This is a genomic window from Streptomyces sp. NPDC094143, assembly GCF_040303825.1.
Taxonomy (GTDB): domain Bacteria; phylum Actinomycetota; class Actinomycetes; order Streptomycetales; family Streptomycetaceae; genus Streptomyces.
Genome location: NZ_JBEOTZ010000005.1, coordinates 1 through 56224, shown reverse-complemented (window position 1 = coordinate 56224; position 56224 = coordinate 1). Strand labels below are relative to the sequence as shown.

The window sequence follows — 56224 nt, the reverse complement described above, 5'->3', positions numbered from 1 at the left end:
TACAGGGTGAGGGAGGAGCCGAGCCAGAAGGTGGCCGTCTCGGTCTGGTGGGCGCTGCGTGCGGTGCTGTCCACGCCGCCGTACGCCCGTACCTCCGCGAGGTCGGCGGCGTAGCGCGCGGAGGCCAGCGCGGGGGGCGGGCCGAGCCGGAACTGGTCCTGGGAGGTGAGGACGAACGGGTCGGCGAGGCGGTTGCCGTACTGCGCCGCCGCAGCGTGGGCGGGTGGCGTCGGCTGCCACACGCCGGGCGCCGCCGGCCGTACGGGATAGGGAGCGTTGACCGAGCCGGGGTCGAGGCCGTCGCCCTGCCGCGACGCCAGGAGGAGGTCCGCCTGCCGCTCGCCCGCCGCGACGCCGCGCCGCTCCGCAGGACCGTCGGGCACGGCGTCGAGTGTCTTCTCGTACGTCGCGTCGAGCTGTTGGGTCCGACTCGGTACGAGGGTGACCAGCGCCCGGTGCACGGCCGCGGCCAGTGCCGCCTCCTGGTAGGGACCACGCTCCACGCCCGTGGGCACGCTTCGGGCCGCCCGGGCAGCGGCAAGCCAACCGATCGCCCAGGTACGGCTGTTGGTGACCTGGGTGGGCGCCCCGGCGGCCGCGATGGTCTCGGCTGCCGCGTCGTACCACGTGAGCACGGTGGTGTTGCGGTCGGCCGCGGCGGCCCTCGGCACGGCGACGGACGCGGCCAGCAGTACCGCCGCGCCCAGGGCGACGGCGGCGGGGCGGGTTCTGTACGGGCTCACGCGTTCTCCTTCGGTTCGGGTGATGCCGTGGGGGGTGAGGCGTTCACGGACGTCCCGCGCCGGTGAACGGCACCTGCGCGGCGGGGGCCGCCGGCCGGCCGGAGGGGTGCTGCCACAGCCCCCGGGCCTGCAGCCTGGGCAGGACGCCCTCGCCGAACCAGTACGCCTCCTCCAGATGCGGGTAGCCGGAGAGCACGAACTCCTCGATGCCCAGGGCGGCGTACTCCTGGATCCTTTCGGCGACCTCGTCGTGGCTGCCGACCAGGGCCGTGCCCGCGCCGCCGCGCACCAGGCCGATGCCGGCCCACAGGTTGGGGTGGATCTCCAGGCCCTCGCGGCTGCCGCAGCCGTGCAGGGCGAGCATGCGCCGCTGCCCCTCGGACTCGCTGCGGGCGAGGCCCGCCTGGACCGCCGCCACGGTCTCCGCGTCGAAGCCGGCCAGGAGCCGGTCCGCCTCCGCCCAGGCCTGCTTCGAGGTGTCCCGGGTGATGACGTGCAGCCGGATGCCGAAGCGGAGGGTGCGGCCCTCCCGGGCTGCCAGCGTCCGTATCCAGGCGATCTTCTCGGCGACCTGCGCGGGCGGCTCGCCCCAGGTGAGGTACACGTCGGCGTGGCGCGCGGCGACCTCTCCGGCGATCGGTGAGGAGCCGCCGAAGTACACCTGGGGCACGGGGTCGGGCACCCGCGCCAGGCGCGCGTCCTCGACCTGCAGGTGCTCGCCGTGCAGGTCCACGCTCTTGCCGGCCCACAACTCGCGGACGACCTGGAGGAACTCGCCGGTGCGGCGGTAGCGGGCGTCCTTGTCGAGGAAGTCGCCGTAGGCGCGCTGCTCTTGGCTCTCGCCGCCGGTGACGACGTTGAGCAGCAGGCGTCCGCCCGTCTGGCGCTGGAAGGTGGAGGCCATCTGCGCGGCGAGCGTCGGCGAGACGAAACCGGGCCGGAAGGCGACGAGGAACTTCAGCCGCTCGGTCCGCTGGCTGACCATGGCCGTGGTCAGCCACGCGTCCTCGCACCAGGCGCCGGTCGGGGTGAGGGCGCCGACGAAGCCGAGATCCTCGGCGGCGCGGGCGATCTGGCTCAAGTAGCCGACCGTCGGCGGCCGGTCGCGGCCGGTCTCAGTCGCCGGGGTGCCGTGGCCGCCGCCGACGACATGGCGGCTGTCGCCGTTGGTGGGCAGGAACCAGTGGAAGGTGAGGGACACGCGGGGCTCCGATCGGGTGCGCTGGGAGGGGTGTTCGTCACAGAAGTCCGTGCCGGGGCGGCCTGGTGCCGTTCAGCACGTAGCGGCCGATGTGCTGGACCTTCCAGCGGGCCGGGTCGTGCAGGGAGTGGGTGCGAGCGTCCCGCCAATGGCGGTGCAGGCGCAGGGAGTCGAGTGCCGAGCGGGTCCCGGCGACCTCGAAGAGCGCGCTGCCGAGCTCCACGGCCGCCTCCGCGCCGGCCACCTTGGCGGTGGCCACGGCGACGGAGGCCGCGGCGGCCGAGTCGTCGGTCAGGTCGGCGCGCGCGGCGTCGACCGCGCGGGCCGCCTCGCGGAGCAACGCCTCGGCTGCCCGGACCCGGATGGCCAGTTCACCGAACCGCTGGATCAGCAGGGGGTCCTCCGCCGCGGTGGCGTGCCCCTCGTCGACGCCCTCGAACCAGGGGCGGCTCTTGGCACGGACGAACTCCACCGCCTCGGCCAGCGCCCCGGCGGCGATCCCGGTGTCGATGGCCGCGTGCAGCAACTGGGCGACAGCGCCATGCAGTTGGGGCCCATGGAAGGTGAGGTGGTGCGGGACGACCCGGTCGGCGGGGACGGGCACCGACTCCAGGCGGACGGTGCCGCTGGCGGTGGTGCGCTGCCCCATGCCGTCCCAGTCGTCGATCACCGTGAGCCCCGGGGCGTCCCGCGGCACGTACGCCACGTGCAGGGTGTCGTCCCCGGCGCGGGCGAGGACGGGAATCCAGTCGGCGAACAGGGCACCGGTGGAGTAGTGCTTGACGCCGTCGAGGACGTACGAGCCGTCCGGCCGCGGCGCGAGCCGGGTGCGCAGGTCCTGCACGTGCCGGGTGCCCGCCTCGGACTGGGCGTTGCCGAACCGCTTGCCCGCCAGCACCTCGCCGAAGAAGAACCTCTGCTGCGCGGGCGTCCCCTGCCGGCGCAGCACGTTGACGTACACGAAGTGGCTCTGTGGGATCTGGGCGAGGCTGGCGTCGGCGGTGGCCAGCAGCCGGAAGATCTCGGCGAGTGTGCCCGCGCCGACGTCCGCGCCGCCGAACCCGGCCGGGACCGACACGGCGAGCAGCCCGGAGGCCGACAGGCGCGCCACCTCCGCGTGCGGCAGCCGGCGGTGGGCGTCCCGCTCGGCGGCGCCCTTGCGGAACTCGGCGGCGAGGGCGGCGGCGACCGCGAGGGCCTCCCCGTCGTCGGCGATCACGTGTGCGGTGCTCATCCGGTGGCCGCCAGGTGTGTCGTGCGTCCGCCCAGGGCGGCGGAGAACTGGTCCGTGACCTGGGCCAGGGCCTCCGCCGAGCCGGGCGCGACGGTCAGGGTGCCGTCGTCACCGGCCGTGATGTCCTTGTCGAGGGTGAACCAGCCCGGGACGATGTGCGTGGCGCCCATGGAGCTGAGCACGGGGCGCAGCGCGTAGTCGATGGCCAGGACGTGCGCGACGGAGCCGCCGGTGGCCAGCGGGAGGATCGTCTTGCCGGCCAGCGCGTACTGCGGGAGCAGGTCGAGCAGGGACTTCAGCAGCCCGGAGTAGGCGGCCTTGTAGACGGGGGTGCCGACCACGACCCCGTCCGCCCGCTCGACCAGCGCCGTGGCCTGGACGATGGCCGGGTGCCGGAAGTCCGCCCCGAGCAGGGCCTCGGCGGGCAGGTCGCGGACGTCGAAGGGGATCACCTCGTGTCCCTGCGCGGTGAGCCGCTGGTCCAGGTGGCGCAGGAGGCGTGCGGTGCGGGAGGTGGCGGAGGGGCTGCCGGAGACGGACAGGATCGTGGCCATGGGGGGGACCTTTCAGGAGTACCAGGTGGGCTGCGGCAGTTCGCCGGTCAGGACGTGGCGGCCGACCTCGCGGCGCTTGTACGCGACGGGGTCGTGCAGGGTGTGCGTGCGCACGTTCCGCCAGAAGCGGTCGAGGCCTTCCGCGGAGGCGGTGGCGCGGGCGCCGGTGACCTCGAAGATGCGGCTGGTGATCTCCAGGGCGACGTCGGTGGCGCGGGCCTTGACCGCGGCCACCCGCACCTCGAACTCGCCGCGGGCCTGCTCGGTGACCGCGTCGGGGTCGTCGTGCAGCTTCTGACCCTCGGCGGCCACGGCGTCGGCCAGTGCCTCGACGGCCCACAGCTTGGCGGTGAGGTCGCCGTAGGTGTCGATGACGTAGGGCTCGTCGACGGCGCGGTCGTGGCCGCCGTGCAGCCAGGGGCGGGACTTGGCGCGGGTGTAGGTGGCGGCGGTCTCCAGGGCGCCGGCCGCGATGCCGAGGTAGAAGCTGACGAAGACGAGCTGGATGGTCGGCACGTTGAGCGTGTTGTACACGCGGGGCCGGAACTGCTTGTCCACGTAGCCGGCGGCGGCCGACCAGGGAACGCGGACGGCGTCGAGGGTGACGCCGCCGCTCTCGGTGAGACGCTGACCGATGTTGTCCCAGTCGTCATGGAAGGTGAGGCCCTCGCTGTCGGAGGGGACGATGGCGAAGACGTGGTCGTCGGTGCCCTCCAGGACACCTTCGAGCACGGTGACGTCGGAGACCTTGCTGCCGGTGGAGAAGGTCTTGCGGCCGGTGAAGGTGAGGGTGTCGCCCTCGTCGCGGACGACCACGTCGGCGTCGCGCGGGTTGACGGCGCCGCCGAAGAACCAGCGGTTGCGGGCGGCTTCGGCCTCCACGTGCTCCCACTGCTCGCGGGTGCCGACCAGGCGGGCGGCCCAGTTCCACAGGTAGTGGTAGCCGAGCAGCTGGCCGATGGAGCCGTCCGCCCTGGCGACCTCGCGGACGACACGGTAGGCGGTGGGCCAGTCCTGGCCCCCTCCCCCGTGCTCGACGGGGCCGAGCAGGGTGACCAGGCCGGAGTCCTTCAGCAGGCGGACCTCCTCGTAGGGGGTGGCGGCGGCCTTGTCGCGGGCTGCCGCGTCGGTGGCCAGGACGGCGGCGACCTCCGCGGCGCGGGCGATCCAGCCCTCGGCGTCCTTGGGGAGGGGTGCGCTCTGCCAGTCGGTGCGGGCGACGGTGCTCATGGGGCGGTGTCCTCTCGTGGGGGGGCGGTCAGGCGTGTGCGGCGGCGGTCGGCTCGAACTCGGTTCGCTGCGCCTCCAGTTCGCGCACCAGGGGCAGCACCCGCTTGCCGAAGTACTCGACCTCCTCCAGGTAGTGCAGGAAGCCGAGGAGGAAGAGGTCGACGCCGAGCCGCTTGTAGGCGACGATCCGCTCGGCGATCTGCTCGGGCGTGCCGATCAGGCCGGTCCGGAAGCCGTCGTTGTACTGGACGAGGTCCTCGAAGGTGGAGTCCTGCCACATGCCCTTGCCGTCGGCGGTGGACTGCCCGGCCTGGCGGACGGCGTCGCGGAAGCCGTGGACGGCGGGGGTGTCGGCCTTGGCGACGATCTCGCGGAGCGTCTCGCGGGCCTCGGCCTCGGTGTCACGGGCGATGAGGAAGCCGTTGAGGCCGAACTTCGGTGCCGTGCGGCCCGCTTGTGCGGCGGAGGCACGGACGTCGGTGATCTGCTCGGTGACGCCGTCGAAGTCCTTGCCGTTGCTGAAGTACCAGTCGGAGACGCGGCCGGCCATGGCGCGGGCGGCGGTGGAGTTGCCGCCCTGGAAGATCTCCGGGTGCGGACGCTGGGGGGTGTTGAGCGGCTTGGGCTTGAGGGAGAAGTCACGCAACCGGTAGAAGTCGCCGGAGAGTTCGGCGTGGTCCTCGGTCCAGATGCGACGCAGGGCGGTGATGAACTCCTCGGCGCGGCGGTAGCGCTCGTCGTGCTCCAGCCAGGGCTCGCCGAGGGCCGTGAACTCGCCCTTGAACCAGCCGCTGACGACGTTGACGGCGAAGCGTCCGCCCGACAGGTGGTCGGCGGTGGCGCCGAGCTTGGCGAGGACGCCCGGGTGCCACAGCCCCGGGTGGACGGCGGCGATGACCTTGAGCCGCTGGGTGGCGAGCAGCAGGGCGAGGCTGAAGCTGGTCGACTCGTGCTGGTACTCGGCGCCGTAGCTGGCCATGTAGCGGACCTGGCTGAGGGCGTAGTCGAAGCCGTTGTTCTCGGCGAGCACGGCCAGTTCGCGGTTGTAGTCGTAGCCCCAGTCGGTGCGCTGCTCGACGGTGCTGGTGACCAGGCCACCGCTGACGTTCGGCACCCAGTAGGCGAAGCGGACGGGGTCGGTTGCGGGGAATTCGGGCATGGGAAAACTCCTGGCCGGCGAATGCTGCGCGAAAGCGTGATGAGGGACTTCCGGAATTCAGGCGCGGGGAGGCGGAGTCGGCGGGAAAGCCGCCGTCACAGGGGAATGCGGCCGGCACGGGAATTCACGGAAGGGAGGGACGGGAGGCGCGGATGCGAGGGTTTCCCTCGGTGCGCTCAGGCCCGACAGCGACAGCGGGAACTGCAGACACGCGCGAGGTCGACGTGGCGTCGCCGCGTGAGATCCTGTCGCTTCATGTCCTCGATCAAAGCAGCGCGACGGGCGGCCGGTCAAGAATGCCCGGCCTGATTTCACATGCTGGGCGCAGGTATTCACGAGGTTGTGACAGAGATTCCCTTGGAGCTCGAATACATCGCCGCCGTCACCCGGCTGGGATGAGGGGCGGGAGTTGCTGCCCCTGGTCATCCCGACCGTGCGGGAGTGCCGCTCCCCGCACCCGCTGGACGCAGGTGAGGTCGGTGGGCGCGCAGCAGGCCGGGATCCACCACGGGCTGCTGGAGGGCCCGTTCGGGCGGGTGCCACCGAGGTGCTGCCGGTACCGCAGCGCCGGCATGCCGGTGCCGTGCCGCGGGCCGGGGCCCGCGGCGGTCACCGCGCGTGCGCCTGCCTGGCGTCGGAGGTTGCGGGGTCGTTGCCGGACGCCCCGGAGAGGTGACCCCGGCGGCGCCACTCCTGGGCGAGCAGCTCGTAGGAGCGGACCCGGTCCGCGTGCCCGTGCGTGATCGTCGTGATCAGCAACTCGTCGGCTCCGGTGGCCTCCTGGAGTTGCTCCAACTGGTCCGCGACCCGGCTCGGTGAGCCCACGAACCGGGTGTCGACGCGGTCCTGTACGAGCGCGCGGTCCTCGTCGCTCCACGCGTGGGCGCGCGCCTCGGCGGGCGTCGGGTAGGGGATGGCGCCCTCGGCGGTGCGGATGCTGCGGACCCACAGGCCGTAACCGGTGGCCAGCTCCTGGGCGGTCGCGTCGTCCCCGGCGACGACCACGTCGGCGGAGACGCTGACGTACGGCCGGTCGAGGAACTCGGAGGGCTTGAAGAAGGAGCGGTAGCCGTCCACCGCTTCCAGGACCGTGGCGGGGCTGACGTGGTAGTTCGCGGTGAACCGCAGGCCGCGGGCGCCCGCGACCTCGGCGCTCGTGCCGCCGCTGCTGCCCAGGATCCACACGTCGACATCGGCTCCCTCCCCCGGCACGACGTGCGCCTCGACGCCCTCCGGGGAGCGGTAGGTGCCGGCCAGCAGGGCGAGGACGTCGTCGATCTGCTCGGCGTAGTCCTGCGGCTCGGCGTTCGGCAGCAGGAGCAGTTTGCGCTGCAGGGCGACGCGGGGCGAACCGAGCAGGTGCGTGAAGGAGAAGCGGGGCGGGATGAGCAGGCCGTTCGGGGCGCGGCCGGCGGCCGGCGGTTCCTCCGGGACGGTCGCGCTCTCCCCCGGCGGGCGGCCGCCGGAGCGGCCCAGGCCCAGGTCGAGGCGGCCGGGGTGGAGGGCGTCGATCAGGCCGAACTCCTCGACGGTGGACAGGGCGGTGCGGTGACCGAGCTGCACGGCGCCTGAGCCGAGCCGGATCGTGGAGGTGGCCGCGGCGGTCAGGGCCAGGACGACCGCCGGGGACGTGCCCGCGACACCCGGGTTGAGGTGGTGTTCGGCGAACCAGTAGCGGGCGTAGCCGAGCCGTTCGGCGTGCCGGGCGAGGTCGATGGAGTGGTGCAGGGCGTCCGCCGCCGTGGATCCGGAGGAGACGGGAACCAGGTCGAGGACGCCGAGGGGGATGTCAGGCATGGGCCAGCCCTTCTTCGGTACGAGCGGTCGGTGATGCCGGCAGGACCGGGGCCCACGCGAACGGCGGGTCCGGGATGTTCTCGCGCAGCACCGGCGCCACCGCCGACTGGAACAGCTCCAGCGAGTGGCGGTGCTGCGCGTCGGTGAGGCCGCCGGCGTCCGCGTGGACGTGGAGCACCGTGTGCCCGAACCGCTCGTGGTAGCGGTGCACCTTGTCGATGACCTGCTCGGGGCTGCCGATCAGCGCGGAGCTGCGCTCGGCGAAGTCCTCCAGGGTCTCGAACACCACGGGCAGTCCGGCCTGCCGGGCGAAGGCCAGGTTGGCCTCGAAGACCGGCCGGTAGGCGGCGAGGGCCTGCTGGGAGGTCGGGGCCACGTGGATGCCGGCGGTGCCGGCGCCGATGGCGATGCGGGCCGGGTCGTGGCCGTAGTGCGCCCAGCGTTCGCGGTAGTGGCGGATCAGCTCCGCGTACGGCTCGATGGGGTGGGTGACGTTCGCGGAGAACAGCGGGTCACCGTGGCGGGCGGCCAGGTCGACGGACTCCTTGCTGGTGGCGCTGCCGTGCCAGACGCGTACGGGCTGCTGGTAGGGGCGGGGCCGGACCTCGGCGTCCGTCAGCGGCGGGCGGAAACGGGTCGCCGCGGTCACCCTGTCCTCGCGCCACAGGCGCCGGAAGACCTCGTAGCTCTCGGCGTTGCGGTCCCACTGGTCCTCCGGTGTGACGTGGAACAGCTCGCGCTGGGCGGTGCCGTTGCCCTTGCCGATGATCAGGTCCAGCCGGCCCTCGGAGAGGTGGTCGAGGGTGGCGTAGTCCTCGTAGGCGCGCACCGGGTCGAGCAGGCTCAGGGTGGTCACGGCGGTGAAGAGGCGGATGCGCCGGGTGAGCGCCGCGACGTGGCTGAGGACGACGGTCGGGGAGGAGGACAGGAACGGCCGCTCGTGCCGCTCCCCCACACCGAAGCCGTCGAAGCCCAGCTCCTCGGCGAGCAGGGCGTTGCCGAGGACCTCCCGGAAGCGGTCGTGGGTGGGTTCGAGGACTTCGGTGACCGGGTCCGGGCGGTGCACGATCAGGGTGATGGCGATGAACTTCACGACGCCACCCGCTCGGCGCGGATGCCGTCCGGGTGGGCCAGGCCGAGGTGGTCGCGCAGGGTCGTGCCCTCGTACTCCGTGCGGAACACGCCCCTCTCCTGCAGCAGCGGGACGACCTTGTCGGCGAACTCGTCCAGGCCGGTCGGGGTGAGGTGCGGCACGAGGATGAAGCCGTCGCTCGCGTCGGTCTGGACGAAGTGGTCGATGGTCCGGGCGAGGGTGGCCGGGGAGCCGACGAAGTTCTGCCGGTTGCCGGTGTGGATGACCAGGTCGCGGATGGACCACTTGTTGGCCGCGGCCAGTTCGCGCCATTCGCGGGCGGTGGCCAGCGGGTCCCGGTACATCCGGACCTGGGCGCGGCCCTGGGAGATGTGCTCCTCGCCGACGTCCGGGTCGATGTCGGGGAGCGGGCCGTCGGGGTCGTACGCCGACAGGTCCCGGTTCCAGACGAACTCCAGGTGCCGGAGGGCGGTGGCTCCGCTGACCTGCTGCCGGCGCACCTCGCGGGCGAGCTCCTCGGCCTCGGCGTCGGTGTCGGCGAGGGCGAAGGTCGCGGCGGGCAGGATGAGCAGCTGGTCGCGGGTGCGGCCGTACTTGGCCAGGCGGTTCTTGACGTCGGTGTAGAAGGCGCGGCCCGCTTCGAGGGTGCCGTGCCGGCTGAAGATGGCGTCGGCCTCGGCGGCGGCGAACTCGCGGCCCTCCTCCGAGTCCCCGGCCTGGAAGATGACGGGGCGGCCCTGGGGTGAGCGGGGGACGTTGAACCGGCCGTGGATGCCGAAGTGCCGGCCGGTGTGCGCGAAGGCACCGGCTTTGGCGTCCGACAGGAACCGCCCGGCCTCCTGGTCGGCGAGGATCTCGTCACCGCGCCAGGAGTCGAAGAGCTCGTTGGCCGTCGCCAGGAACTCCTTGGCGCGGGAGTAGCGCTCCTGCTGCGGCAGGAATCCGCCGCGGCGGAAGTTCTCGCCGGTGAAGGCGTCCCAGGAGGTGACGACGTTCCAGGCCGCGCGGCCGCCGGAGAGGTGGTCGAGGCTGGCGAACTGGCGGGCGACCTCGTAGGGCTCGTTGAAGGTGGAGTTGATGGTGCCGGTCAGGCCGAGGTGCTCGGTGACGGCGGCGAGCGCGGCGAGGACGGTGAACGTGTCGGGGCGGCCGACGACGTCCAGGTCGTAGATCTTTCCGCCCTGTTCGCGCAGCCGGAGTCCCTCGGCGAGGAAGAGGAAGTCGAATCTGGCGCGTTCGGCGGTGCGCGCGAAGTGCGCGAAGGAGCCGAACTCGATGTGGCTTCCGGCCCGCGGGTCGCTCCAGACGGTGGTGTTGTTGACGCCGGGGAAGTGCGCGGCCAGGTGGATCTGCTTCAGGGGTTTGGTCATCGGTCCGGGTCCTTCCGGCTCAGACGGCGGCGTAGCGGTTGGCGGGGCGGGCCAGGCCCAGCAGGCCGCGCAGGGTGCCGGCCTCGTAGGCGCGGCGGAAGGCGCCGCGGCGCTGCAGCTCGGGGACGAGACCGCGGGTGATCGCCGGCAGGTCGTGTCCGGCCACGGCGGGCCACAGCCGGAACCCGGACAGCCCGCCGCCGCTCAACTCCTGCAGTAGGTCAGCCAGTTGGGAGGGGGTGCCGGTGAAGACGAGCGCGTCGCCGGTGAACAGCTCTCCCGCGAGCGCGTCCAGCCGTTCCCGGCGCGCCCGCGCGGTGGCCGGGTCGTCGTCGAGGAAGACGACGAGGTCGCCGAAGACGTGCAGGGGCTCGGACGTCCGCCCGGCGGCGTCCTGCTCGGCGCGGATCCGGTCGACGATGTCGCGGGCCTCGCCGGCGTCGCGCGGGGTGACGTAACCGACGTCGGCGGCACGGCCCACGAACCGGTACGGGACGGTGTCGTGGGCGAGGGCGCTGACGATCGGCTGGCCCTGCGGCGGCCGGGGCGTGATGGAAGGTCCCCGGACGCTGAAGTGCCGGCCCTCGAAGTCGATGTAGTGCAGCTTGTCGCGGTCGATGAAGCGGCCCGTGGTGACGTCCCGGATCTCGGCGTCGTCCTCCCAGCTGTCCCAGAGGCGGCGGACGACCTCGACGTAGTCGGCGGCCTCGTCGAACAGGTCGGTCACCGTGGCCCGGGCGTCCGGGCTGTCGTACGCCTCGATGCGAGGGACGGTGCGGCGGCCGAAGTGGGCGGCCTCGTTCGGGCGTGCGGTGATCTGCACCCTGAGGCCGGCCCGGCCGGTGCTGACGTAGTCGAGGGTGGCGATCGCCTTGGAGATGTGGAAGGGCTCGGTGTGCGTGGCGACGACGGTCGGCACGAGGCCGATGTGCCGGGTCAGCGGCGCGACGCGGGAGGCGATGAGGACGGCGTCGAGGCGGCCGCGCACCTGGTCGGTGCGCTCGTCCGGGTCGAAGGGGTGGGAGGACTGGGGGCCGAGTCCGTCCTCGATGGTGACGAAGTCGAGCAGTCCGTGTTCCGCCTCGGTCACGAGGTCGGCCCAGTAGGCGGCGGTGAACAGCTCCCCCGGCCGGGCGCCCGGCTCGCGCCAGGAGGCGGGGTGCCGGCCGGTGCCGTCCAGGGCGACGGCGAGGTGCAGCGGGGAGGGAGGGGTCGAGGACATGAGGAGCCTTCCTGCGGGGGTCGCCTACTGGTTGGTCCTGGGCAGGCCCGGCGGGTTGATCTCGGACTCGGTGACGGCCTCGTCGGACAGGCCCCAGCGCTGGAGCACCTTCGCGTACGTGCCGTTTTCGATGAGGTGGTTGAGGGCGTCCGCGAGCGGCTCGACCAGGCCGCTGTCCTTCCTCGTGGTGGCGGCGATGAGCCCCTGGAGGGTGGCGCCGGCGCCGGAGTAGGTGCCGACGACCTCGGTCCTGCCGGTGGTGGCCGCGTGATAGGCGGCGGTCGGGTTGGGGCCGAGGTAGAGGTCGATGCGGCCGGACTGGAGGGCGAGGTAGGTGTCGCTGTCGTTCTGGTAGTACTTGATGTCCACCGCTTCGCGGCCGGCCTTCTCGTTCTCCTTGCTCCACTCCACCAGGAGCTTCTCCTGGTTGGTGCCGCTGCCGACGGCGACCGTCCGGCCCGCCAGGTCCTCGGGGCCGGTGACCTTCAGGCCGCTGCCCTTCCTCGCCTCGAAGCCCAGGTTGTCCTCGCGGTAGGTGGCGAAGTCGTACTTCTCCTTGCGCTCCTCGGTGACGGTGATGTTGCTCAGGCCGGCGTCGTACTTGCCGCTGTCGAGGCCGACGAAGATGTTCTCCCAGGAGACGGTGGAGATGTGCGGCTTCAGGCCGAGGACGTCGGCGACGAGGTGGGCGAGGTCGGGTTCCACGCCGATGACGGTCTTGTTGTCGGTGGCGTGGAAGGTGAGCGGGGCGGCGGAGCCGGCGGAGGCGACGAGTTCCAGCGTGCCTCTGTCGCGGATCCGCTGCGGGACCTCGGCGGCGATGGAGTCGACCTTGCCGGTCCTGATGCGCTTCTGGTCCGGGCTGGTGTTGATCCTGACCGTGCTCTTGCCGCCGGGTGTGGCCGCGACCTCGGTCGTGCCGCCTTCCGAGGGGTTGGCGCAGCCGGCGAGGACGAGGGCGGTGGCGAGTCCGGCGGCTGCCGCGGTGGTGGTGCGGCGGACGGTGAGGGTGAGGGCCACGGTGGTGCTCCTTGCGTGCGGGACGGGAAGGGGGTCAGAGGACCTTGGAGAGGAAGGCGCGGGTGCGTTCGTGCCGCGGGGTGTCGAGGACGGCCGAGGGCGGGCCCTGTTCGACGACGACGCCGTCGTCCATGAAGACCACGGTGTCGGCGACCTCGCGGGCGAAGCCGATCTCGTGGGTGACGACGAGCATGGTGGTGCCGGTACGGGCCAGGTCCTTGATGACGTCGAGGACTTCGCCGACCAGCTCCGGGTCGAGCGCCGAGGTGGGCTCGTCGAAGAGCAGCACCTTCGGTTCGAGGGCGAGCGCGCGGGCGATCGCCACGCGCTGCTGCTGGCCGCCGGAGAGCTGCCGCGGGTAGGCACCTGCCTTGTCCGCGAGCCCGACCCGGTCCAGCAGCCGGCGGGCCGTCTCCTCGGCCTCCTTGCGGGGGCGGCGCAGGGCGGAGACCGGCGCCTCGACGAGATTGTCCAGCACGGTCAGATGAGGGAAGAGGTTGAAGTTCTGGAAGACGAACCCGATGTGGGTGCGCTGCCTGAGGACGTCCTTCTCCTTCAGCTCGTGCAGCTTGTTCCCCGAGCGGCGGTAGCCGATGAGTTCGCCGTCGATGCTGATCCAGCCGCGGTTGACCTTCTCCAGGTGGTTGATGGTGCGCAGCAGCGTGGACTTGCCGGAGCCCGACGGGCCGAGGATGACGGTGACCTCGCCGGCCCGGACCCGCAGGTCGACGCCGCGCAGCACCTCCAGCGGGCCGAAGCTCTTGTGGACGCCGTGGACGTCCACCATGACCTGGCTCATCGGCTCTCTCCCAGGGGTCCGAGGGCTTTCAGCGGGACGACGGGCCGGTCGCGCCGGGCGGCGGCCGCCCGCAGGGTGCGCACGAAGCGCCGGGCGCGCTGGAGCGGTGTCGGGGGCGGGGTGCGGTCGGCGCCCCTGGCGTAGCGGCGTTCCACGTAGTACTGGGCGACCGACAGCAGGGAGGTCAGCACCACGTACCAGGCGGTGGCGACCAGCAGCAGCGGGATCACCCGGCCGTTGCGGCCGTAGATGACCTGCACCTGATAGAACAGCTCGCCGATGGACATCACGTAGACCACCGAGGTGCCCTTGAGCAGGCCGATGATCTCGTTGCCGGCCGTGGGCAGGATGGCGCGCATGGCCTGGGGCAGCACGATGCGCCGGATCTGCCGCAGCCGGGGGATGCCCAGCGCGGCGGCGGCCTCCAGCTGGCCGTGGTCGACGGAGATGACCCCGCCGCGGACGATCTCGGCGGCGTACGCGGCCTGATGCAGCGTCAGCCCGATGACGGCGGCGCCGATGGTGCCGATGAGGCTGTTGCTGTCGACCGACCAGAACACCGGCCCGAAGGGGATCCCGACGCCCAACTCCTCGTACAGGGCGCTCAGGTTGAACCAGAAGACCAGCTGCACGATCATCGGGATCGAGCGGAAGATCCAGATGTACGTCCAGGCGACGGTCTGCAGCACCGGGCTGCGGGACAGCCGCATGAAGGCCAGCACGGTGCCCAGGAGGAAGCCGAGGACGGTGGCGTAGGCGGTGAGCTGGAGGGTGACCCAGACCGCCTGCACGATGGTCTCGGACAGGACGTAGTCGCGGAAGACGCTCCATTCCCATACGGGGTTGGTGGCCAGTCCGTGCACGAACTGGGCGACCAGCACCGCCACGGCGGCAGCCGCGGCCCAGCGGGCGTAGTGGCGGGCGGGGACGACGTGCAGGGAAGCCGGATCGTCAGGGGCGGGCGGGGCGTCGGGGCGGACGCCCGCGGTGGCCGCGCCGGGGGGTGCGGCGCCTGTGGTGGATGCCATCGTGGTGTTCCTGATCGACTCTTATGCGTGCTCGGGCGGGTTGATCCGCGACGTCTCGATCGCGGAGTCGGAGGTGCCCCACTTCTTCAGGATCCGGGCGTACGTGCCGTCCTTGATCAGCTCGTTGACGGCGGCCCGGAAGGCCTTGGTGAGCGGGGAGCCCTTCTTGAAGGCGAAACCGACGTCGAGGCGGTGGTACTCGCCGAGGAACGTGGTCCGCGCGGCGGGCTGCGAGGCCTGGTACCGCAGGCCGTTGATGGTCGACATGATCACGTCGATGCGGCCCTGCTGGAGTGCGGTGAGGGTCGCCGCGTTCTCCGAGTACACCTTCACGTCGTAGGGCTTCTTCCCGGCCTTGGCGCACACCCCCTTGTGTGCGGTGAGGGTCGTCTCGAAGGTGGTGCCGGCGCCGGTGCCGACGGTCAGTCCGCACAGCTGGGTGAGGTCGGTGACCTTCTTCAGCGCGGTGTCGCCCTTCCTCACGGCGAAGCCCTGGCCGTCGTTGACGTAGGTGACGAAGTCGATGGTTCTCAGCCGCTCGGTGGTGACACCGAAGTTGCCGGTGCCGACGTCGTACTTGCCACTGCCGAGGGCGGGCAGGATCGTCTCGAAGGAGGCGTCCTGGCGCTGCAGGCGCACGCCGAGGACCTTGGCGACGGCGTCGGTGAGGTCGATGTCCTGGCCCGCGGGCGCCTCGTCCGGCCCGTTCGGGTAGTACGCCCCGGGCGGGAAGCCGATGGAACTGCCCACCCGCAGCGTGCCCGACCGGCGGACGTCGGCGGGCAGCAGGGCGGCGACGGCGTCCACCTTGCGCACGGAGGCGACCGGGTCGCCGGTGGGTGCCGGAGAGACCTGGGCGCCGACGGCCGCGGTGCCGCCGTCACCGGAGCCGCACGCGGTGAGCGCGAGCAGCGGCAGCAGCGCGAGGGCGGCGATGCCGCGCAGCCGGCCGCTCAGAGCGGGGACGTTCACAGGTCGGTGGCCTTTCCGGTGGGTGCGGTGACGGGCAGGTGCTTCTCGAACGGCAGCGGGCCGATGGTCTCCGGGTCGGCGGCGGTGTCGAACAGCGGTGTGTAGCCGGTGGCGAGGTACAGACCTCGCGCCTCGGGCTGGCGGGGCCCGGTGGTCAGGTAGAGGCGCCGGTAGCCGCGGGCGGCGGCCTCGTGTTCCAGCTCGTCGAGCACGCGCCGGGCGAGCCCGCGCCGGCGGTGCGCGGAGTGGGTCCAGATCCGTTTCAGCTCGGCGGTGGTGGCGTCGTAGCGGCGGAAGGCACCGCCCGCGACGGGGTTGCCGTGTTCCAGCAGCAGCAGGAGGAGACCGCCGTGCGGCGGGGTGAACTCCTCGTCGGGGTATCGGGAGATCTCGGTGTGCGCGTCCCTGCCGTAGCGCGTCGCGTACTCGTGGCCGAGTTCGCGCAGCAGGGGTCTGACCCGGCGGTCGGAGACCGGGACGTGCACGACGGCCAGGTCCGCCGCACGGGACGGTGTGGGGGCCACGGAGGTCACGCGCCCACCACCCCCGCCCGGCTCCGCTCCGCGCCCGCGGCCCGCCCGGCGTCGCGCTTGGCGACCTCCTCGCGCACGATCGGGATCACGTACCGGCCGAAGTCGACGGCGTCGTCCAGCAGGTCGTAGCCGCGGGCGGAGAGGATGTCGACGCCGAGGTCGTAGTAGTCGAGGAGGGCCTGCGCGACCGTCTCCGGGGTGCCGACCAGGGCGTTGGAGTTGCCCGCGCCGCCGGTCGCGGCGGCCGTGGGGGTCCACAGGGCACGGTCGTAGCGCTCCCCCGCCTCGGCGATTGCGACCAGCCGTTGCGAGCCGGTGTTCTGCGGGGCGCCGGTGCGGTGGCGGCGCTTGAGCCCGGCCGCGCCCTGCTCCCGGATGGCGCCGAGGGTGCGGTGTGCCTTCTCCCAGGCCAGTTCCTCGGTGGGGGCGATGATTGGGCGGAACGCCACCTGGATGCGCGGCACGTCGGTGCGGCCGGCGGCCCGCGCCGCGGCCTTGACGGCCTCGATCTGCTCGGCGGTCCTCTCCAGCGGCTCGCCCCACAGGCAGTAGATGTCGGCCTCGGCACCGCCGGCGGCGTACGCGGCGGGCGACGAACCGCCGAACGAGACCTTCGGGCGCGGCTGTTGGACAGGGAGGACATCGCTGACGAAGTCGTGGAAGCGGTAGTGCTCGCCCTCGTGGTCGAAGGGTTCGCGCGTGGTCCAGATCTTCTTGACGATCCGGATGTACTCACGGGTGCGGGCGTAGCGCTCGTCCTTGGTGAGGGTGTCGCCCTCGCGGGCCTGTTCGTGGTCGTTGCCGCCGGTGATGAAGTGGACGGTCAGCCGGCCCTCGCTGATCTGGTCGAGGGTGGCGAAGGTCTTCGCGGCGAAGGTCGGGTACGAGACGTTGGGCCGGTGGGCGAGGAGGATCTGCAGCCGGTCCAGCCTGCTCGCGACGTACGCGGCGGCGGGTGCCGGGTCGGGCGAGCCGGAGCCGTAGGCGAACAGCACCCGGTCCCAGCCGTGGTCCTCATGGGCCCGGGCGAGCCGGAGCGTGTACTCCTTGTCGAAGGCGGCGCCGGAGCGCGGGGTGGTCTCGGAGCCGTCGTTGGTGGCGGCGATGCCGAGGAATTCCACGGGCATGACAGTGACCCTTTCGGGAGCGACCGCACGCGGGCATGGCGGAACCGCCCTGCGTGAGTGCAGAGATGACTGACCGTCAGAAAAGGGTGTGGGTGTGACGACGCCGTGCGTCGGGAGAAGCTGGGGTGCGGCAGCGCGCGCAAGGAGCGGAACTCGGCCCGCGACGGGGTCACCGAGGGAGGGAAGGGCCGGTCAGACGGCCCGCTGCCGAGTCAGGCGCAACACGCCGCGGACCACACCCGACCGAAGTCGATGTGGTCGCGCGAGACCAAGCGCTGCTGGGCATTCATGCGATTAATTGAGCAGTACAACGTGCTTCCCGTCAAGCAGCGCCCGGATGCCGGACCGCCTGATCCGGTCCGGCCACGCGCTGTTGACACATCCGTGCCGCGGAACCGTACGATCGTCGGCGGACGGCTCCGCCTCGCGCGGCGGTCGCTCCGGCCGCGTTGAGGGACGCGGCGCTCGTGACGACGCGGATTCCCGGCCGCGCGCCGTGCCCGCGCAGCGGTGGTGCCGCTGCGCCGCACCACGCGCCCACCGGGTGGTCACCCACGCCTGCGACTCCCTCCCCCGGAAGAGCCTCCTCATGGTCACACCGTCCGACGTCACGTCCGCCCCCGCCACGACACCGCCGCAGCGCACCGGCGTCTCCGCCTCCGGCCTTCCGCGGATCGTGCCGCGCCGGCACCCCGGCCGCTGGGTCACCGCTGCGGCCGCGCTGCTCGTGTCCGCCATGGTGCTCCACTCCGTCGTCCGCAACGAGGCGTTCCAATGGGCCGTGGTGGGGCGGTACTTCACGACCCCTGCGGTGCTCGACGGGCTGCTGCTGACTTTGTGGCTGACCGGCGCGGTCATGGTGCTGGGCTTCCTGCTGGGCACCCTGCTGGCGGTGCTGCGCCTGTCGGGCAACCCGGTGCTGCGCACGCTGAGCTGGGGTTACGTGTGGATCTTCCGTTCCACTCCCCTGCTGGTGCAGCTGCTGTTCTGGTTCAACATCGGCGCCCTCTACCCGACGCTGGGGCTCGGCATCCCGTTCGGCCCGGAGTTCGTCACCGTCAAGACGGTCGACCTGCTCGGTCCGACCCTGACCGCCGTCATCGGCCTGACCCTGCACGAGAGCGCCTACGCCGCCGAAGTGGTGCGGGGCGGCATCCTCTCCGTCGACTCCGGCCAGACCGAGGCCGCGCAGGCGCTGGGCCTGAGCAGGCGCCGCACGCTGCGCCGCGTCGTCATCCCCCAGGCGATGCGCTCCATCGTGCCCACCGCTGGGAACATGCTGATCGGCACCCTGAAGGGCACCAGCATCGTCAGCGTGCTGGCCGTGCACGACCTGCTGTACTCCACGCAGCTGATCTACAACCAGACGTACCAGGTCATCCCGTTGCTCATGGTCGCCACACTCTGGTACATCGCGGTCACCAGTGTGCTCAGCGTGGGTCAGTACCACGTCGAGCGGTACTACGCGCGGGGCGACTCCCACGCCCTGCCGCCCACTCCGCTGCAGCGGTCGCGGCGCCGGCTCTCCGCCGTGCGCACCCGCCTGAGCGCGGCGACGGCCGCCGACGCCCGCCCCGCGATCGGCGGTGACCGGTGAGCGGGTACCAGGGAGGCGGAGGGCCGGTTCACCCTTGAGGTCAAGCGCCTCTCCCGCAGGCCGGGCCGGGCCGCGACTCGTCGAATGCGCTCAGCGGGGCACCCGGGCCGTCAGAGGGAAGGAGCCGAGATGAGCAGCCCAGACCGTGATCTGTCCTCTCCGCTGGAACAAGTCACCGGAGAGAAGGACGTCCACCCCGAGGAAGAAGGGACACAGCCCGGCGACCGCGCCGCCGAGAGCGACGACGGCCGAACGGAAGACGCCCCGCCGGAGGCCGCCGGGGACGCGGAAGCTCCCTGAGACCGCCGGCGTCGGGGCGGGACGCCACACCGGGCGTCCCGCCCCGGCTCGTGAGCGATCAGACACCGGCTCGCGTGCGATCAGACACCGGCTCGCGCGCGTTCAGGCCCGGCTCGCGCGCGTTCGGAGACGGCGGGTGCCCGCGGGCACGGCCGGTCAGGTCGGCGGCGCCATCGGCCGCCCGGACTCGGCCGGGCGTGACGGAGACGTCCGAGGGACGCCGTGGACGGTACCGACCGGCATCTCGCCGTACCCGGTGCGCAAGGGGGCCTCGCCGCGCACGCCCCCCGGCGACGCGGCAGCCGTCCTCCCGGCTGCGGACCTCCGCCGCGGATGCGTCGCCGCACCGCACGACACGCCCCGCACCGGCCCGCCCTGATCGCCCGCGCCCGCGCCCGCCCGCGCCGTGACCCCATTCACGGCGACCGGCTCCCGTTCCGTGCCAGGATGGCCCGAGGCATGCGGCCCCCCTGCGGCGACGGGGCGTGACGACGATCGCCACTCAAGGGCGGCCACCATGGGTAAGCGAAAATTACGAGACAGAAACGATCAGTAGCCGGAAATTCCCTCACCTGTCCTAGGAACAACAATGATCATCCCGCTTAGGAATCAGGCGGCCGATGAACACCGTCCCCTTGCCGTCGGGTCCGTCGACCCCCGCCCCACGCGTTAGGAGACACACCGTGCTCCAGCTCATCGAACGCGACGGGGATCTGGCGGTGGCCGCTCTCGTGGACGACGTCGACTTCTTCACCAGCTCCGACCTGCGCACCGCCGGCCATCGACTGCTGGACGACGGCTGCCGCTACCTCGTCCTGGACACCTCACCGCTCAGCTTCATCGACTCCAGCGGCATCACCGTCCTGCTGGCCTTGTGGCAGCGGCTGCACACCGCGGACGGCGCTCTGGTCCTTGCCGTGCCCGACGAAGGCCTGCGCCGGCGGATGGACGTGCTCGGCCTGGACACCGTCCTGACCATCACGCCGGCACTCGGGGAAGCCGTCACCCGTGCCCGGCGGCTCAGGGCGGGGACCCACTCCCCCGGCCGGCGGCTCGCGGCCGAGTCGGAAAGCGCCTGACGCGTCCCGGCCATGCGCGAGGTGAGGGACGCCCTGCCCGAAAGTCATCGGGCCGTCGCGAGCGATGCCACCCGGCGCACGCTCATCGACCCGGAGACCGCCCTGCTCTCCCGCGCGATCGTCTCCCGCTACTCCCGCTACTCCCGGTCGCCCTGAGCCTCGCGCGACGGCGGGAGACCCCGCCCCGGAGCCGACGGCCCGCCTCGCGCGCCGGGGGCTTCGTCACGGCCACGGGAGCGGAACGTACGGCGGTAGGTGTCGGGTGGCACGCCGACCGTGCGGTTGAAGTGCCGGCGCAGGGTGGTGGCGGTGCCCATGCCGGTGGCCGTCGCGATGGTGTCGACGGTGTCGTCCGTCGTCTCCAGCAACACCTGCGCGTGCCGGATGCGCTGGGTCAGCAGCCACTTCAGCGGACTGGTGCCCGTCACCGCCTTGAAGTGGCGGCCCAGATGGCGCGAGCTCATCCCGGCCCGGCGCGCCAGGTCCTCCACGGTGAGCGGGCGGTCCAGCCGCTGGATCACCCAGGGGAGGAGTTCGGCGAGCGGGTGGTTGTCCGGGGCCGGGACGGGGGTGGTCACGAACTGGGCCTGGCCGCCGTCCCGGTGAGGCGGTACGACCAGACGCCGGGCCAGCGTGTTGGCGACCGACGAGCCGTGGTCGAGGCGGACCAGGTGCAGGCACAGGTCCATGGCAGCGGCCTTGCCGGCCGAGGTGAGCACGCTGCCCTCGTCCACGTACAGGACGTCCGGGTCCACCTTCACCCGGGGGTGGCGCCGGACCAGTTCCCCGGTGTGTGCCCAATGCGTGGTCGCGCGCCTGCCGTCCAGCAGTCCCGCGGCGGCCAGCACGAAGGCGCCCGTGCACAGGGAGGCCACGCGGGCGCCCGCCTCGTGGGCCGCCCGCACCGCCTCGACCAGTTCGGCGGGCGGGTCGTGGTCGATGTCGGCCCAGCCGGGGACGATGACAGTGTCGGCGTGGACGAGACGGTCCAGCCCGTGGTCGGGCTCCAGGCGGAAACGCCCGGCCCGCACGGCGCCCGGCCCGCAGATCGACAGGCGGTACCAGGAACCGTCCGCGCCGGTCACACCGGCTCCGAAGACCTCGCAGGCGAGGGCCAGTTCGAAGTGCAGCATGCCGTCGGTGACGGCCAGCGCGACAGTGGTCATGTCCGGAAGTGTATGGGGTGTGGCGTTCCGGACACTCCTGGTGGGCGACCGGGCTTGGCCAGGATGGGGGGTGCCGAAGACCGGCGGATCAGTCGAGTGCAGGGGGAAGTCATGGGATCGGGCCAGATGGTGGCGGTGTTCGGCGCGTACGGGCACACCGGGCGTTTCGTGGTCGCGGAGTTGCGCGAGCGGGGGTTCGTCCCGGTTCTCTCCGGCCGCGACGCCGGGCGGCTCGGGGCGCTGGCGCACGAGACCGGGCTGGAGGCCCGCGCTGCCTCCGCCGACGACGCGGCCTCGCTCGACCGGGCGCTGGCCGGCACCGCCGCCGTGATCAACTGCGCGGGGCCCTTCGCCGCGACGGCCGCCCCGGTGATCGAGGCGGCCCTGCGCGCCGGGATCCCCTACCTGGACGTGGCCGCCGAGATCGAGGCCAACCTCGACACGTTCGCGCACTTCGCGGAGCGGGCCCGGGACGCGAAGGCGGTCGTCGTCCCGGCGATGGCCTTCTTCGGCGGCCTCGGCGACCTGCTGGCCACCGCCGCGATGGGCGACTGGGCCTCGGCGGACGAGGCGCACATCGCCTACGGGCTGAACAGCTGGCACCCCACCGAGGGCACCCGCACGTCGGGGGCGGTCTCCCGACGGCGCCGCGACGGCCGGCGGATCCGCTACAGCGGCGGACGCCTGGAGTACCGCGAGGACGCCCCGCCGACCCTGGAGTGGGCCTTCCCGCGGCCGATGGGCCCGCGTGCCGTCATCGGGGAGTTCACGATGGCCGACGTCGTCACCATCCCCAGCCATCTGGCGATCCCCGCCGTGAGCACCTACATGACGGTCGAGGCGGCCCGCGACATCGCGGCCCCGGACACCCCGGCGCCGGCCCCGGCCGACGAGCACGGGCGGTCCGCTCAGACCTTCCTGGTCGACGTCGTCGTCCGCGCGGGCGGTGCCGAACGGCGTGCCGTGGCCCGTGGCCGGGACATCTACGCCGTCACCGCGCCCCTCGTCGTGGAGGCCCTCGACCGTGTGCTCACTGGACGGACCCGTGCGGTCGGTGTCGTCTGTGCCGGGGAGGTCTTCGACGCGCCCGACTTCCTGCGCGCGCTGTCCCGGCACATCGAGGTGGACCTGCCCCGGTAGGGCGTTCACACCGCATGGCGAGCGCCCGGCCGGTGCGTGCCGGCCGGGCGCCCATCGTGTGCCGTGCCGCTCCTCGCGCGGCGGCGGCTCAGTGGGTCAGCGGGTCAATTGGTCGGAGTAGCTGAAGTCACCCACCGTCCATGCGCTGACGTCGTCGATCGCGACGCGGTACATTCCGCCCGTTTCCGGGATGCCCACGGCGCCCTGAAGGATCCGGGCGACATGGAAGTGCAGATGTGTGGGCGGCCCGTCCTTCTTCTCGGAGACCTCGAAAGCAGCGGAGAACTCGCCCAGATGGGCGGAGTCCGTCAGCACCTCCGACACCCGCTGCCTCCACACGGCTTCGGGGGCCAGGCGACCGGTGATGACGGCACCGCCGGTGACCACCGTCAGGGACATCTGATTGCTCTGCCCGGACTCCACGAGGGAGGCGATGGCAACGATCAGCTCGTCAGGCTTCGACATGGGATCGAATCTTATGCACTCGCCGGCACGGGCGGCTCGGGCCCCCGCACTGCGGGGCCCATCGAGTCGCGCATGTGACCCGAGTCACCGCCGGCCGGGCAGCACACCGCCGCTCGTCCCCGGAGAGGGCGACTCCCCGGAACACGGTCACGGCAACGCATCCTCCGGTTCGGCTGAACCCGGATCCGCGGAACTCCGCAGGCCCTGGTCACCGGCCGATCGCACGGCACACCTCCGCCACCAGGACGTCGGCGTCGTCGAGCACGGCGACGAGTGTGTCCGGTGTGGTGCCGGGCGACGCGAACAGGGCATGCGCGCGCCCGGCGAAGTCGGCAGGGGCGGCGGCGAGTCCTCCCGCGGCGCCGACCGCCCCCTTCTCGTTGAGCACCCAGCGCCCGGCATGGGCGTGCAGGGCGTGGACGAGCAGTCCGACCGCCCGGAAGAGGCAGCCGGTCACGTAGAAGACGTCGCCGCGGGCCGCTCCCTTGCGGGCGGCGGCCAGGATGAACGGCGCCTCCCAGCGCGCGTTGCCGATGAGCGCGTCGCGCAGCGGCTCGGGGTAGAGCCGGGTCTGCTCCTGCAGGGCCCGCAGCTCGCCGCGGGGGTCGGCGAGGATCCGCCCGAGGGCCACCTCGCCGGCGTAGGCGTGGGAGTACACCCCCAGGGGGTGGCCGGGCTGGGCACCGATCTCGAAGTGCCCGGCGCGGCACTCACGCCAGACGCGGTGGACGCGGTCGAGGTCCCGGTAGATCCAGTCGACGCGACGGCCGTCGACGGTCAGCCAGCCGCCGCCGTCCACCCAGGGGCCCCAGCCGCCCGGTTCGGTCACCTCCGTCGGTTCGCCGGTCAGCTCGGCGGCGAGCGCGCGCAGGGCGGCCGTGTCCAGGGGTGGCCGGTAGTACAGGCCCAGGTCGAAGTCGGAATCGGGCCGGTGCGTTCCGCTCGCCCGACTGCCGCCCAGGCACACCGCGACGACACCGGCGACCCCGGTCAGCCGTCGCGCGATCTCCGTCAATCTCTCCACGTCCCACAGGTAGCAAAGGTGGAGCGGCGCCCGCGACCGGATTACCGCCCCGCGCGCGGCCGGCCCGCCCCGCGCGCGGCCGGCCCGGCCCGGCGACCGGCCGGAGAACGGCGAGCGCGACGCCGGCTCGGGGTGTGGGATCGAGGACGTGAGACCTGGCCGGGCGCGCCGGGATCCGACCGGCTGAGCGCGGTGGTGGGCGTGCCGGCGCCATGGAGGTCGTACGGACCGCCCACCGCCGTGACCGGGACGCGCTGGGCGGCGGCGGTGCACAGGGTGCGTTCCACCGGCTGTCTCGCGCACAGCGCGCGGGCGGCCGCCGCGCTCGCGGCGCGTCAGGGACGGTGGCGCAGGTCGGGGTTGCCCGGGGAGCGGCCGGTGAGGTTGGTGATCAACTCGGTGCACAGGTCACGGAGTTTGATGTTCCGGTGCTGCGAGGCGGAGCGCAGGATGGCGAAGGCCTCGTCCGCGGTGCAGCCGCGCTGACCCATGACCACTCCCATGGCCTGGTCGATGACGCCGCGGGACTGCATGGCCCGCTGCATCTGCTCGGCGAACGCCTCCGCGTCGGCGATGCGCTGCGCCAGGGCGATCGCCCCGGTGGCCTGCGCGGCCAGGGAACGCAGTGCGCCCAGATCCGCGTCGTCGAACGCGTGGGCCGGGCCGCCGTAGAGGTTCAGCGCCCCGACGGTATGCGTCCGGGCGGCGATCGGCAGGGAGACGGAGGAGCGGATCCCGCAGGCCGCCGCGTAGGCCGGGTAGTCGCCCCAGCGCTTCTCCGTGAGCATGTCCCGGACGAAGATTTCCTCGCCGGTACGGGCGGCCTGGAGACATGGGCCGTCGTCCTGGCCGTACTGCCTCTCGTCCAGTTTGGGGGCCGGCGGTCCCGCGCTGGCCACGGTGACGGGCCGGTGATCGCGCTCGACCGTCACGCCGGTTCCCTCGGCCGGGGAGAGCTTTAGCGCTGCCTCGGCCAGGGACTGCAGGAAGTCCTCCAGCGAATCCGTCTCCAGGAGCCACTCCATGACGGAAGCGCTCGCGGAGGCGTTGTCGTGTGCGTTGTCAGAGGTCACAGCGTGCTCCTCCAGGTGGCCGGCGGCCCCCTCGTAGGCGTCGTGCCGTGGGCCAGGCCTCTCCGACCACCCTACGCCCCGCTCGCGCAGCCGCCCGGATCGCGGCACCCGGCACACTGCCGCCTCGCGTGCCGCCCGGCGGTCACGTAGGTCGCCACGTCGCTACGGCGTTCGAGTACCTCGCCGACGGCCGCAACGCTCCGCAGTTCAGCCCGCGGGTGCAGCGGATCGAGCGGGTGCCCGGCACCCCGACCGACGTCGGAACGCTGTTCCGCAGCGCTCGGTGCCGTGCTCGGTGCCGTGCTCGGTGCCGTGCTCGGCGGGCTTGCCGGGTGCGGTGTGCGGCCGCGTACATGCGGTCCTCGATCTCTCGGCCACCGGGCGGCAGTAGACGTGGGCGAACGGCCGCTGTGCGTCGACACGGACGACGAGGCCGGGAAACGGTGGAACGCCATCGCGGGGCTGTGGGCCGCGGGCCGTGGCCACCGGGCCGTCCCGGTGCGGGCTTGGCTCCGGCGGCCGCGGGGGTCTTCCCGCGGCCGCCGTGCGGGGGGCCTTCCGGTCATGAGGTCCGGGAGGCGAGGTACTCCTTGACGCCCGGCGCGGTGTGCGCGTCCTCCACGTTCACCGCCGCGCCGACCGCCTTGGCGTCCGGCTTGTGCACGTACGTCGAGGTGCTCGCCGGCTGCGCCTTGTCGGAGAAGTTCTGCGCGGTGCCGAGGCCGACGTCGACCGCGGACTGGGAGCGGTGGGCCTTGACCACGTCCTCGCGGGCGAGGCTGCCGTTCTCGCAGGCCTTCTTCAGGTCGTTGCCGGTCAGCTGCGCCGCGTTGTAGCCGGACAGCACGCCGGAGTCGACGAGGGAGCCCGGGTACTTCTTCTGGTAGGAGGCGACCATCTTGCGCACCCCGGGCAGGTCGGAGCTGACCGCGGGCGCGGCACTGACCACGTTGAGCAGGGCGGTGAGGGCGGGGGCGGCCGGCGTCTTCATCAGCTGCGGGGCGTAGCCGGGGGCGCTGCTGACGACGGGCACCTTCAGGCCGCGTGAGGCCGCGACTCCGACCAGGGACGCGGTCTGGGCCGGTCCGGCGCTGATCAGGATCGCCTTCACGCCCTCCTTGCGCAGCGCGGAGACCTGCGCGGACAGATCGGTGTCCGTTGCCTTGATCTTCTGTCCCACGACCTTCAGGCCGGCCTTCTTCCCGGCCCACTGCGCGCCTTCGAGCGCGTTCGCGCCGTAGTCGCCCTCGAAGTAGACGTGACCGATCGTGTCGCCCTTCTTCAGACCCTTGGCGCGGGTGAGGAAGTCGACCGCGGCGATCATGTCGATGTCGTAGGTGGTGCCCAGGACCTGGACGGCGTCCCGGCCGAGCAGGGAGGCGGCCCAGGCCTGCGGGAAGGTGAGCACCTTGTCCCGCTCGATGTCGTCGAGCAGCGCGGCCATCACGGGCGAGCCGATGACCTGGGGCAGCGCCACGACATCCGTGGACAGGTCGGCGTAGGCGGTGACGGCCTTCTGGACGTCGTAGCCGTGGTCCTTGACGACGATCTCGACGCGCCGGTCGCAGATCCCGCCGCGGGCGTTGACCTCGTCCGCCCACATCTGCTGGGCCTGCACGATGCTCTTGCCGAGGGTGGCGTAGGGGCCGGTGAGGTCCGTGAGGGCGCCGAGCCTGATGACCTTGTCGGTCACGCCTGGCCCGGCCTTGACGCCGTCGGCGCCGTCGCCGGTGCTCTTGGCGGAGTCCGCCTTGGAGCTGCATCCGGTCGCGGCGAGCAGCAGGGCCGCGAGGGCCGCGGCCAGGAGCGTCCTGGGGCGTACGCGGGGCGTGTGGTGGTGCGTGGAGGTCACGGGGTGGGCTCCTTGGCTCGTGCGGACGGCGCGGGTGAAGGTGTCGGCGAGGTGCCGGCCGTGGGGGGTGGGGCGGGCCGGCGGCTCACGCGGGCGCGCAGACGGCGGACCAGGCCGTGCAGCCCGTCGGGGGCGAACAGCAGGATCAGGACGATGGCCGCTCCGTACAGGTAGCGGGCGGCCTCGGTGGGGCCGACCGTGCCGCCGGTGGTGCCGGGGGCGGTCACGAGGGGGAGCTGGTCGGCGTAGCGGGTCATCAGCAGGGGCAGCGCGGTGACGAAGACGGCGCCGGCGGTGGCTCCGGCGACCGAACCCAGGCCGCCGATGACAATCATGGCGAGATAGTCGACCGACAGCACGAGGCCGAAGTAGTCGGGCACCACGCGGCGGAACGAGAGGGCGATCATCACCCCGGCGAGGCCGGCGTACATCGACGAGACGACGAAGGCGGCCGAGCGGTAGCGGGAGACGTCCACGCCCATGACGGCGGCGGCGGTCTCGCTGTCGCGCAGGGCCACCAGCGCGCGTCCGGGACGGCCCCGGAGCAGCCCGCGGGCGGTGAACCAGGTGACCGCGAACAGGGCGAGCCCCAGGTACCACAGCCGCTCCTCGGCGCCGAACGGCACGCCCAGCAGGGTCAGTTCGGAGTCGGCGGAGAAGGAGAAGCCGCCCAGTTCCAGCGGCGGCACGGAGCGGCCGTTGAATCCGCCGGTGACGGAGTCCGCCGTGAGCAGCACGTGGTGGCCGATGAAGACCAGGGCCAGGGTGGCGACGCCGAGGTAGACACCGCGCACCCGGCCGGCGACGGGACTGAACAGTCCGCCGGCCGCTCCGGCGAGCAGGACGGCGAGCACGGCGGCCACGGCGGTCGGCAGCCCCGGCCCGGGCTCACCGGCCAGCCAGACGTAGCCGTAGGCGCCGACGGCGAGGAAGAAGGCGTGGCCGAGGGAGAGCTGGCCCGCCGTGCCGGACAGCAGGCCGAGGCCGACCGCGCCGACGGCGGCCGCCATCGAGAACAGGCCGATGCGCAGCCAGAACGCGTCCAGGTAGAAGGGCAGCGCACACAGGACGACGACGGCCGCGACGGTCCAGCCGAGGCGTGCGGCACCGGTACGGGTTCCGGGGAGCCGGTCAGACACGGACCGCCGCCTTCCCGCCGAACAGGCCCGTGGGCCGCACCAGCAGCACCAGCACCATCACCGCGTAGGGGGCGACGTCGCCGAAGCCCTCCCCGAGGACGTGCAGATCGGACTGGTAGCCGGCGACGAGCGCCTCCGTCATGCCGATCAGCAGGCTGCCCGCGAGGGCGCCGGGCGGCGAGGCCATGCCGCCGAGGATCGCCGCCGGGAACGCCTTGAGGGCGATCTGGCCGGTGGTGCGTTCCAGGCCGGGCGCGGGGAACGCGGCGAGGAAGACCGCCGCCAGGGCCGCGAGCGCTCCGGCCAGGCACCAGGCGAGCATGCGGATGCGCACCAGCCGTACGCCCATCAGGGCGGCCGCCTCGACGTCCTCGGCCGAGGCGCGCAGGGACAGGCCCCATGAGGTGTACCGGAAGAGGGCGAAGACACCGGCGATGACCAGGGCGGAGACGACGATCGCGGCGATGCGGCTGTCCGCGACGGTCACCGGCCCCAGCCCGCTGACCGAGTCGCCCCAGGGGTCGCCGAGGGAGAGCAGGTCGCCGCCGATGCGCCGTGACAGGTCGGTGAGGATGAGGATGTCGACGCCGATGGTGACGATGGTCTGCACGTGGGCGGTGTGCGGGTCCGCCCGGCCGCCGGCCTGGAGCAGGAAGCGGTCCATGGCGCCGGCCACGGCCGCGGTCACCAGGACGGACAGGGCCAGGGCGCCGGCGAAGCCGAGGTCGTCGTGGAGGACGGCGGTGAGGTAGCCGCCGAGCAGGAGCAGCGAACCGTGGGCGAAGTTCATCACGCCGGAGGCCTTGAAGATGATGACGAAGCCGAGGGCGACCAGGGCGTAGACCGCGCCGAGGGCGAGTCCGTTGAAGACGTTGTCCAGGAAGGTCGTCATGCCGCGTCCTCCGTTGCCGCGCCGGTGCCGAGGTAGGCGCGGAGCACCTCCGGGTCGCGGCGGACCTGGTCCGGCGTGCCGTGGGCGATGGCGCGGCCGAAGTCGAGGACGGTGACCTCGTCGGCGAGCCGCATCACCAGGCCCATGTCGTGCTCCACCAGCACGACGGACAGGCCGAGTTCGGCGCGTACGGCGTGCACGACCTCCACCGTGCGGGCGCGTTCGGCCGCGTTCATCCCGGCGACCGGCTCGTCGAGCAGCAGGACGCTGGGCTCCAGGCAGAGGGCGCGGGCGAACTCCACGCGCTTGCGGTCGCCGTAGGAGAGGAGGGCCACGGGGTGGTCGAAGTGCGCGCTTAGGCCGGTGAGTTCGGCGATCTCGCGGGCCCGGTCGAGGTGGGCGCGCTGTTCGCGCCGCGCGTGCGGCAGGCGCAGGGCGCTGGCGGTGAAGCCGGCCCGGGACAGGGCGTGGCGGCCGAGCATCAGGTTGTCGGCGACCGTGCCCTGCGTGGTGACGATGTTCTGGAAGGTGCGGGCGACGCCGAGGGCGGCGATGCGGTGCGGGGCGAGACGGGTGAGGTCGGCGTCGCCGAGGCGTACGGTGCCGGCGGCCGGGCGGCACAGCCCCGACAGGACGTTGAAGCAGGTGGACTTGCCCGCCCCGTTGGGCCCGATGAGCGCGTGGACGGAGCCCGGGGCGACGGTGAAGGACACCGTGTCCAGGGCGGTGAGCCCGGCGAACCGGACGGTCACGTCCGTCACGGTGAGTTCGGGTGGTGCGGTGGCGCGGACGGTCACGCGGCTCCCTGCCCCTCGGTTCTTCCGGCGGTCCGCGCGGTGTCGGTGCCTTCGGTGGTCACGGGTGTATCGGTGGTGGTGGTCGCGGTGCCTTCGGTGGTCTCGCCCAGGTACAGCCGCTTCACGGCGTCCGTGCGGGCGAGTTCGCCGGCCGGACCGGAGAGCCGGACCTCACCGACCTCCAGGACGTGGGCGGTGTCGGCGAGGGACAGCGCCATGCCGGCGTTCTGCTCGACGAGCAGGACCGCGGTGCCCTGGGCGTTGATCTCGCGGACGACCTCGGCGATCCGGTGGACCATCTGCGGGGCGAGGCCCAGGGAGGGTTCGTCGAGCAGCAGCAGGCGCGGCGCGGCCATCAGGGCCCGGCCGATGGCGAGCATCTGCTGCTCACCGCCGGAGAGCAGTCCGGCGGCCTGCCGGGTGCGTTCGCCGAGGCGCGGGAAGAGCGTGAAGACCCGGTCGCGGGCCTGCGCGACCTGGTCCGGGCGGCGCCGTCCGAGGCCGAGGCCGCCGGTGCGCAGGTTCTCGTCGACGGTGAGGCCGGCGAAGACCCGGCGCCCCTCGGGCACCTGGACGACTCCGGCGCGCACCGCGGCGACCGGGTCGCGTCCGTCGAGTTCCGTGCCGCCGTAGCGGATACGCCCGGCCGTGATCGCGCCGCGGTGCAGGCGCAGGGTGCCCGACACCGCCCGCAGCAGGGTCGTCTTGCCCGCGCCGTTGGCGCCGAGGAGGGCGACGACCGTTCCGTGCGGGACGGTCAGGGTCACGGAGCGAAGGGCGGACACGGCGCGGCCGTAGGTCACGTCGAGGCCCTCGACACACAGGGCGGGCTCTTCGTCCGGTGGTGCTTCGGGCATCACGGCTCCTCGGGTCCGTGCCGTCGGGCACGGCTGCTTCGGGGGAAGGGCAGCCCACGACAGCACGGGCGCGGACGCGCGGTACAGGTGTTCGGGCCGGGTGGCTGCGCGGTCCCAACGCGGGTCGGCGCGGACTGTGCGGCTGCCCAGGGCCGGACGCGGCCCCCGTCCGGCCTACGACCGCCCCCGTCCGGCCGGTGGCGGCGCCGGTCCGGGCGCGCCACTGCCGTGTCCGGCGCCGGGCACGGCTTCGCGGCACCCGCGCGGGAGTCGGCGGCGCGGGTGCGGTCGGGTGCCGTGCGGGTCGTCAGTCACGCAGGAGGCGGCGTGCCGTCAGCGCGAGGCTGATGTCGACCACGTCGAGCGGGCGGGCCAGGGAGCGGCCGATGAGCTGCTCGCAGCGGCGCAGCCGGTTCAGGACGGTGTTGCGGTGGCAGTACAGCCGTTCACCGGCGCGCTGGGCGGACCCCTCGGAGTCGAACCAGGCGACCAGGGTGTCCAGCAGGACGTCCCGGTCGGCGGGTTCCAGCCGCAGCAGCGGCCCGAGCACCCGCTCGGTGAGGGCCGCGCCGAGCTCCGGGCAGGAGATCACCAGGGCCTGGGGCAGGTGCTCGGCGAGCCTGACCGTGCCGCCCTCGGGCGGACAGAGGCCCAGCGCCAGGTCGGCCAGGCGCCGGGCCTCGCCGACCGAGGCCAGTCCCGTCACGGCGCCGCCGACGCCGATGCGGCATCCGGCGGTCGCGCCGTCGCCGGGCAGTTCGAGTACCGCCGCGGGGTCCCGGTCGTCCTGCCCGTCCACCGCCTCCCCGACCAGGACGATGCCGTAGTCCGCCTCCGCGCCCGGGTGCCAGTACGCGCTCGTGCCGGTGGCGCGGACGTGGGTCCGCAGTCCGGTGGGCCCCTGCGGCCGGACGCCGGCGACCGCGACGACGACGTACCGGCCGTGCTCCGGCAGGCCCAGTCCGTCGGCGGTCTCAGGCAGGTCGGCGATCCGGCTGGTGCCGTCCAGGAGGGCCGCCGCCAGCAGGCGCACCCGGTTCTCGCGCCGCCAGGCGAGCTGCCGTTCGGTCTGCCGGTAGGCGTCGGCCACCAGGGTGCAGTGCTCGTCGACGAAGTTCCAGACGTCGGTGGCCACGTGCACCAGCAGGCGGATGTCATCGGGTTCCGCGCGGGCGGTCTCCTCGACCAGCCGCTGCCACACCAGGGACCCGCCCAGCCGGAACGCGTGCAGCAGAGCGTCCAGCGGCAGCCCCTGCTCGGCCCGGGTGGCACCGATCCGCCAGGTGCAGCGGTGGGCGGCCTCGCGGGTGCCGCGCGGGTCGAGCAGCGAGGTCACGCTGTGCCGCAGGGAACGGTGGGTCTCCTGCCAGGTGGCGGCGTGGTCGTTGTCCAGCACGGTCCGGTACGCCGGTTCCTGCTCGCGCAGGATCACCAGCAGCCGGTCCGTCAGCTCCGGCAGCTCGTCGAGCAGGACGCGGGCCGCCCGGTGCAGGACGCGCAGCGCGTCGGCGTCGATCAGCGACCGGATCCGCCGTGTCCGCGGCTGCGGAACGGGCGCCGGCCCGGTGCGGAACGTCGTGCGTGTGCGTGCGGCAGGATGCATCGCGGTCCTCCCCCAACTTCGGCCTCCCGGCGGCGCCCGGCGCCGCCCGGGCACGGGGGCGTCCGGTGGGTGCGCTGCGCGGACGGCCCTCGTCACCCCTACGGTCCTGCTCCGAAGAATGGCATACCGTCCGGTCGGTCCCCAGAGGTGTGCGGCACTCTTCTCGACGGGGCCGGGGTGATCAGCGGGGGCTCAGCGGCTCTCCTGGTCGACCAGGCGGGCCAGTTCCACGCGGGAGCGCACGCCGAGCACGGCGAAGACGTTGCGCAGGTGGTAGTCGACCGTGCGGGTGCTGACGGCCAGCCGCTGGGCCACCTCCCGGTTGGTGGCGCCCTCGGCCACGTGGCGGGCGATGCGCAGTTGCTGGGGTGTCAGCCGGGCAAGCCCGCCGGCCTGGTCCGTCGCGGACGCGGCCCCGTTGGCGCGCAGCTCGCCGCGCGTCTGGTCGGCCCAGGCGCCGGCGCCGCAGCGCTCGAAGCCGACCAGGGCGGCCCCGAGCCGGGCACGGGCCTCCCGCAGCCGGCGGCGCCGCCGCAGCCACCTGCCGTACAGCAGCTCCGTGCGGGCGCGCTCGAAGTCGCCGCCCGAGTCGTCGTGCAGGGCGAGGGCGCGCAGGTAGAGGTCGTCGGCCTCGCCGTCGTCCGCGGCCAGCAGGGCGCGGCAGCGGGCGAGCTGGGCGGGCGCGTGCGGGTCGGCGCCGAAGGCCGCCCACTGGGCGAGGTCCGCGACGACCTCCCGGGCGTCCTCCGGCTGCCCGGCCAGCACCGCGGCCTCCACGAAGCAGGGCACGGCGAGCATCCAGACGGCGAAGTGCCCGCGCCGGGGGCCCGGTCCGACGAGCGGGCCGAGCCGGTCGGCGGCGTCCAGGGGGCGGCCGCGGGCCAGGTCCGCGCGGGCGATGGCCCACTCGGCCAGGGTCGCCGCCTGGGCCAGGCCATGGCGGCGGGCGGTGCGCAGGGCGGCAGCGGCGTATCCGGAGACGGCGGCGGTGTCGCCCTCGATCGAAGCGGCCAGGGCGAGCATCGCGTGATGGTTCGCGGCGGTGTTGCGCTGGCCGGCCGCCAGCGCCGCCCGCACGCCCTCCTCCGCGTGACCGCGCGCCTGCGCGTGGCGGCCGGCCCGCAGTTCGCCGTAGGCCAGGTACTCCAGGGCCCGCGCCTCGGACGCGGCGCACTCCGCGTTGCGGGCGGCCGCGAGGGCGCGGGCCCCGGCGGAACGGGCCGCGTGGACGTCCCCGAGCAGCAGGGCAGCCGCGGCGGCACGCAGCAGCCGCTCCGGCCGGCCGTCGGCCCACGCCCGCTCCAGCACCCGCCGCAACGGCCCGACGGCCTCCTCGGGCCGCCGGGCGAGCAGGGCGCGCATCCCGTCCCGGTAGTCCCGGACGACCGGATCCCGGGGCCATCCGGGACCGGGCCCGCCGACGACAGGCCCGAGCCCCATGCCGGCAGGCCCTTGCCCGCCACCGTACGGACCTGCTCCGTCGTTCTCCCCGCGGGCGGCGTCGAGGTTCGCGGCGCCGGGTCGTGGGGGCGGGTTCGTGGTGGCTCGTGTCAGTGGCGAGGCGTCGTCCCGGCCTGCGGAGGGTTCCGTCGGGACGGTGTCCGTGGCGGCGTGGCCGGAGGCCCGGCCCGCTGTGTCCGTGCCGTCGAGGGTGGCCAGGCAGGCCAGGACGTCGCCCGACGCCCACGCCGCGTCCGCGGCGAAGAGGCGTGCGGCCTCCGCCCCCTCCGGGGCGTCGGCGGCCAGCAGGGACGCGGCCAGCAGCAGGGACTCGCGGGCGTCCCCCACCGGCCCGTCGTACAACTGCCGTCGGCCGCGGGCGAGTTCGGCATGGCCGCGGGTCTCGGCGGCCGGGCGGGCGGCGTCCCGTCCGAGTGGGCTCCCCGCACGGAGAGCCGTGCGCACCCAGCTTCTGTCTCCCGTCACCCCAAGGAGGTTACTTGCGCGTAAGGAAGACCGGAAGGCTTACGTCCGCGCAGCGAGACGCCCACGGCCCCTCCGGCACCTGGGGGTTTGCCGCGGACGGCCGGGTGACCGCCGGATGACGCCCGGTGCACGGACTGTGCCCCGGCCCAACCACCGGCCGCCCCGGCCGTGCCCCGGCACCGCCCGGCAGTGGAACGGCACGACACGGCACGGCACCGGCGGCGGACGCGTCGACCGCGTCCGCCGCCGGTTCCCGTCGCCGCCGCGGCTCCGCCGCCCGGGCGAGGGACGGTCAGGAACCGTGCGGGCAGTTGCCCCGGTACTCCTCGATGGTCAGGCTCGGCCGGGGCAGCGGGCACAGGAACTGCTCGTAGCGGGTGTCGTTGTCGATGAACCGCTTGAGCCAGGAAATGCTGTACTTCGCGATCGTCGTGTTCGACGAGTTCGGCGTGAAGTGCGTCGCCGAGTTCAGCTCCAGGTAGGCCCGGTCCAGCGAGGAGGACAGGCTGGAGTAGAAGGGCTCGGCGTGGGAGGAGACCGGGGCGATGGTGTCGCCGTCGGCTCCGAAGATCAGCGTCGGCGTGGTCAGCTCGGGCCAGCTCTTGTCGAGGTTCCACGGCGTCAGCGGGATCGCCGCCTGCAGGGCCGGACGCGACTTGGCCGCCTCCAGACTGCCGCCGCCGCCCATCGAGTGGCCCATGACGCCGAGGCGGGAGGCGTCGACGCGCCCGCGCACCGAGCTGCGCTGGGTGAGGTAGTCCAGGGCGGCCAGCAGTTGCCGGCCGCGCGAGTCGGGCTGGTCGAGCGTGCTGAGCGTGTCGATCGTGAAGACCACGAAGCCCTGCGAGGCCAGGCGCGGTCCGAGCCAGGCGATGGACGACTCGTAGGCGGTGTAGCCGGGCGAGATGGCCACCGCGCCGAAGGTGCCGTCACTGGTGCTGGTCGGGTAGTAGATGGTGCCGCCGCCGAATCCGGTGACGGACAGCGAGGAGACGGACGTCTGCGACACGGCGTAGGGGCCGCGGCTCGCCTCGATGCTGGACGTGGTGGGGGCCGGGCCACGCTCGTAGGGGTTGTCGGCGGCGTGGGCACCCGGCGTGGTCAGGGGGCCCAGGCCGACGACGAACGCGAGCGTCGCCGCGGCCGCGGCCAGTCGACCGGTCCGGCGTCCGGCACGGCGCCCGAGGGAGCCACGGGATCCGGTACGGGGACCGGTGTGGGGGTGGAGGTGCACGACGAGTCGTCCTCTCTGTCGGTGCGGCTCGGCCCGTGCCGCGGGCACGCGTGACCTGGGGCGTCTGTCGCGTGCCCGCGGACCGGGCACCGCCGTTGGGCTGGCTGTGCCACTCTCGGGGACCGGGCACCGCTCGCGGACCGGCAATGTCACCGGTCTTGTGCGACCGGCACGCGGAAGGCCCTGCCGCGAGACCCTCGCGCGGACGCCCGGCGCCTCGACGGCCGGGCCGTGAACCGGGGGCCACGCACGCGGAGGCAAGGGCCGCGCACCAGGGACGGAGGCCGTTGCCCCCCGGAGGCAAGGGCCGTGCACGGTGAGAGCAGAGACCGTGCACGGGTGGGCAAGGCCCCTCGGCCTTCCGGGCCTAGCGTGGCCGCAGGTGGCCCGGCGGATCTTCGATGCCGGTACGGGCCGCCTCGCCGGAGACACCGGCGAGCGGAGAGTCTCAGGAGCTCGTATGTCCCACACCTTTGAGCCGGTCGAGCCGGTTCTGGAGCCGGCCGCGGCGGAGTTCGCCAAGGCGACCGCCAACCCGCCCTACCTGTTCGACCTGGCCCCGGCCGAGGGCCGCAAGGCCGTCGACGAGGTGCAGTCGGGCGACATCGCCAAGCCCGCCGTCGACGAGGAGTGGATCACCGTCTCCGGCGGTCCGACCGGCAGTGTCCGCGCCCGGATCGTCAGGCCGGCCGGCGCCGAGGGCACCCTGCCCGTCGTCCTCTACATCCACGGTGCCGGCTGGGTGTTCGGCAACGCCCACACCCACGACCGGCTGGTCCGCGAACTCGCCGTCGGCGCGAACGCGGCCGTGGTCTTCCCCGAGTACGACCTCTCCCCCGAGGCCCGTTACCCGGTCGCCGTCGAGCAGAACTACGCCGTCGCCCAGTGGGTCGTGGCCCAGGGCGCGTCCAAGGACCTGGACGGTGCGCGGCTGGCCGTGGGCGGCGACTCCGTCGGCGGCAACATGGCCGCGGCCCTGACCCTGATGGCCAAGGAGCGCGGTGATGTCGCGCCGGTCCAGCAGGTGCTCTTCTACCCGGTGACCGACGCGAGCTTCGACACCGGCTCCTACCACCAGTTCGCGACCGGCTACTTCCTGCGCCGCGACGGCATGCAGTGGTTCTGGGACCAGTACACGACCGACGAGGCCGAGCGGGCGCGGATCACCGTGTCGCCGCTGCGCGCCACCACCGAGCAGCTCACCGGCCTGCCCCCGGCCCTGGTCATCACCGCCGAGGCCGACGTGCTGCGCGACGAGGGCGAGGCCTACGCCGCCAGGCTCCGCGAGGCGGGCGTGCCCGTGACGGCCGTGCGCTATCAGGGCGTCATCCACGACTTCGTGATGCTGAACGCCCTGCGCGGCACCCACGCCGCCGACGCGGCCATCCGCCAGGCCTCCGCCGTGCTCCACGCGGCGCTGCACACCCGCTGACCCGGTCCCCTGACCCGACCGTTCCAAGGAGCACCGACATGGTCACCACCCCGACCGCCCTGCTCGTCCACGGCGCCTTCGCGGACGCCGGCAGCTGGTCCGGCGTCATCGCCGAGCTGCAGAACCACGGCATCCCCGTGGTGGCACCGCCCAACCCGCTGCGCGGCCTGGCGTCCGACGCCGCCTACATCGCCTCGCAGGCCGCCCAGATCGACGGCCCGGTCGTCCTGGTCGGCCACTCCTACGGGGGTGCCGTCATCTCCGTCGCCGGCACGACGGAGAACGTCGTGGGCCTGGTCTACGTCGCCGCCTACATACCGGAGCAGGGCGAGAGCCTGGGTGAGCTGCAGGGCCGTTTCCCGCTCTCGCCCCTGGCCGGCAGCCTGAAGGAGAAGACGTATCCCGTCGAGGGCGGAGAGGACGCGGTCGAGGTCACGATCGAGGCCGAGGCGTTCCCGGCGATCTTCGCCGCCGATGTGCCGCCGTCCGTCACCAAGGTCCTGGCGGTGGCCCAGCGCCCGCTGGCCGCCTCGACGTTCACGGAGACGGCGTCGGCCGCGGCGTGGCAGGACAAGCCGTCCTGGGCGCTCGTGGCCGGGGCGGACGAGGCGATCAACCCGGAGGTGGAGCGCTTCGGCGCCAAGCGGGCCGGTGCGACGGTCGTCGAGATCGACGGTGCCTCGCACGCCGTCGCTGTCTCCCGGCCGAAGGACGTGGCCGAACTGATCCGCGACGCGGTGCGCGCCACCACCTGAGCCGGCCGTGCCGTGGCGGCGCGAGGACCGAGTCAGCCGCAGTCGGTGCCGTACGCGCCGGTGAACGAGGAAGGTGCGGCTCAGGCGCTCGCGGGCCGGGGAGCGATGCCGTCGATCAGGTTGGAGACCAGGGCGACGACGAAGTCGTCCGTGACGGGCTCGTCCGGAATCAGCAGCCGGTGGTAGACGGCGCCCCAGAGCTGGTCGACGAGGACCTGGACGTCGACGTCGTCGCGGATCTGTCCCTGCTCCCGCGCGCGCAGCAGCCGCTCCCCCGCGAGCCGTCGCCGCCCGGAGGAGTACAGGGAGCGGAAGGCGGTGGCCAGGTCCTCGTCGGTCTGGGACTGGCCGATGAGCTCGGTCAGCACCCGGCCGGCCGGGGTGTGGGTCATCAGGTGCGCGAACGACCGGAGTTGACGTGTGAGGTCGGCGCGGATGTCACCGGTGTCCTCGAAGGCGAGGGTCTCCTCGACGGCGTGGAAGTAGCCGTCCAGGGCGAGGGCTCCCTTGGAGGGCCACCACTTGTACAGGGTCGTCTTGCTGACCCCGGACAGGCGGGCCACCCGCTCGAAGGTCAGATCGGCGATTCCCTCCTCGAAGAGCACCTCGCCGACCACGCGGAAGACGTCCGCGCGGACCTCGTCGGCCGGGCGGCGCCCGCGCCCGCGGGCCGGGCGCTCGGCGGCGCCCGCGGCCTGCTTCGTCACGTCGTCTCTCCCTCGCTCGTTCCCGGACCGGTCGCCCGTTCCGGGATCGATCGCTCGTTCCGGGGCGATCAGTCTAGGAAGCCGCGCGGTGATCGCGCGGTCCGGGCTCCGGTTCACGTCGCCGGGCAGGGGCTCCGGCTCCTCGACGTGGAGAAGCTCGCCGAAGCCGAAGCGGGTCCTCGTGCTGGCGCAAGCGCCGAGATGGGCCTGCCGAGCGGTGCCCGGGTCAGACCAGGCCGCCGTTGACGTAGAGGACCTGGCCGTTCACCCAGCGGGCGGGTCCGGCGAGGAAGGCGACCGACTCGGCGATGTCGCGCGGTTCGCCCAGCCGCTCCAGCGGCGTGGCCTTGGCGAAGGCGGCGACGGCGGCCTCGTCCTTGCCCTCGAGGAAGAGCGGGGTGGCGACCGGGCCGGGTGCGACGGTGTTGACGGTGATGTCCTTGCCGCGCAGCTCGCGGGCGAGGATCAGCGTGATGCTCTGCGCGGCGGCCTTGCTGGCGACGTACGCCCCGTAGGCGGGCAGCTGCGTGCGGGTGACCGACGTGGACACGTTGATGATCGCGCCACCGCTGCGCACCCGGCGGGCGGCCTGCTGGGCGACGACGAAGGTGCCGCGGATGTTGGTGCGGTGCATCCGGTCCAGGTCGTCCAGGTCCAGCTCGGCGATGGGCGCGAGCACCATGATCCCGGCGGTGTTGATCACCACGTCGATCCCGCCGAAGGCCGTCTCGGCGGTGTCGAACGCGGCTTGCATCTCGTGCTCGTCGGCCACGTCGCCACGGACGGCGACGGCCCGGCCGCCGGAGGCGGTGATCTCCTCGACGAGGGCCTCGGCCCTGGCCTTGTTTCCGGCGTAGTGCACGGCGACGGCGAAGCCGTCGGCGGCGAGCCGCTCGACGACGGCCCTGCCGATGCCGCCGGAGCCGCCGGTGACGAGCGCGACTCGGGGCGAGGTGCCGGAGGCGCTGGGCGTGCTGGTCATGGCTTTCTCCTCCGCGATAAGTGGACGCTGCGTCCATATAAGCAATATATGGACGTGGCGTCCACTTCTTGCGGAGTGATTTTTCAGGGCCCCCGGCGAGGCGTGGTCGTCAGCGGCCGTGCACGCCGACCTCGTGGAGCGAGTAGCCCCAGCCGGTGCCGCGGGCGAGCCCCTGGACGCGGACGTATCTGGCCGGTGCGGCGGTGAACCGCGCGGTGTCCAGCCCGCCGTCGCCCGCCGTCGTGGACCAGGCGGCGCGCCAGGTGGTGCCGTCGGTGGACAGCTCGACGCGGTACGCCTTCGCGTACGCGCGCTCCCAGTCGAGGGTGACCCGCCCGACGGTCTGCGGCGAACCGAGGTCGAGCCGGTACCACTGGTCGTCGCTCCAGTCGCTCGCCCAGCGGGTGCGGCGGTCGCCGTCGACGGCCCGGTGCGGCTGGTAGCTCGTGAACGGGCTCCCTTCGGAGGAACTGGCCGACGCGGCGGCGCCGGCGGCGAGATCGGCCGCGGGCTCATGGCTCTCGGAGGCGCCCCACGTGTCGAGGTAGGACTCCGCGCCGCGCATCAGGTCGTCCACCACGTCCTGGCCGCCGACCCGGCGGATGTCCTCGATCCAGTCCGGGACCAGGCCGTAGTGGGCGGCCCCGTCGGTGTTCAGGTCCCAGGTGCGCTCGCCCGTGGTCTGCCGGTCGACGACGGAGCCGCCGTCGGCGCTCGGGAAGGGGTAGACGACCTTGTCGGGAGCGTCCGCTCCGCGCGGCGCGGGCCAGCCGCCGACGCCGTTCATGTCGGTGCCGTAGCCGTAGCCCACCCCGTACTTGTCGCGCAGGGCCTCGGTACGCCTGGCCTCGGCGACGAAGCCCTCGGAGCCGTGCATGTACTGGGCGATGAAACCGCCCAGCCCGTAGACGCGTTCGGTCCACTCCGCGTCCATCCAGCTGTGCGAGGAGAGGACGCCGGGATAGGAGGCGCCCTCGAAGAGGTCGAGCACCCGGCCGGTGGCCTTGACGCTCATGTGGTCGATCTCCAGCATCATCCCGCGCCGCATCATGCCGCGTACGGCGTACTCGCCGAGTTCGGTCAGGCCGCGGACGTTGCACCGGGCGTCCGCGCCGTAGCCGGGGACCTCCACGCCCGCCGGGAGCTTCGCCTCGGCCCCGGCCGCCGCCGCGTTGCCGATGGGGTTGTCGGCCTGGGGCCCGGTGCACTTCTCCGTCTTCCAGAAGGTGCCGGTCGACAGGAACTGGCCGACGTTGACGGCCGTTCCGAGACTGCCGGAGTCGAAGCGCACACCGCACAGCGCGTTGTCGAACTTGTGGCACAGGAACATGCTCCGCACGCCCAGCGCGTACAGCTCGTCCAGCCCCTTGTCGATGTCGGCCCTGCTGCACTGCGCGACGTCGAGGATCTGCTTGCAGCCGAACGGCTCGGAGGTCTCGACGCCCAGGACCACCGCCAGCTTGCCCTGCTCGATGACCTCACGGGCCCGGGCGCTGTCGGTGACGATCCGGAAGAAGCCCTTCCCGGGTCCGCCGTAGATCTTGTCGATGTAGGCCTGCATGTCGTACGTCAGCCTGGCCTGGAGCCGGATGGACGTCATCTCGTCGCAGCCGCGGTCCTTGAAGAAGTACACGGAACAGATCACGCCGTTGGTGACGAGGTCGTTGACCAGCACGCGTTGCCCGCCGCGCCAGGCCCGCTCCACCCAGGCGTAGTAGTTCTGCTGGTGGGTCAGGGAGTCGTGGGCCGGCCAGTCCTTGAAGGCGGGCCAGCCGACCGGGTCGTGCTTGCCGTCTCCCCCGCGCGTGATGAAGTCGAAGATCGCGAGGGAGCCGTCCGGGTAGTGCTCGGGACAGTCCTTGAGCGCGTCCGCGACGCCCTGCTCGGAGAAAGGCTTTCCGCAGATCAGGCGCCCGCCGAAGGCCTCGTTTGCGAAGATGTGGTCGTGCGCGTCGACGAAGCCGCGCACCTCGCCGCGGGCGTCGGTACCGGTGAACGGCTCCCCCGTGACGTTGATCCGCGAGTCCGGCGCGGGCCGCGCGGTGGGATTCCACCAGTCGGTCCCGGCCGCCGAGCTCGGCGTCGGGCCCAGTGCGACGGCCAGCACGAGCAGCAGGAGCGACACGACGGTCAGGTTCTTGCGGGTGCGGTACGGGCGTTCGGCTCTGGTCACAGCCCATGTCCCTCGGTCAGCGGGAGGCGAGGCCGCGTCGGAGCACAGCGCCACCTGTTTGTCATGACCTCGCCCAAGGTGTGACGAGGATCACCCCTCCCGCTGCACGAGTCAATACGCCGGAACGCACGAGCTACTGACAGGTAATCACTTCGGTCCGCAAGGTGACGCGGTTCCTGGCCGCCTTCATCCCGCTGATCGGCTCGCCGATCGCCCTGGCGGCGGCGGCCGTGGTGGCCCCGGCCTCGAAGGGACCGCTGATCGCCCTGGTGGTCGTGGCGCTGATCGTGGTCATCGGACAGATCGAGGGGCACGTGCTGCATCCCCTCGTGATGAGCCGGGCCGTCCGGCTGCACCCGGTGGTGGTCGCCCTCGCGGTCGTCGGCGGGGCGGTCGCGGCCGGCGTCATCGGCGCCGTGGTGGCCGTACCGCTGGTGGCCGTGGTCTGGTCGGTGTGCCAGGCGCTGCGGGAGCCGAGCACCTGACACACCGGTCCGCCCGCCGCCGGCTTCCCGCCCCCGGCGGGGTGGTGAGGAGCCTCCCGCGTGGCGTGCGGCTTCCGTGCCCCGCCCGCCGACATGGCTCTCACCCGGCTGCTCTAGGCTCATGGGCGACAAGCTCCCCAGGAGGACCGTTGTACGACAATGAGCGGGCCGACCGCCCCGGAAGCCGCGGAGAACACCAAATCCAGCGGGAGCTGGGCACCACCGACCGCGCCGACCGGTTCTACGACCAGCAGGTGCTGGACCGGCTCAACCCGCGGATGCAGCAGTTCGTGGCCCGCCAGGAGATGTTCTTCCTCGCCACCGCGGACGCCAACGGAGAGTGCGACAACACCTTCCGGGCCGGCCCGGCCGGTTTTCTCCACGTCCTCGACGACACCACGCTGGCCTACCCCGAGTACCGCGGGAACGGCGTCATGGCCTCCCTCGGCAACATCCGGGAGAACCCGCACGTGGGCCTGTTGATGATCGACTTCGCCACGGACCGGATCGGGCTGCACGTCAACGGCCGGGCCGAACTCGTCCCCGACGAGGCCATGCGCCGCAGCCACCCCGGCCGTCTCGCAGTCGACCCCGTGCCCGGGCGCCGCCCCCAGGTCTGGGTCCGGGTGGAGGTCGAGGAGGCGTACGTCCACTGCTCGAAACACATACCCCGGCTCGTCCCGGCCCAGCGGCGGCGCAGCACCGGCGAGGAGCAGGCCTGGGGCACGGACGACGTCCGGCGCAAGGGCGGCGACTACTTCGGGGCGGCCCAGCGGGCGGCGGAGCGGGCCGCTCAGCGGCTCACAGGTCGAACTCCAGGTGTTCCACGTCCGTGAACTCCACCAGCAGCCCCTGGGCCCGGCGGCCGCGGTCCCGGAAGTAGATCTCCTGCAGTCCCTCCGCCGCGATGTCCCGCAACTGCCGCTCGCTGCGGCCCGCCTCCCTCGCCTCGAACAGCCGGGCCGCGTACTCGGGGGGCAGGGCAACCGTCAGGTGGCGCAGGCGTGCGTCGTCGGTCGTGCCCGGGGCCGCCGTGTAGCCGAACCTGGCGCGGGTGTCGAGGACGAGGCCGGCCTCCGTGGTCGCGGTCCTCCTGGCCTTGGCCCGCACCCTCGGCTGCCAGCGCCGGGTGACCTCGCGCTCCAGGCGCCGGGCCAGCTCCGGGCGGGGGTGCCGCAATTGGTCCCTGACATACCGCTCCACCGTGCGGCGGGAGACGCCGAGCAACCGGGCGACCGGGCCCGTCCCCTTCAACTGCCTTACCAGGAACCGCATCCTCGCACCCGCGCTGCGCGGGATCGGGCGGGTGAACGCCTTCTGCAGTGCGGCATCGAGGCTGTCCCCGACCCTGTCCATCGGCCTGCCCCACCTACTCGTCGTCACCGGCGGTGACCTCGCCGGTCTTGATGTAGCGGGCGAGGTTCAGGTCCTCGCCGTGCTTCTCGCGCATCTCCTCGGCCCACAGTGTGGTCTGCGTGCCCTCATGCTTGACCATGCCGGGTGAGACCCCCAGGCGGAAGGAGCCGGGGACCGTCCTGCCGTCGGCATCGTAGGGCAGGACGTCCAGCGGCGACGGGCCGTCGGCGGCGTAGACCGCGCAGTCCGACAGGACCGCCGCCGGGTAGCGGCCGGTCGCGGCGGCGAGGTGGAGCATCTTGCGGTGCATGTTGACGCGGGCCCGGGAGATGACGGCCGCGCGGATGTCGGGCCGCCACGTCGGACGGGACAGGGCCGGCCAGGCCTGGCCGGGCTTCCAGCCGCCGCCCCGCGCGCGTTCCCTGAGCTTGCCGATGCCGCCCTTGACGGTGGACTTGACGGCGTCCAGGACCATCGCCATCTCCGGATCGCGCTGCCGGTGGCCGTCCATCGCCTCCAGGAACCGCTGCGGCGGCAGCTTCTCGGCCACGCCCAGGTCACCCATGGTGGTGACGTAGGCGTCGCGCAGGCGCTTGTACCAGCCGTCCAGATACCTGCCCTTCTCCTCGCGGATCCAGGCCTCCAGCGGGGCCACGGCGTAGCCGAGCTCCACCGCGTAGGCCACCGTCGGCGTGGCGTACCAGGCAGGGCCCGTGGGGCGCTCACCGGTGGGGGTGAACGGGCTGGGCAGCAACTCGCCGCGCAGACGCTGCCACCGGCCCCCGAGCAGGACGTGCGAGAGGTCGAGCCGCTCGGCGTCCGACAGCCGCAGCGGGAGGCCGTACCGCCGGGCCGCCGCCTCGGTGAGGACGAGCAGCGGGTCGGCGCCCCAGCCGCAGCCGTGCAGTCTGGGGGCCCCGAGGTGTGCTTCCCGCAGCGTCCATTCGACGAGGGCGGGGAGCGACTTGGCGGGTACGTCCAGGATCAAGCCGCCGACGCCGTGGCCGGTGACGCGGCCTTCGGCGTCCGCGTCGAGGACCAGCAAGGGGCCGTCCTCGAACCGGCGGTCGGTGCCGGTTCGCGGGGAGTCCGCCGTTCGGGGCGCGTCCGCGTCCGCGTCGGCGCGGCGGGGGCGGGTGCCGCGGCGGCGGGCGCTGCGGCGTCGGGTTCTCGGAGAGCGGACGCTGGGGCCGCGGGCGCTACGGCCTCGGGCTCTCGGGGGGCGGACGCTGGGGCCGCGGGCGCTACGGCCTCGGGCTCTCGGGGGGCGGACGGGGCGGCCGACGTGGAGTGCGGCTCGTCTGCGGAGTGCGCTGCCGGGGCCGTGGCGGCAGGGGAAGGCTCCGGCTCGGGTGTCGTGGTCGCCGTCGAGGGGACCGGGGCAGGGGCCGGGTCCTGATCTGCACCGAGCCATGGCCGAGGGAGCCGCCGCTGCTCGGTGCCGGGACCGCGGCCACCGCCAGCGCCGACACTCCCCCGGCCGCGAGCGCGACGCGTCCGGGGGCCGCGGCCGGGCGCAGTCCCCAGGCGGTGAGCAGGTGGCAGGCGCCGAGGACGACGAACGCGGCCGTCATCACCCAGTAGCCCGAGTCTCCGGGTGCCGCCAGCACGCTGATGGTCTGGGCGGCCGGGTCGTACGGGGAGCTCTGGAGCGATGCCCCCACCAGCCAGCCCAGGGTCAGGGCGACCGGGGCGCATCCCGACGCAAGAAGGGCCCATTTCGGCACAGATCGCACATGCGGCACCAGGGCACCGTAAAGCGGCGTCGCCGTGTTCTCGCGGGACGGCCGCGCCTCGCGTGGCGTAGTCGCGCGGTCCGCCGCGCCGGTGGGGGGCGCAGGATGGAAGCGTGCGGATGCCGCCGGCCGCACCGGCCCCCTCCCGGCGGTGCCGCCCCGGCCCCTCGCGGCGAAAGGTGACCGGTCATGGAGCTCACGCTGGTGGTGCTGATCATCGTCGTGGGACTGACGTTCGACTTCACCAACGGCTTCCACGACGCCGCCAACGCGATCGCCACCTCGATCTCCACCCGGGCCCTGACGCCGCGGGTGGCGCTGGCGATGGCGGCGGTGATGAACTTCCTCGGCGCCTTCCTGGGCACGGAGGTCGCCCAGACCGTGGGCAAGGGGATCATCGGGGCACCCGAGGACGTCTCGGGCCTGCTGCTCGTCCTGTGCGCACTGCTCGGCGCCATCGGCTGGAACGTCTTCACCTGGTGGCGGGGGCTTCCCACGTCGTCCTCGCACGCCCTCATCGGCGGGCTGGTCGGCGCCGCGCTGGCCGCGTCGGCGACGGTGCACTGGTCGGGCATCCTGGACAAGGTCGTCCTCCCGATGCTGCTGTCCCCGCTGGTCGGTGTGGCACTCGGGTACCTGCTCCACACCGCCATCCTGTGGGTCTTCCGCCGTGCCGCACCCCGGCGCACCACGCGGCGCTTCCGCATGGCGCAGACCGTCTCGGCCGCCGCGATGGGGCTGGGGCACGGGCTGCAGGACGCGCAGAAGACCATGGGCGTCATCGTGCTGGCCCTGGTCACGGCGGGCTGGCAGGACGACTTCTCCGTGCCGGTGTGGGTGATCGTCGCCGTCGCGCTCGCCATGGCGGCCGGTACCTACAGCGGTGGGCGGCGCATCATCACCACCCTGGGGCGGCGGATCGTGCACCTCGACCCGCCGCGCGGTTTCGCCGCGGAGACCGCCGCGGCGGCCGTTCTCTACACCACGGCGTTCCTCGTGAAGGCGCCGATCTCCACGACACAGACGATCACCGCGGCCATCCTCGGTGCCGGTGCCACCCGGCGGGCCTCGGCCGTACGCTGGCAGGTGGCCCGTTCCATCGGCACCGCCTGGGTGCTCACCTTCCCCGGCGCCGGGATTCCCGCCGCCGCGCTCTATCTCTTCCTGCACGCCGTCACCGGCGTGTGATGCCGGCCGGAGGCCGTCATGAGCCCTTCCCCCGTTCCTCCTTCGTCCGCGCCGTCGGGCGGCCAAGTGCCCGGTGGCCTCCCGCCGCCCGGTCGCTTCGCCCATCTGCATCCGGACGACGGGGCCTGTCTGATGGAGGCCGCCGCCCTGCTGGCCGGTGACCGGTTCACCGACAGTCCCGCCGGCACGCATCCGGTGCTGGCGGCTCTGGCCCGCGCGGTCAACGACAGCGTGGGCGACCCCGCCCGGCTCGCCCTGTGGCCGCTGGCCGCCGAGCTCGCCGACGCCCGGCCCGGGGAGCGGGCGTACGCGCCGCTGCTGGTCGCGATGGCGGTGGACGCGGCCCGGCGGGTCCGCCCCTCCTCCCGGGCCCTGTCACGGCACGGCCGTGCGTGCCGCCGCAGAGCGGAGCGCCTGACCCTCTCCCCCACGGCCGGTCCCGCGGGCCGTCTCGCCGATCTGCTGTGGTGGCGCGGCCCGGGGAGCCGGTGTCTCGACCGCGCCGTGCGGGTGCTGGGCGCCGCGCCCGACGCCGATCAGCGGCTGTCCGAACTGCTGCGGCAGGCGGTGGCCATGGCTCACGAGTCATCGCCGAACCATCGGCCTGAGCGGACCCGGCGGCCTAGGGTGGGCGCATGACCGGGGTGGAGGTGCTGGAACTGCTCGTGTCGCCCGCGCACCGGCTGGCCGGCCGGCCCGCGGACGGGCCAGCTCCCGGGCCGGACGACGAGCGGGTCGGCCGGGTGGAGGTACGCGACGGACTCGGACTGGTCGGCGACCGCTACTACGCGCGGCCCGCGCACCGGAACGCGGCGGTGACCATGATGGCCGCGGAGAACCTCCCGGCCGGTGCCGACCTCCGGCACACCCGCCGGAACATCCTGCTCCGGGGCGTCGACATCGACGCCTACCTCGGCGCGACGATCTCCCTCGACTGCGGCACCGGGCCGGTGCTGTTCGCGGTGAAGCGTCCGGCCCGGCCCTGCGCCTGGATGGACGTCACCGTCGGCCCCGGCGCACAGCGCGCCCTGCGCGGCCGGGGCGGGGTACGGTGCACGCCCCTGAGCGACGGCCTGCTCGCGGTCGGTCCGGCGGCCTTCCGGGTCGTGGCCGGGCCCGGCACCGCGCCCTGAGGATCCGGGCGGTCAGCCGGCCCCCGGTGCCGTGCGGATGGCGGCGATGTCGAACTGCAGGCGCACCTTCTCGCTCACCATCGCGCCGCCCTCGGCGAGCCTGCTGTTGTACGTCAGGCCCCAGTCCGAGCGGTTGATGGTCGTGGTGCCGTCGAACCCGACCCGCTCGTAGCCGAACGGGTCGGTGACATGCCCGATGTAGGTCATCTCGAGTACGACGGGCCGGGAAATTCCCTTGATGGTGAGCTCACCCGACATGCGATAGAGATCAGGGCCCGCCTGTTCCACGCCGGTGCTCGTGAAGTGCATCCGCGGATAGGTCGCGACGTCGAGGAAGTCACGCCCCACCAGGTGGGCGTCGCGCTGTTCCACACCGGTGTCGACACTGGCGGTGAACAGGGTGATGTCGGCCCGCGACCGGGTCGGGTCGTGGGCGTCGAAGTAGAGCCGGCTCTCGTACTCCAGGAAACAACCGCGCACGGTGGTCACCATCGCGTGCCGGACCGAGAAGCCGATCCTGCTGTGCGCGGGGTCGACGACCCATTCACCGGTCAGATTCGCCAGGCCGGGATCGGGCAGGACGCCGGTGGGGGAAGCGCCGGCGCGGCGCTGTGGGGGGACGGCGGGCGCCTGCCGCCGGGACGGCACGACACGGTTGAACAGGTTCATGATTCATCTAGGTACTTGAGTTTGGTTATGGCCGCAAGTCCCCTTCCGTTTTGCCGGTGGCGGAGACGAGCCTTCGGGTCATTTCGCCGCCGCTTCACACAGAATCCACACACGAGGTTCGCGGCACACCACCTGAATATCCATATCCATCCGAAACACCGGGTTTTTTCATTTCGGTCATGTCGGGGAATCGGCCGGCGTCTGCTCGATCGCCAGGTCGTTGTCGACGGTGTAGTAGGGGCGCAGGACGGAATGCTCTGCGCTGAGCGCCGGAAAGACGTGGACGTGCTTGCGGTCCGCCACGTCGTCGAGGAGACGGCCGATCCTGACCGGCGGCGCGTCGGCGGCCGGCCGGACGAAGGCGTCCCAGACGCGGCCGGTGTGCGCGGCGGTCCCCGCCAGGTCGCCGGCGCCGACCGTGAAGGAGAAGCCGCGTCCGTCGCCGTCGATCCGGGGGCGCACCTCGTGGACGGTGCCGGTGCCCCGCAGGCGCAGCCACACCATGGCGGTCTCGTGGAGGCCGGCGCCGTGCAGCCGGGCGGCCACCGTGATCCCCCGGTCCGCGAGGTCGAGGGCGAGGGCCTCGGCGTGGGTGGCGCGCAGCCACGTCCGCAGGGCGAGGAAGCCGTCCTTGGTGACGTACGGGACCCGGACGGCGACCGGCGAGGTGCGGTCGCGCAGGTGCCCGTCGACGAGCGCGCGCAGGTCCCGCAGGCCGGGGCGCAGCCGCTGCCGTGCCGCTTTCGGTTCCGGCAGCAGGTACAGGTCCCAGCGGCCCTCCGCCAGTGCCGGGTGCGGTTCCAGCACGGCATGCGGACGGCCGTCGGCCGCGCCGGGTTCCAGGTCGAGGTGGTGCAGGGTCCGCTCGGGGCCGCCTTTCGCGGGGCGCAGGCGCAGCAGCAGGCGAGGGCGGGCGGCGGCCGTGAGCGCCGGGAGCCGGAAGGTGATCCGGCCGTTCGTGTCGACCGCGCAGTCGGTGCGGGGGGCGGTGTCCTGGCGGGTGCTCATCGTCGGCCCTTCCGTATCGCGCGCAGAGCGCCGGCGGCAGCGGCGTGGGCCGTGTCGCGGGCGGCGTGGACCCGCCCGGTCAGCGGGCTGCCGGTCCGGGAGGTCCCGGGAGCGGGGCACCGGCCCGTGCGCGCCGCGACCGCCTCGTCGAGAATGCGCTCGGCCTGGGCGACGACCGGCCCCGGGGCGAAGCGGTGCGCGTTCCGCAGGGCGGCGGCGCCCATACCGCGGCGCAGTTCGTCGTCGCCGACGAGGTGCAGCAGGGCCGCGGCGAGGGCGTCCCCGTCCCCGACCGGGACCAGCCGGCCGTCGGTCCCGTCCTGGATGATCTCGCCGGGGCCGTAGGGGCAGTCGGTGCTGACGACGGGCAGGCCGCAGCGCATCGCCTCGACGATCGTCATGCCGAACGGCTCGAAGTCCGACGCGGCCGCGCCGATCGAGGCCTTGACCCACTCGGCCTCCATGGGTGTGGCGGCGCCCATCAGGAACACGTTGTTCCACAGGCCGAGCCGCTCGATGAGCGCGCGCAGCGCGGGCTGCTCCTCGCCCTTGCCGTAGATGCGCAGCTGCCAGTCGGGGTAGGCGGCCGCGACCTGGGCGAAGGCCTCGATCAGCAGGTCGTAGCGCTTCACGCGGACCAGGCGCCCGGCGGCGACGACGATCTTCGCGGTGCCGTCGGCGGGAGGCAGCACCGGGTCGGGGACGCTGTTCGGCAGCGCCTCGACGTGGACGCCGGGCAGCCACATCGTGCGCCGGTAGGCGGTGGCGTCCGCTTCCGTGACGGTGGTGATCACGTCCAGGCGGCGGTAGGCGCGGCGCAGGACGGTGCGCAGCCGCGGCGAGTGGTTGTCCAGGGTGAGGTGCTCCTGGCCGACGCGTACGACGTGCTGCGGGGCCTGGCGGGCGATGTGCACGTTGAGGCCGGGGCGGGTGCCGATGACGACGTCGGCGTCGAGGGCCGCCAGGTGCTCGCCGATGCGCTGGTCGGTCAGCTCGCTGTACTGGTGGTGGCGGTATTCGGCGGCCGGGAAGATCTTCGCCGGTCTCTGGTGCAGGGGATGATCCGCCTCCTTGCGCAGGTCCACCAGCGCCCGCAGCCGCACTCGTGCGTCGGGGGTGAGATGGGGGTGTTCCCGGTGGCGTAAGACGGAGACGATCTCGACGTCGTGCCGTTCGGCGAGCGCTCCGGCCAGGTTGAACGTGGTGGTGATCGTGCCTCCGATTCCGTAGGCGTTGTGAATCAGGAAAGAGATCTTCATGGTGGCGTAGACGGTGCCGGCCGTCGGACAGTTGTTCGCCGTTACCACTCTGTGGCCCTGTGTGGCGGGCCGACCCGGACCAGCCGATTCCGTAATGATCTCGGGCATAAGTGGTCTGGGCCATAGTGCCGGACTGCCGGAGTGTGCGTAGCTTGATCTGTTTGCCCGCAGCAGCGTCGTGTCACGGGTGCACCGTCCTCGTCGACCTCCAGGAGAGCCATGCGCCCCCGAATAACCTCGCACCGGAAGTCCCCGCCGCCCCTCGCCCTGGCCGGCGGCGCGCTGGCCGTGGGCGTGGGCGGCCTGTACCTCGCCGGTCTGCTGCTGACGGGCGGGGAGATCGACGCCGGGACGACCGTGCGCGGGGTGGAGATCGGGGGCCTGAGCCGCGCGGAGGCCGTGCGGAAGCTGGAGGGGCGGCTGGACGCGTCCGGGACGCGGGCGCTCCCGGTGAAGGTCGGCGACCGCACGGGCACGGTCGACCCGGGGCGCGCCGGACTCTCCTACGACATCGGGGCGACCGTCGACCGCGCCACCCGCACCGGCGTCGATCCGCTCAGCGTGTTCGGCGGGCTGTTCCGCTCAGGCGGTGTCCTGGAGCCGGTCGTACGCGTCGACGAGAGCCGGGCCCGGGCCGCCCTCGGGCAGCTGGGGCTGGACCGCGAGGTCCGGGAGGGTGCCGTCCGCTTCGACGGCGGGCGCGTCGTGCAGGCCGCGCCGCGCACCGGCTACGCGCTGGACGTGCCGGCCGCGGTCGATCCGCTGCGCGCCGCGTTCCTGCGCGGCGACGCCGCCGCGGTGACGGCCCTGCCGGTGCGCGAGACCCGGCCGAGGGTGACGGCCGAGGAGGTGCGGCGCGCGGTGCGCGCCTTCGCGGAACCGGCCGTCTCGGGCCCCGTCACCCTCACCGCGGCCGGCCGGCGGATCACGGTCGGCCCCGACGTCCTGGGCGAGCACCTGTCCCTGAGGCCGGACGAGGACGGCACGCTCGAACCGCGGCTGGACGCCGGGGCCCTGCGGGACGACCCCGCGGTGGCCGGACCGCTGAACGAGATCACCACCACCGCGCGGAACGCCACGCTGCGGCCCGACGGCGCCGGAGTCGCCGTCGCCGAGGACGCCGTTCCCGGCCGGGAGATCACCGACAAGGCGCTCGGCAAGGCGGTGCTGCCCCTGCTCACCCGGACGGGCACGGCCCGCACCGGCCCGGTCGACGTACGCACGATCCGGCCCGGGATCACCCGCGAGAACGCCGCGCGGCTGGGGCTGACCGAGACGATGTCCTCCTTCACGGTCCACTTCGAACCGGCCGAGTACCGCACGAAGAACATCGGCCGGGCGGTGGAACTCATCAACGGCTCCCTGGTGCGACCGGACGAGACGTGGAGCTTCAACCGGACCGTCGGCGAACGCACGAAGGCGAACGGCTTCGTCGAGGGCGTCATCATCCTCGACGACCAGTTCACGAAGGCCTCCGGCGGCGGGGTCTCCGCCGTGGCGACGACCGTGTACAACGCGCTGTTCTTCGCCGGGGTCGAGCCCGTCGAGCACGGCGCGCACTCCTTCTACATCGAGCGCTACCCGGAGGGCCGCGAGGCGACGGTGGCCTGGGGGAGCCTGGACCTGCGCTTCACCAACGACTCCGGCAAGGCGATCTACATCCGGGCGGAGTCCACGGACACCTCCGTGACCGTCTCCTTCCTCGGCACCAAGAAGTACGACGAGATCAAGTCGGTCAAGGGCCCGCGCACCGAGGTGAAGAAGCCGGCGAAGAAGGTGAGCGACGACAAGGAGTGCGTCCCCCAGACGCCGCTGGAGGGGTTCGACGTCACGGTGGAGCGGGTCTTCTACGACGACGGCCGGGAGGTGCGGCGCGAGCCGTACCGCACCCACTACACGCCGCGTGACGAGATCGTCTGCGAGTGATCGGCCCGCCGGTCACCCGGCCTCACAATTCTCCCTCCGGTCCGAGCCGTTGACCCGTCCCTGGGGCGCCAGCACAATGAGCGCGCTGATTGAGAGCGCTCTCAAAGGGAGATCCATGACTGGCAGACAAGGCCCGGCGCTCAGCCGGCGTTCGCTCCTCGGTGCCGGACTCGGGGCCGCCGCCATCGCCGCGGCCGGCTCCGGGCCGGCCCGCGCGGCCGGTTCCGCCGGCACCCGCCCGGGCTCGGCCCCGGCCCGCGCGCAGGCCTTCCTCGCCGCCGCCATGGACGCCTACCCGGACCACGGGGAGCTCCGCCTGACCCAGAGCTACACCGACCAGGCCGGCCTGTTCAGCACCGCCTTCACCTACGACAACGCCCTGGCCGTCCTGGCCCACCTCGCGACCCGGACCGCGGACGGCCTGACCAGGGCCACCGCCCTGGGCGACGCCCTGCTCCACGCCCAGCTGCACGACCCGGCGTACGACGACGGCAGGCTCCGGCAGGCCTACAACGTCGGGCCGTACACCTTCTACGACGGTTCCCCGCAGCCCGACGGCTTCGTGCGGCCGGACGGGACCGTCAACGTCGGCACGCAGTTCGGTTTCACCGGTACGGCCGTGGGTGACATGGCCTGGGCCGGCATCGCGCTGAGCGCCCTGGCCCGCCGCACCCGGGCGCGCCGCTTCCTCACGGGTGCCGTGCGGATCGGCGAGTGGATCGAGCGGACCGGCCGGACCGACGAACCGCTCGGCGGCTACAAGTTCGGCGTGGACGGGGCGAACCAGCGGCTGCCGTTCACCTCCACCGAGCACAACACGGACCTGGTCTGCCTCTTCGGCCGCCTGGCCCGGCTCACCGGTGACCGGGTGTGGCACGAACGGCGCACGCGGGCCGAGGCGTTCGTACGGCGGATGTGGGAGCCGGACGGGGGCTTCTTCTACACCGGCACGAACGACGGGGTGACGGTGAACAAGTCGCCGGTCCCGGAGGACACCCAGACCTGGACGCACCTCGCCCTGGGCTCCCGCACGCGCGGCTACGCCCGTTCCCTGGACTGGGCCGCTGCCGAGCTGGCCGTCGTCGACCACTCGGGACGCCCGAACAGCACGGTGCCGGCGGGTCAGAGGTACGAGGGGGTCACGTTCAGCTCGGCCAGCCTGGTGGCGGACGAGGACGCGCCGATCGCCGCGGGGCAGCCCAAGCCGGACCGCAACGGGGTGTGGTTCGAGGGGACGGCCCATCTCGCCCTCGCCCTGCGGGACCGCGGCGCCCGCGGCGACGAGGCCCGGGCCCGGCGGCTGCTCGGCTCGATCGAGGCCGCCCAGGACCTGCTGGGAGGCGGTCAGACCGTCGGCGGCCGGGCGCTGCCCGAGCGCGCGGGGGTGGTGTCCGCGAGCAGTCCGCTGGACACGGGATTCGGCTTCGGTTACTACCCGTACCGGCACACCGGGGCGACCGCCTGGTACCTGATGGCGGCGGCGCGGTACAACCCGCTGCGGGTCTGACGCGGCGGCCCGGTCGCCGTCGCGTGCGGCGGACCGGGCACGGTGTCAGGCGAGGCGGTGCACCCTCTGGTCGGTCAGTTCGTAGCGGGCGCCGACGATCGCGAGCCGGCCGGTGCTGATCCGGGCGGCGAGGTCGGGCTCCGCCACCAGTTCGGAGCGGACCAGCCGGACGTTGGCGTCGACGGTCGCGTCGATGCGCGCGTCACCCTCCTTGCCGTGGTCTATGGCGGGGGTGATCCGGTCGGCCAGGTACTGGATGTGCGCGGGCAGCCGGCCTCCCGACTCCTCGGCCTCGACGGCGGCCCGCACGGCGCCGCACGACTGGTGCCCCAGCACGACGACCAGGGGTATGCCGAGTTCCAGCACGCCGTAGGCCACGCTGCCGAGGACGGCCTCGTCGAGGACCTCGCCGGCGGTGCGGACGGTCATCAGGTCACCCAGGCCCTGGTCGAAGACCAGCTCCGGGGGCACGCGCGAGTCGATGCAGCCGAGGACGACCGCGAAGGGGTGCTGCGCCGTGGTCAGGGTCTGCCGTACGGCGGGCGTCTCGTGCGGGTGGCGTTCCCGGTAGGTGCGCCAGCGGCGGTTGCCCTCGGCCAGTTCCCGCCAGGCCTCGCCCGGGGTGCCGGGCCGCGGGGGCGTGCCCCGGGTGGCGGCGGTGGCCGGGCGGGCGGTGGCGAGGCCCGTGCCGAGGGCGGCGGCACCGGTCAGCGCGGTGCGCAGGAGGGTGCGGCGGACGGGGCCGCCGGTGGTCGGCCGTGGCCCGGCGAAGGGGTGCGGTGCACGGCCGGCGCCTCTGTGGGCAGCGGAATCAGTGTTCACGGCCAGAACGTATGCCCGAATCCGGGCTTGGGCGCGTTCCTTGCCGTTTCATGGTGAGAGTTGGGTAAGTGATGTTCTTGCCTTGAACGGTTTTTGACGATGTCTCAGGCAACGCGGGACGCCCCGGGCCGGCCGGCCCGGGGCGTCCTGTCGTGCGCGGTGATCAGGCGGCGATCAGACGAGGTCGAACCGGTCCAGGTTCATGACCTTGACCCACGCCGCGACGAAGTCCTTGACGAACTTCTCCTTGGCGTCGTCGCTCGCGTAGACCTCGGCCAGGGCCCGCAGCTCGGAGTTCGAGCCGAAGACCAGGTCGGCGCGGGAACCGGCCCACTTGACCTCGCCGGTGGCCGCGTCGCGGCCCTCGAAGGTGGTCTGGTCCTCGGACGTCGACTTCCACGTGATGCCCAGGTCGAGCAGGTTGACGAAGAAGTCGTTGGTGAGCGAGCCGGGCGTCTTGGTGAACACGCCGAGCTGGGACTGCTGGTAGTTGGCGCCCAGCACCCGCAGGCCGCCGACCAGGACGGTCATCTCGGGGGCGCTCAGCGTGAGCAGGTTCGCCCGGTCGAGCAGCAGGTACTCGGCCGGCAGGCGGTTGCCCTTGCCGAGGTAGTTGCGGAACCCGTCGGCGGTCGGCTCCAGCGCCTCGAAGGACTCGGCGTCGGTGTGCTCCTCCGTCGCGTCCACACGGCCCGCGGTGAAGGGGACCTCGACCTGGTAGCCGGCTTCCTTGGCGGCCTTCTCGACGGCGGCGGAGCCACCGAGCACGATCAGGTCGGCCAGCGAGACCCTCTTGGCACCGGCGCCGGAGTTGAACTCCCGCTGGATGCCCTCCAGGACGCGCAGGACCTGGGCCAGCTCGTCGGGCTCGTTGACCTCCCAGCCGCGCTGCGGCTCCAGGCGGATGCGGGCGCCGTTGGCACCGCCGCGCTTGTCGCTGCCGCGGAAGGTGGAGGCCGACGCCCACGCGGTGGACACCAGCTGAGAGACGCTCAGACCCGACTCCAGGAGCTTGGTCTTGAGAACCTTGATGTCCTCGGCGTCGATGGGCTCGCCCTCGGCCTCCGGCAGCGGGTCCTGCCAGATCAGGGTCTCCTCCGGGACCTCCGGGCCGAGGTACAGCGACTTCGGGCCCATGTCACGGTGGGTCAGCTTGAACCAGGCACGGGCGAAGGCGTCCGCGAACTGGTCGGGGTTCTCGTAGAACCGGCGCGAGATCGGCTCGTAGATCGGGTCGAAGCGCAGCGCCAGGTCGGTGGTGAGCATCTTCGGGCGGTGCTTCTTCGACGGGTCGTGCGCGTCCGGCACGATCTCCGGGGCGTCCTTGGCGACCCACTGGTGGGCGCCGGCCGGGCTCTGCTCCAGCTCGTACTCGAACTCGAAGAGGTTCTTGAAGAAGCCGTTGCTCCACTGGGTGGGCGTGCTGGTCCAGGTGACCTCGAGGCCGGAGGTGATGGCGTCGCCGCCCTTGCCCGTGCCGTAGGTGCTCCGCCAGCCCAGGCCCTGCTCCTCCATGGAGGCGGCCTCGGGGTCGGCGCCGACGTGGTCGGCCGGGCCGGCGCCGTGCGTCTTGCCGAAGGTGTGGCCGCCGGCGATGAGGGCGACGGTCTCCTCGTCGTTCATCGCCATGCGGCGGAACGTCTCACGGATGTCGCGGGCCGCGGCCAGCGGGTCCGGGTTGCCGTTCGGGCCCTCGGGGTTGACGTAGATGAGGCCCATCTGGACCGCGCCGAGCGGGTTCTCCAGCTCGCGGTCGCCCGAGTAGCGCTTGTCGTCGAGCCAGGTCGTCTCGGGGCCCCAGTAGACGTCCTCCTCGGGCTCCCAGACGTCCTTGCGGCCGCCGGCGAAGCCGAAGGTCTC

Annotated in this window: 49 protein-coding genes and 5 pseudogenes (1 of these 54 cut by a window edge); 14 read left to right on the top strand and 40 right to left on the bottom strand. The window is 73.1% G+C overall.

All coding sequences use genetic code 11. The features are described 5' to 3' along the window. The 16 genes from ABTZ58_RS08310 to ABTZ58_RS08235 all read right to left on the bottom strand — a co-directional run. Positions 1 to 743, bottom strand: partial view of a vanadium-dependent haloperoxidase gene (locus ABTZ58_RS08310; RefSeq protein WP_351352004.1) — the 5' portion only. 523 nt of this gene lie to the left of the window's left edge; 743 of the gene's 1266 nt are visible here — the first part of the coding sequence; its start codon is at positions 741 to 743; the stop codon falls past the left edge of the window. A gap of 43 nt (positions 744 to 786) precedes the next feature. Beyond that, on the bottom strand, positions 787 to 1944 hold the full coding sequence (locus ABTZ58_RS08305; RefSeq protein WP_351352001.1) for an LLM class flavin-dependent oxidoreductase: 1158 nt from the start codon (positions 1942 to 1944) through the stop codon (positions 787 to 789). Positions 1945 to 1981: 37 nt separating this feature from the next. Further along, the gene (locus ABTZ58_RS08300; RefSeq protein ID WP_351351998.1) at positions 1982 to 3178 is read right to left on the bottom strand and encodes an SfnB family sulfur acquisition oxidoreductase; all 1197 of its coding nucleotides are present in this window, start codon (positions 3176 to 3178) and stop codon (positions 1982 to 1984) included. Beyond that, on the bottom strand, positions 3175 to 3732 hold the full coding sequence (gene ssuE / locus ABTZ58_RS08295; RefSeq protein ID WP_351351995.1) for an NADPH-dependent FMN reductase: 558 nt from the start codon (positions 3730 to 3732) through the stop codon (positions 3175 to 3177). Before ssuE ends, ABTZ58_RS08300 begins: the two co-directional genes overlap by 4 nt. A gap of 12 nt (positions 3733 to 3744) precedes the next feature. Next, positions 3745 to 4962: an acyl-CoA dehydrogenase family protein gene (locus ABTZ58_RS08290; RefSeq protein WP_351351992.1), complete on the bottom strand. Its 1218-nt coding sequence runs from the start codon at positions 4960 to 4962 to the stop codon at positions 3745 to 3747. Positions 4963 to 4990: 28 nt separating this feature from the next. Further along, positions 4991 to 6121, bottom strand: a complete 1131-nt coding sequence (gene sfnG / locus ABTZ58_RS08285) for a dimethylsulfone monooxygenase SfnG (RefSeq protein WP_351351989.1) — start codon at positions 6119 to 6121, stop codon at positions 4991 to 4993. Positions 6122 to 6730: 609 nt separating this feature from the next. Further along, on the bottom strand, positions 6731 to 7918 hold the full coding sequence (locus ABTZ58_RS08280) for an LLM class flavin-dependent oxidoreductase (protein WP_351351987.1): 1188 nt from the start codon (positions 7916 to 7918) through the stop codon (positions 6731 to 6733). Beyond that, a complete protein-coding gene (locus ABTZ58_RS08275; protein WP_351351984.1) occupies positions 7911 to 9011 on the bottom strand; it encodes an LLM class flavin-dependent oxidoreductase in 1101 nt (366 codons plus the stop codon). The genes ABTZ58_RS08280 and ABTZ58_RS08275 overlap by 8 nt, the downstream gene beginning before the upstream one ends. Next, the gene (locus ABTZ58_RS08270) at positions 9008 to 10381 is read right to left on the bottom strand and encodes an NtaA/DmoA family FMN-dependent monooxygenase (RefSeq protein ID WP_351351981.1); all 1374 of its coding nucleotides are present in this window, start codon (positions 10379 to 10381) and stop codon (positions 9008 to 9010) included. Before ABTZ58_RS08270 ends, ABTZ58_RS08275 begins: the two co-directional genes overlap by 4 nt. A 19-nt stretch (positions 10382 to 10400) precedes the next feature. Next, a complete protein-coding gene (locus tag ABTZ58_RS08265; protein ID WP_351351978.1) occupies positions 10401 to 11603 on the bottom strand; it encodes an LLM class flavin-dependent oxidoreductase in 1203 nt (400 codons plus the stop codon). 24 nt (positions 11604 to 11627) lie between these two features. Beyond that, positions 11628 to 12623 carry an ABC transporter substrate-binding protein gene (locus ABTZ58_RS08260; RefSeq protein ID WP_351351975.1) on the bottom strand — a complete coding sequence of 332 codons (996 nt, stop codon included), beginning with the start codon at positions 12621 to 12623 and terminating at the stop codon, positions 11628 to 11630. Positions 12624 to 12657: 34 nt separating this feature from the next. Next, complete coding sequence (locus ABTZ58_RS08255; RefSeq protein WP_351351972.1) at positions 12658 to 13422, bottom strand: amino acid ABC transporter ATP-binding protein; 765 nt, start codon at positions 13420 to 13422, stop codon at positions 12658 to 12660. Then, the gene (locus ABTZ58_RS08250; protein WP_351351969.1) at positions 13419 to 14450 is read right to left on the bottom strand and encodes an amino acid ABC transporter permease; all 1032 of its coding nucleotides are present in this window, start codon (positions 14448 to 14450) and stop codon (positions 13419 to 13421) included. The genes ABTZ58_RS08255 and ABTZ58_RS08250 overlap by 4 nt, the downstream gene beginning before the upstream one ends. Before the next feature lie 21 nt (positions 14451 to 14471). After that, entirely contained in the window at positions 14472 to 15422 is a 951-nt protein-coding gene (locus ABTZ58_RS08245) for an ABC transporter substrate-binding protein (RefSeq protein WP_351351966.1), read from the bottom strand. Continuing rightward, on the bottom strand, positions 15419 to 15955 hold the full coding sequence (locus tag ABTZ58_RS08240) for a GNAT family N-acetyltransferase (RefSeq protein ID WP_351351963.1): 537 nt from the start codon (positions 15953 to 15955) through the stop codon (positions 15419 to 15421). The genes ABTZ58_RS08245 and ABTZ58_RS08240 overlap by 4 nt, the downstream gene beginning before the upstream one ends. Next, positions 15952 to 17082, bottom strand: a complete 1131-nt coding sequence (locus ABTZ58_RS08235; RefSeq protein WP_351351960.1) for an LLM class flavin-dependent oxidoreductase — start codon at positions 17080 to 17082, stop codon at positions 15952 to 15954. The genes ABTZ58_RS08240 and ABTZ58_RS08235 overlap by 4 nt, the downstream gene beginning before the upstream one ends. A gap of 589 nt (positions 17083 to 17671) precedes the next feature. On the opposite strand from ABTZ58_RS08235, the gene ABTZ58_RS08230 reads away from it, so the two are divergent. The 4 genes from ABTZ58_RS08230 (at position 17672) to ABTZ58_RS08215 (ending at position 20214) form a co-directional block, all read left to right on the top strand. After that, positions 17672 to 18679 carry an amino acid ABC transporter permease gene (locus ABTZ58_RS08230; protein WP_351351957.1) on the top strand — a complete coding sequence of 336 codons (1008 nt, stop codon included), beginning with the start codon at positions 17672 to 17674 and terminating at the stop codon, positions 18677 to 18679. A gap of 129 nt (positions 18680 to 18808) precedes the next feature. Then, the gene (locus ABTZ58_RS08225; protein WP_351351954.1) at positions 18809 to 18979 is read left to right on the top strand and encodes a hypothetical protein; all 171 of its coding nucleotides are present in this window, start codon (positions 18809 to 18811) and stop codon (positions 18977 to 18979) included. Positions 18980 to 19662: 683 nt separating this feature from the next. Next, positions 19663 to 20058 carry an STAS domain-containing protein gene (locus tag ABTZ58_RS08220; RefSeq protein WP_351351952.1) on the top strand — a complete coding sequence of 132 codons (396 nt, stop codon included), beginning with the start codon at positions 19663 to 19665 and terminating at the stop codon, positions 20056 to 20058. Between the two features lie 12 nt (positions 20059 to 20070). Beyond that, on the top strand, positions 20071 to 20214 hold the full coding sequence (locus tag ABTZ58_RS08215) for a hypothetical protein (RefSeq protein WP_502996032.1): 144 nt from the start codon (positions 20071 to 20073) through the stop codon (positions 20212 to 20214). Here ABTZ58_RS08215 and ABTZ58_RS08210 read toward each other — a convergent pair. Beyond that, positions 20196 to 21224 (bottom strand): helix-turn-helix domain-containing protein, encoded by a 1029-nt coding sequence (locus ABTZ58_RS08210; protein WP_351351950.1) that lies wholly within the window; start codon positions 21222 to 21224, stop codon positions 20196 to 20198. The genes ABTZ58_RS08215 and ABTZ58_RS08210 overlap by 19 nt on opposite strands. A gap of 111 nt (positions 21225 to 21335) precedes the next feature. On the opposite strand from ABTZ58_RS08210, the gene ABTZ58_RS08205 reads away from it, so the two are divergent. Continuing rightward, the gene (locus tag ABTZ58_RS08205) at positions 21336 to 22364 is read left to right on the top strand and encodes a saccharopine dehydrogenase NADP-binding domain-containing protein (protein ID WP_351351948.1); all 1029 of its coding nucleotides are present in this window, start codon (positions 21336 to 21338) and stop codon (positions 22362 to 22364) included. A gap of 96 nt (positions 22365 to 22460) precedes the next feature. Here ABTZ58_RS08205 and ABTZ58_RS08200 read toward each other — a convergent pair whose 3' ends face one another. From ABTZ58_RS08200 to bdeA, 11 genes and pseudogenes are all read right to left on the bottom strand, one after another. Then, on the bottom strand, positions 22461 to 22829 hold the full coding sequence (locus tag ABTZ58_RS08200) for a GvpU-like protein (protein ID WP_351351945.1): 369 nt from the start codon (positions 22827 to 22829) through the stop codon (positions 22461 to 22463). A 208-nt stretch (positions 22830 to 23037) separates the two neighbouring features. After that, positions 23038 to 23853, bottom strand: a complete 816-nt coding sequence (locus ABTZ58_RS08195; protein ID WP_351351942.1) for a nucleotidyltransferase domain-containing protein — start codon at positions 23851 to 23853, stop codon at positions 23038 to 23040. A 335-nt stretch (positions 23854 to 24188) separates the two neighbouring features. Further along, entirely contained in the window at positions 24189 to 24926 is a 738-nt protein-coding gene (locus ABTZ58_RS08190; protein WP_502996031.1) for a GAF and ANTAR domain-containing protein, read from the bottom strand. Positions 24927 to 25488: 562 nt separating this feature from the next. Next, positions 25489 to 26778: an ABC transporter substrate-binding protein gene (locus ABTZ58_RS08185; protein WP_502996030.1), complete on the bottom strand. Its 1290-nt coding sequence runs from the start codon at positions 26776 to 26778 to the stop codon at positions 25489 to 25491. Further along, positions 26775 to 27917 carry a branched-chain amino acid ABC transporter permease gene (locus tag ABTZ58_RS08180; protein WP_502996029.1) on the bottom strand — a complete coding sequence of 381 codons (1143 nt, stop codon included), beginning with the start codon at positions 27915 to 27917 and terminating at the stop codon, positions 26775 to 26777. Before ABTZ58_RS08180 ends, ABTZ58_RS08185 begins: the two co-directional genes overlap by 4 nt. Next, positions 27910 to 28809 (bottom strand): branched-chain amino acid ABC transporter permease, encoded by a 900-nt coding sequence (locus ABTZ58_RS08175; RefSeq protein ID WP_351351939.1) that lies wholly within the window; start codon positions 28807 to 28809, stop codon positions 27910 to 27912. The genes ABTZ58_RS08180 and ABTZ58_RS08175 overlap by 8 nt, the downstream gene beginning before the upstream one ends. Further along, positions 28806 to 29606 (bottom strand): ABC transporter ATP-binding protein, encoded by an 801-nt coding sequence (locus ABTZ58_RS08170; protein ID WP_351351936.1) that lies wholly within the window; start codon positions 29604 to 29606, stop codon positions 28806 to 28808. The genes ABTZ58_RS08175 and ABTZ58_RS08170 overlap by 4 nt, the downstream gene beginning before the upstream one ends. Then, entirely contained in the window at positions 29603 to 30463 is an 861-nt protein-coding gene (locus ABTZ58_RS08165; protein WP_351351933.1) for an ABC transporter ATP-binding protein, read from the bottom strand. Before ABTZ58_RS08165 ends, ABTZ58_RS08170 begins: the two co-directional genes overlap by 4 nt. Positions 30464 to 30770: 307 nt before the next feature. Beyond that, positions 30771 to 32066 (bottom strand): RsbRD N-terminal domain-containing protein, encoded by a 1296-nt coding sequence (locus ABTZ58_RS08160; protein WP_351351930.1) that lies wholly within the window; start codon positions 32064 to 32066, stop codon positions 30771 to 30773. Positions 32067 to 32258: 192 nt separating this feature from the next. After that, positions 32259 to 33905, bottom strand: a pseudogene (locus ABTZ58_RS08155) (LuxR C-terminal-related transcriptional regulator); the annotation flags it as partial. 379 nt (positions 33906 to 34284) lie between these two features. After that, positions 34285 to 35226, bottom strand: a complete 942-nt coding sequence (gene bdeA / locus ABTZ58_RS08150; RefSeq protein WP_502996028.1) for a bis(hydroxyethyl) terephthalate hydrolase — start codon at positions 35224 to 35226, stop codon at positions 34285 to 34287. Positions 35227 to 35686: 460 nt separating this feature from the next. Here bdeA and ABTZ58_RS08145 point away from each other — a divergent pair, with 460 nt between their 5' ends. Together ABTZ58_RS08145 and ABTZ58_RS08140 are read left to right on the top strand one after the other, a co-directional pair. Next, positions 35687 to 36658 (top strand): alpha/beta hydrolase, encoded by a 972-nt coding sequence (locus ABTZ58_RS08145; RefSeq protein ID WP_351351927.1) that lies wholly within the window; start codon positions 35687 to 35689, stop codon positions 36656 to 36658. A gap of 38 nt (positions 36659 to 36696) precedes the next feature. After that, positions 36697 to 37413 carry an alpha/beta fold hydrolase gene (locus ABTZ58_RS08140; RefSeq protein ID WP_351351924.1) on the top strand — a complete coding sequence of 239 codons (717 nt, stop codon included), beginning with the start codon at positions 36697 to 36699 and terminating at the stop codon, positions 37411 to 37413. 80 nt (positions 37414 to 37493) lie between these two features. Here the strand turns inward: ABTZ58_RS08140 and ABTZ58_RS08135 are convergent, their stop codons facing one another. From ABTZ58_RS08135 to ABTZ58_RS08125, 3 genes are all read right to left on the bottom strand, one after another. Next, positions 37494 to 38120: a TetR/AcrR family transcriptional regulator gene (locus ABTZ58_RS08135; protein WP_351351921.1), complete on the bottom strand. Its 627-nt coding sequence runs from the start codon at positions 38118 to 38120 to the stop codon at positions 37494 to 37496. 226 nt (positions 38121 to 38346) lie between these two features. Beyond that, positions 38347 to 39102, bottom strand: coding sequence for an SDR family oxidoreductase (locus ABTZ58_RS08130; protein ID WP_351351918.1), 756 nt, complete (start codon positions 39100 to 39102; stop codon positions 38347 to 38349). Between the two features lie 109 nt (positions 39103 to 39211). Continuing rightward, positions 39212 to 41275 carry a galactose-binding domain-containing protein gene (locus tag ABTZ58_RS08125; RefSeq protein WP_351351915.1) on the bottom strand — a complete coding sequence of 688 codons (2064 nt, stop codon included), beginning with the start codon at positions 41273 to 41275 and terminating at the stop codon, positions 39212 to 39214. Between the two features lie 173 nt (positions 41276 to 41448). Here ABTZ58_RS08125 and ABTZ58_RS08120 point away from each other — a divergent pair. Both ABTZ58_RS08120 and ABTZ58_RS08115 read left to right on the top strand, forming a co-directional pair. Next, positions 41449 to 41760 (top strand): annotated as a pseudogene (locus tag ABTZ58_RS08120) (AI-2E family transporter); the annotation flags it as partial. A 149-nt stretch (positions 41761 to 41909) separates the two neighbouring features. Further along, on the top strand, positions 41910 to 42596 hold the full coding sequence (locus tag ABTZ58_RS08115; RefSeq protein ID WP_351351912.1) for a pyridoxamine 5'-phosphate oxidase family protein: 687 nt from the start codon (positions 41910 to 41912) through the stop codon (positions 42594 to 42596). Here ABTZ58_RS08115 and tpg read toward each other — a convergent pair. The 4 genes and pseudogenes from tpg to ABTZ58_RS08100 all read right to left on the bottom strand — a co-directional run. Continuing rightward, positions 42562 to 43116 carry a telomere-protecting terminal protein Tpg gene (gene tpg / locus ABTZ58_RS08110; protein WP_351351909.1) on the bottom strand — a complete coding sequence of 185 codons (555 nt, stop codon included), beginning with the start codon at positions 43114 to 43116 and terminating at the stop codon, positions 42562 to 42564. The two genes, ABTZ58_RS08115 and tpg, sit on opposite strands and share 35 nt — an antisense overlap. A gap of 13 nt (positions 43117 to 43129) precedes the next feature. After that, positions 43130 to 43927 (bottom strand): annotated as a pseudogene (locus ABTZ58_RS08105) (telomere-associated protein Tap); the annotation flags it as partial. Between the two features lie 54 nt (positions 43928 to 43981). Then, positions 43982 to 44530: pseudogene (locus tag ABTZ58_RS40130) on the bottom strand (DUF8841 domain-containing protein); the annotation flags it as partial. After that, positions 44514 to 44852 (bottom strand): annotated as a pseudogene (locus ABTZ58_RS08100) (DUF998 domain-containing protein); the annotation flags it as partial. The pseudogenes ABTZ58_RS08100 and ABTZ58_RS40130, both read right to left, overlap by 17 nt. Before the next feature lie 189 nt (positions 44853 to 45041). Here ABTZ58_RS08100 and ABTZ58_RS08095 point away from each other — a divergent pair. From ABTZ58_RS08095 to ABTZ58_RS08085, 3 genes are all read left to right on the top strand, one after another. Then, positions 45042 to 46040 (top strand): inorganic phosphate transporter, encoded by a 999-nt coding sequence (locus ABTZ58_RS08095; protein ID WP_351351906.1) that lies wholly within the window; start codon positions 45042 to 45044, stop codon positions 46038 to 46040. A gap of 66 nt (positions 46041 to 46106) precedes the next feature. Beyond that, positions 46107 to 46679, top strand: a complete 573-nt coding sequence (locus ABTZ58_RS08090) for a hypothetical protein (protein ID WP_351351903.1) — start codon at positions 46107 to 46109, stop codon at positions 46677 to 46679. After that, positions 46676 to 47173, top strand: coding sequence for a molybdenum cofactor biosysynthesis protein (locus tag ABTZ58_RS08085; protein ID WP_351351900.1), 498 nt, complete (start codon positions 46676 to 46678; stop codon positions 47171 to 47173). Before ABTZ58_RS08090 ends, ABTZ58_RS08085 begins: the two co-directional genes overlap by 4 nt. 12 nt (positions 47174 to 47185) lie before the next feature. Here the strand turns inward: ABTZ58_RS08085 and ABTZ58_RS08080 are convergent, their stop codons facing one another. The 3 genes from ABTZ58_RS08080 to ABTZ58_RS08070 form a co-directional block, all read right to left on the bottom strand. Next, positions 47186 to 47842, bottom strand: a complete 657-nt coding sequence (locus tag ABTZ58_RS08080) for a YceI family protein (protein WP_351351897.1) — start codon at positions 47840 to 47842, stop codon at positions 47186 to 47188. Between the two features lie 177 nt (positions 47843 to 48019). Next, the gene (locus tag ABTZ58_RS08075; protein ID WP_351351894.1) at positions 48020 to 48850 is read right to left on the bottom strand and encodes a transferase; all 831 of its coding nucleotides are present in this window, start codon (positions 48848 to 48850) and stop codon (positions 48020 to 48022) included. Beyond that, on the bottom strand, positions 48847 to 50109 hold the full coding sequence (locus ABTZ58_RS08070) for a glycosyltransferase family 4 protein (RefSeq protein WP_351351891.1): 1263 nt from the start codon (positions 50107 to 50109) through the stop codon (positions 48847 to 48849). The genes ABTZ58_RS08075 and ABTZ58_RS08070 overlap by 4 nt, the downstream gene beginning before the upstream one ends. Positions 50110 to 50328: 219 nt before the next feature. On the opposite strand from ABTZ58_RS08070, the gene ABTZ58_RS08065 reads away from it, so the two are divergent. Continuing rightward, a complete protein-coding gene (locus ABTZ58_RS08065; protein WP_351351888.1) occupies positions 50329 to 52035 on the top strand; it encodes a VanW family protein in 1707 nt (568 codons plus the stop codon). 115 nt (positions 52036 to 52150) lie between these two features. Further along, complete coding sequence (locus ABTZ58_RS08060) at positions 52151 to 53542, top strand: Tat pathway signal sequence domain protein (RefSeq protein WP_351351885.1); 1392 nt, start codon at positions 52151 to 52153, stop codon at positions 53540 to 53542. A gap of 45 nt (positions 53543 to 53587) precedes the next feature. Here the strand turns inward: ABTZ58_RS08060 and ABTZ58_RS08055 are convergent, their stop codons facing one another. Together ABTZ58_RS08055 and katG are read right to left on the bottom strand one after the other, a co-directional pair. Beyond that, complete coding sequence (locus tag ABTZ58_RS08055; RefSeq protein ID WP_351351882.1) at positions 53588 to 54364, bottom strand: carbonic anhydrase; 777 nt, start codon at positions 54362 to 54364, stop codon at positions 53588 to 53590. Between the two features lie 174 nt (positions 54365 to 54538). Next, on the bottom strand, positions 54539 to 56224 hold a 1686-nt coding region (katG, locus tag ABTZ58_RS08050), incomplete at its 5' end, for a catalase/peroxidase HPI (protein ID WP_351351879.1).

Bases quoted from the DNA above. Each gene is read 5' to 3' on its own strand.
- ABTZ58_RS08300 (WP_351351998.1), bottom strand. From the start codon at position 3,178: ATGAGCACCGCACACGTGATCGCCGACGACGGGGAGGCCCTCGCGGTC.
- ssuE (WP_351351995.1), bottom strand. From the start codon at position 3,732: ATGGCCACGATCCTGTCCGTCTCCGGCAGCCCCTCCGCCACCTCCCGC.
- ABTZ58_RS08290 (WP_351351992.1), bottom strand. From the start codon at position 4,962: ATGAGCACCGTCGCCCGCACCGACTGGCAGAGCGCACCCCTCCCCAAG.
- sfnG (WP_351351989.1), bottom strand. From the start codon at position 6,121: ATGCCCGAATTCCCCGCAACCGACCCCGTCCGCTTCGCCTACTGGGTG.
- ABTZ58_RS08280 (WP_351351987.1), bottom strand. From the start codon at position 7,918: ATGCCTGACATCCCCCTCGGCGTCCTCGACCTGGTTCCCGTCTCCTCC.
- ABTZ58_RS08270 (WP_351351981.1), bottom strand. From the start codon at position 10,381: ATGACCAAACCCCTGAAGCAGATCCACCTGGCCGCGCACTTCCCCGGC.
- ABTZ58_RS08265 (WP_351351978.1), bottom strand. From the start codon at position 11,603: ATGTCCTCGACCCCTCCCTCCCCGCTGCACCTCGCCGTCGCCCTGGAC.
- ABTZ58_RS08255 (WP_351351972.1), bottom strand. From the start codon at position 13,422: ATGAGCCAGGTCATGGTGGACGTCCACGGCGTCCACAAGAGCTTCGGC.
- ABTZ58_RS08250 (WP_351351969.1), bottom strand. From the start codon at position 14,450: ATGGCATCCACCACAGGCGCCGCACCCCCCGGCGCGGCCACCGCGGGC.
- ABTZ58_RS08235 (WP_351351960.1), bottom strand. From the start codon at position 17,082: ATGCCCGTGGAATTCCTCGGCATCGCCGCCACCAACGACGGCTCCGAG.
- ABTZ58_RS08230 (WP_351351957.1), top strand. From the start codon at position 17,672: ATGGTCACACCGTCCGACGTCACGTCCGCCCCCGCCACGACACCGCCG.
- ABTZ58_RS08225 (WP_351351954.1), top strand. From the start codon at position 18,809: ATGAGCAGCCCAGACCGTGATCTGTCCTCTCCGCTGGAACAAGTCACC.
- ABTZ58_RS08215 (WP_502996032.1), top strand. From the start codon at position 20,071: ATGCGCGAGGTGAGGGACGCCCTGCCCGAAAGTCATCGGGCCGTCGCG.
- ABTZ58_RS08210 (WP_351351950.1), bottom strand. From the start codon at position 21,224: ATGACCACTGTCGCGCTGGCCGTCACCGACGGCATGCTGCACTTCGAA.
- ABTZ58_RS08205 (WP_351351948.1), top strand. From the start codon at position 21,336: ATGGGATCGGGCCAGATGGTGGCGGTGTTCGGCGCGTACGGGCACACC.
- ABTZ58_RS08200 (WP_351351945.1), bottom strand. From the start codon at position 22,829: ATGTCGAAGCCTGACGAGCTGATCGTTGCCATCGCCTCCCTCGTGGAG.
- ABTZ58_RS08175 (WP_351351939.1), bottom strand. From the start codon at position 28,809: ATGACGACCTTCCTGGACAACGTCTTCAACGGACTCGCCCTCGGCGCG.
- ABTZ58_RS08165 (WP_351351933.1), bottom strand. From the start codon at position 30,463: ATGCCCGAAGCACCACCGGACGAAGAGCCCGCCCTGTGTGTCGAGGGC.
- ABTZ58_RS08160 (WP_351351930.1), bottom strand. From the start codon at position 32,066: ATGCATCCTGCCGCACGCACACGCACGACGTTCCGCACCGGGCCGGCG.
- ABTZ58_RS08145 (WP_351351927.1), top strand. From the start codon at position 35,687: ATGTCCCACACCTTTGAGCCGGTCGAGCCGGTTCTGGAGCCGGCCGCG.
- ABTZ58_RS08140 (WP_351351924.1), top strand. From the start codon at position 36,697: ATGGTCACCACCCCGACCGCCCTGCTCGTCCACGGCGCCTTCGCGGAC.
- ABTZ58_RS08130 (WP_351351918.1), bottom strand. From the start codon at position 39,102: ATGACCAGCACGCCCAGCGCCTCCGGCACCTCGCCCCGAGTCGCGCTC.
- tpg (WP_351351909.1), bottom strand. From the start codon at position 43,116: ATGGACAGGGTCGGGGACAGCCTCGATGCCGCACTGCAGAAGGCGTTC.
- ABTZ58_RS08095 (WP_351351906.1), top strand. From the start codon at position 45,042: ATGGAGCTCACGCTGGTGGTGCTGATCATCGTCGTGGGACTGACGTTC.
- ABTZ58_RS08085 (WP_351351900.1), top strand. From the start codon at position 46,676: ATGACCGGGGTGGAGGTGCTGGAACTGCTCGTGTCGCCCGCGCACCGG.
- ABTZ58_RS08080 (WP_351351897.1), bottom strand. From the start codon at position 47,842: ATGAACCTGTTCAACCGTGTCGTGCCGTCCCGGCGGCAGGCGCCCGCC.
- ABTZ58_RS08075 (WP_351351894.1), bottom strand. From the start codon at position 48,850: ATGAGCACCCGCCAGGACACCGCCCCCCGCACCGACTGCGCGGTCGAC.
- ABTZ58_RS08070 (WP_351351891.1), bottom strand. From the start codon at position 50,109: ATGAAGATCTCTTTCCTGATTCACAACGCCTACGGAATCGGAGGCACG.
- ABTZ58_RS08065 (WP_351351888.1), top strand. From the start codon at position 50,329: ATGCGCCCCCGAATAACCTCGCACCGGAAGTCCCCGCCGCCCCTCGCC.
- ABTZ58_RS08060 (WP_351351885.1), top strand. From the start codon at position 52,151: ATGACTGGCAGACAAGGCCCGGCGCTCAGCCGGCGTTCGCTCCTCGGT.